The following is a 56,827-nucleotide window of genomic DNA, read 5'->3' as shown; positions in this document are numbered from 1 at the left end:
CTTTCGGCGTGCAACAAGCGCGAGCCGGGCTCGGGCTGTGCGGCCATTGACGGCCTGAACCGCAGCGTGCATGCGGTGCTCGGCACCAGCGACCAGTGCATCGCCACGCACCCCTCGGACATGTGCGTGGCGGTGGCGGCCATCGGTGCACAGGTCACCGTGCAGGGCGCCAAGGGCAGCCGCGACATCGGCTTTGCCGATTTCCACCTGCTGCCCGGCCAGACCCCCTGGCGTGAGCATGCCCTGGAACCCGGTGAACTGATCACCCACCTGACCCTGGACGCGCCGCTGCCCGGCAGCCGGTCGGCGTATCTGAAGCTGCGCGACCGCACCTCCTACCAGTTCGCCCTGGCCTCCAGCGCCGTGGTGCTGGTGCTTGAAGGTCAGCGCATCAAGGAGGCACGCATCGCCTTGGGCGGGGTCGCCACCAAACCCTGGCGCGCCGTCGAGGCGGAGCGTGCGCTGGCGGGCCAGCAGGCGTCGCTAGACCTCTACCAGCGCGTTGCGCAGCTGGCCATGAAAGAGGCCATGGCCTACAGCCATAACGCCTTCAAGATCCCTCTGGGGCAACAGGTCATCACCCGCAACCTCCGTGATCTCACGGCCAAGGAGCTCGCATGAGTCAGACCATCATCGGCAAGGCGCACAAGCGCATCGATGGCCGCCTGAAGGTCAGTGGCCAGGCGCGCTACGCGGCGGATCATCCGTACCCCGGCATGCTCTATGCCTATGGCGTGTACAGCAGCATCGCCTGCGGGCGCATTCAGACGCTCGACACCTCGGCGGCCAAAGCCATGCCCGGCGTAGTGGAAATTCTCCACCATGGGCACTGCCCGACGCTGCATCGCACCCCGGAAAGCGCGATGAGCTTCGACCAGATATTGCAGGCCAGCAAGGCCGACGAACACCGGTTGCCATTCGAGGATGACCGCATCTACTACCCTGGCCAGTTCGTCGCCCTGGTGGTCGCGCAAAGCTTCGCCCAGGCGCGGGCCGCCGCGCAGGCGGTGAAGGTCAGTTACCAGGCTGAGGAGCCGGTGAAGAATCTCGAGGAGGGGCTGCGCCTGAAGGGCTTCAAGCCCAGCAGCGGCACCCACGAGCGCGGCGACCCGGACACCGCGTTCCAGCAGGCCACCCAGCGCATCGACGTGACCTACACCACCCCGGCAGAAACCCACAACCCCATGGAAATGCACGCCACCACCGCGCACTGGCAGGACGGTCGGCTGTATGTGGAAGAAAGCACCCAGGGGGTGGTCAACCATCGCAACTTCCTGGCCAATGTCTTCGACCTGGCGCCGGAGCAGGTCGAAGTGCGCGCGCCGTTCATCGGTTCCGGGTTCGGTGGCAAGCTGTGGCCCTGGCCGCATTCGGTGGCGGCCTGTGCAGCGGCAAAAATGACCGGCCGCCCGGTGCAACTGATGTTGCCCCGGGCGCAGATGTTCAGCACCGTGGGCCATCGTCCGGAAACTCGCCAGCGCCTGCGCCTGGCCACCGATGACCAAGGCCGTCTGGTGTCGCTGCGTCACGAGTCGATCAACAGCACCTCGACTGTGGACACCTACACCGAGACCTGCGGCAGCGTCACCAAGAGCCTCTACAGTTGTGCCAATGTGCTGGTCAGTCATGCCACCAGCCCGGTCAACCACGGTACGCCGACCTCGATGCGCGCCCCTGGCGCGGCACCGGGGCTGTTCGCCCTGGAGTCGGCCATCGATGAAATGGCCGAGGCGGCGAAGATGGACCCGCTGGCGTTCCGTCGCCTGAACCTGGCGAGCAAGGATGAAAGCAGCGACCTGCCCTGGTCGAGCAACCACCTGGCCGAAGCCATCGACCGGGCGGCCGAACGCTTCGGCTGGAACCAGCGCGATGCGCGCATCGGCGCAATGCGTGACGGTGACGAAATCATCGGCTACGGCATGGGTGCCTGTAACTGGGAGGCGTTCCAGGTGCCCACCGAAGCGCGGGTCAGCCTGCGCGCCGATGGATCGGCGCTGGTGCAGTGCGGCGTGCAGGACATCGGCACCGGCACCTACACCATCGTGGCGCAGACCGTCAGCGAACTCACCGGGCTGCCGCTGGAGCGTATCGAAGTTCAGCTGGGCGATTCGTCGTTCGTCCCCGGCCCGGTGTCCGGGGGCAGCTGGATGACTGCCAGCGTCATGCCGGCCCTGGCCGGTGCCACGCGCCAGGCGCTGGACAAGCTGCGCAGCTTCGCGGTGGCCGACAAGGCCGCCTTTGCCGGTGAAAAGCCGGAGAACCTGGAGGTGCGCGACGGGCAACTGGTCAAAGATGGTCGTCAGGTGAGTTTCGCCGAGATTCTCAGGGGCCAGCGCCTGGCCCGCGCCGAAGGCACCTTTCGCAGCGGCATGGGCGACCAGAAGAAATTCTCCTATCGCTCGTTTGGTGCGCATTTCGTCGAAGTGCGCTGGGACCCGGGCATCTCGCGCCTGCGCGTGGCGCGGGTGGTCAGTGCCATCGACGTCGGCAAGGTGGTCAACCCGCTGGCGGCGCGCAACCAGGTCGAGGGCGCCATCGTCATGGGCGTCGGCATGGCGCTGTTCGAGGCCACCGAGTACGACCCGCGCACCGGCCTGCCGGTCAATGACAACTACGCCGAGTACGTGGTGCCCGTGCACGCCGACCAACCGGAGCTGGATGTGATCCTGCTCGATTATCCGGACCTCAACCTCAACGAGTTCGGTGCCCGGGGCATCGGCGAAATCGGCATCACCGGGCTGGCCGCCGCCGTCGCCAATGCGGTGTACCACGCCACCGGCCAGCGCATCCGCAACCTGCCCATCACCAAGGAGAAGCTGATGGCCGGTCTTTGATCGGCGTGCGCGCCTGCCCGGTCAATGGACCGGGCAGGGCGGTCTTCAGCGAAGGAGGCTAGCGATGCAACAGCTCGATTTGCAGGTGGTGCGCCAGGCGCGGGACTGGCTGGCGACGGGGCAGCCGGTGTGGTTGTGCACGGTGCTGGGCACCTACGGCTCCGCCCCGCGTGGCCCGGGGGCCATGCTGGTAGCGTTGTCGGGCGGGGAGCACCGTGGCTCGTTGTCCGGTGGCTGTATCGAGGAGGATTTTCTCGAGCGCCTGGCCAAGGGCTCGCTGCCCATGCGCAACCAGATCGTGCGCTATGGCGAAGGGGGTATAGCCCCTGGATTGTCGTTACCCTGCGGGGGCGTGCTCGATGTGCTGGTCGAGTACCTGACGCCGGGCGAAGAGATACAGGCGCATCTGGGGCAGGTCGAACAGGCCCTGAGCGCAGGCCCGTTGCTGACGCGCCAGGTCACCCTCGGGCGGCAGGCGCCCGATCTGCTGCCGGGGCGGCTCGGTGAGGCGCGGGTGCAGGTGGCGGCTGAGGCGGTACGTATTCGCGTGGGGGCGGTGCATCGCATCCTGCTGGCGGGGTTGTCGCCGGTAGCCGAGTTCTGTGCCAGCTTTGCCCTGGCCCTGGGTTACGAGGTGATTCTGTGCGAGCCCCGCGAAGAGGTGCTGGCCGGCTTCTCGATACCTGGCGTGGAGGTGCGTCAGCAACTGCCGGCGGTGTTCATCGCCGAGGGCGGCTGCCATGCTGCCACCGCAGTGGTGGCGCTGACTCACGACCCGCGCCTGGATGACCTGACCCTGATGGAAGCGGTGCGCACCGAGGCGTTCTACATCGGCGCCATGGGCTCACGGCGCACCAGCGACCTGCGCCTGGAACGTCTGGCGCGCGTCGGTGGCCTGGGTCGTGAAGAACTGGCGCGCATTCATGCACCAATCGGTCTTGATCTGGGCAGCAAGACCCCGGCAGAGATCGCCCTGGCCGTGATGGCTGACATCCTCGGCACCGCCAACGGTTGCGGCGTTCAGACCGAGCGGTCGCGCAGCGCCTGACTCAGGGCTGTCGGGGTGTCGGCATCCAGCAGCGTGCCGCGGTCGTTGCACGGCACGTTGATCCAGGCCTGCGGGTGTGCGGCGACCACGGCCCGCGCGCCCTGGTCGCCGCTCAGCGTTTCCAGCATCGGCCAGAAGTGCCGACCGATGATCACCGGGTGGCCGCGATGCCCATCGCACAGCGGCAGGACGATGTGCTGCGCGCTGGCGCGAGCCGCGAGTTGCACCAGGGTGTCCACCTGAAGCCAGGGCATGTCGGCCAGCAGAATCGCCACGGCTTCGGCAGGCGAGTCGGCCAGGGCGCGCACACCGGCCGCCAGGCTATGGCCCATGCCCAAGTGCGCCTGCTCACTGCGAATCACCGGTGTATCGGGAGCGATGCCGAGGGCGGCAGGTGGGTCATCGACGCGCAGCACCACCCGCACGTCGGCGAAGGCGCTACGTGCATTGGCCAGGCAGGTGCCCAGCAACGGGCGGCCGTCATCCAGCCTGGCCAGGCGCTTGTCGCTGCCAAAGCGCCGGCTGGCCCCGGCGGCCAGCAGCAGGGCCACGACCTGGGAAGTGGAAGGGGCGGTCATGATTCGGCGGGCTCCGGAGTTGGTTCGCAGCTATGACACCGGCGGGCGCCAAGTGTGGCATCTTTATGCCCTTTACCGCTGCCAGAGTGTTTCCATGACCGCTTCAATTCGCCCCGTCGAACTGGAAAAAGCCTACCGCCTGCTCAACCATGGCCCCACCGTACTGGTCTCAGCCAGTCACGCCGGTACCGATAACGTCATGGCCGCCGCCTGGGCCTGCGCCCTGGATTTCGACCCGCCCAAAGTCAGCGTGGTGCTGGACAAGATCGCCGCGACTCGGCGTCTGGTGGAGAAGAGCGGCCATTTCGCCCTGCAGGTGCCGAACCTGGCGCAGTTGCAGCTGACCCAGGCGGTGGGCAGCCGCAGCCTGGCCGACACGCCGGACAAGCTGCAACAGTGTGGGGTGGAGCTGCTGCGCATGGACGGTTTTGACACGCCGCTGGTGGCCGGCTGCTCGGCCTGGCTGGTGTGCAAGGTGATCCCCGAACCGCACAACCAGCAGACCTACGACCTGTTCATCGGCGAGGTGGTGGGCGCCTGGGCCGACGATCGAGTGTTTCGCGACGGCCACTGGCGCTTCGAAGAAGCCGGCCCCCAGTGGCGCAGCCTGCACTACATTGCCGGCGGGCATTACTACGCCATTGGCGATCCTGCAGACGCCGAATAATCATCAGGCAAACCCAGTGGGAGCCGCTTCAGCGACGAAAACTGCTAAAGCGGTCGTTATCGCGGCTGAAGCCGCTCCTGCAAAATGCAGCGCGGCCTGCCTGGGCTCAGTTGCGATCCAGCCACACGGTCTGGGCGTTGCAGAACTCGCGTACGCCGAAATGCGACAGCTCCCGGCCAAAACCGCTCTTCTTCACCCCGCCGAAGGTCACTCGGGGGTCCGAGGCGCTGTAGCCGTTGATGAACACGCCGCCGGTTTCCAACTGCGCGCCCAGTCGCTCGGCGCGTTCCACGTCGGCACTGTAGAGGGTTGCGGTCAGGCCGAACTCGCTGTCATTGGCCAGCGCCAGGGCATGTTCGGCATCACGCGCCGTGATGATCGAAGCCACGGGCCCGAACAGTTCCTCGCGAAACGAAGTCATCTGGTCGGTGACATCGCCCAGCACCGTCGGCTGATAGAAGTTGCCGACGCCCTCGGTCTTGCCGCCACCCAGCAGCAGGGTCGCGCCTTCGCTCAAGGTGGCCTGCACCTGCTGGTCCAGCTCGTCGCGCAGGTCGAAGCGCGCCATCGGGCCGATGTAGGTGTCAGCGTGCAGCGCATCACCGATCACCAGCTGGCGCGTGGCCTCGACGAAGCGCCGGGTGAATTCCTCGACCACACCTTGTTCGACAATCAGGCGCTTGGCTGCGGCGCACACCTGGCCGGTGTTCTGGTAACGGCCGATCACCGCCGCCTGCACGGCGGCATCGAGGTCGGCATCGTCGAGCACGATGAACGGGTCGGAACCACCCAGTTCCAGCACGCACTTCTTCAGCGCAGCACCGGCCTGGGCACCGATGGCCATGCCGGCGCGCACGCTGCCGGTCAGGGTCACCGCCGCGATGCGTGGGTCGGCGATCGCCTGGGACACGCCTTCGGGGGTGACGTTGAGCACTTCGAAGGTGCCAGCCGGAAAGCCCGCTTCCTGCATGGCGTTACCCAGCAGGTAGGCGCAACCCATGATGTTCGGTGCGTGCTTGAGCACATAGGTGTTGCCGGCCAGCAGGGTCGGGACCGCACCGCGCAGCACTTGCCAGTAGGGGAAATTCCACGGCATCACCGCCAGGATCGGCCCCAGAGGGCGGTATTCGATGCGCGCCTGGCCATTGGGTACCGGCGCCGGCTCGGCGGCCAGCATCGCCGGGCCTTGTTCGGCGTACCACTCGCACAGCTGCGCGCATTTCTCGATTTCGCCACGCGCCTGTGCAATAGGCTTGCCCATTTCCTGGCTGGCCATGCGCGCCATGGGTTCGACCTGCCGGCGCAGTACCTGGGCGAGCACCACCAGCCGTTCGACGCGTTGGCTGAGCGGCAGGTGTTTCCAGCTGGCGAAACCGGACGCGGCTCGTGACAGCGCGGCGTCCAATGCCTCGGCGGATTCATAGGGGTAGGCGGCCAGCTGTTCGCCGTTGCCGGGGTTGATGGAGATCGCGTGGGTGGCAGGGGAAACGCTGGACATGACAGCCTCCTCGAATGCGTGAAAGTGGCGTCAGGTTAATTCCCTGTTATGCTCCTGAAAACTGAATAATATTGAGCAACTCATTCACGTTTGGAGAATGGCTTGGACCTCGTACAGCTGGAAATCTTCAAGGCGGTGGCTGAACACGGCAGCATCAGCGCCGCTGCGCAGCACATCCACCGCGTACCCTCGAATCTCACCACGCGCATCAAGCAGCTAGAGGAAAACCTCGGCGTGGAGCTGTTCATCCGTGAGAAGCAGCGCCTGCGCCTGTCGCCGGCGGGCTGGAACCTGCTCGACTACGCGCGGCGCATTCTGGAACTGGTCGACGAGGCGCGGATGACCGTGGCCGGGCAGGAGCCGCGCGGGCCGCTGGCCCTGGGTTCGCTGGAAAGTACCGCGGCGGTGCGCATCCCGGCCTTGCTGGCGGCCTACAACCAGGCCTGCCCGAAGGTGGAACTGGCGTTGTCTACCGGTTCTTCCGGCACCATGATCGACGGCGTGCTGGGCGGCCAGCTTGCGGCGGCCTTCGTCGACGGCCCGGTGCGTCATCCGGCGCTGGACGGCGTTGCGGTGTTCGAAGAGGAAATGGTGGTCATCGCACCGCTGAACCACGCGCCCATTCATAGCGGCGCGGACGTCAACGGCGAGCCGATCTACGCCTTTCGCTCCAACTGTTCCTATCGCCATCATTTCGAAAGCTGGTTCGCCCACGCCGGGGCGGTGCCAGGGCGGATCTTCGAGATGGAGTCGTACCACGGCAAGCTGGCTTGCGTGAGTGCCGGCGCTGGTCTGGCGTTGATGCCGCGCAGCATGCTGGAGAGCATGCCGGGCTGCACCACGGTCAGTGTCTGGCCGCTGTCGGAGCAGTTCCGCTACCTGAATACCTGGCTGGTGTGGCGCAAGGGGGCGGTGCCGCCCAGCCTGGCAAGTTTCATCGAGCTGTTGCAGCAGGCTGGTTGAGTCTTACCTTGGCCGCGCACACAGGCGCAGCGCGCGCTCGCCGGCCTGGGCCACCTGGGGGTGAGGGTGGCTGGCGCATTGGCGCGCCAGTGGCAGCAGGTCGGCCGCCGGACGTGCGCACACTTGCCGGGCGATCGCCTCGCCGAGGTAGAAGTCTTCATGGGCAAGCAGCGTCTGCAGCAGCCGGGTGTCGCGCAGGTCCAGCGAAGGGATGAGCGCCACGGCAACCTCCACCTGGTCCTCGGCCAGCGCCTCGCCGATGAGGCTTGCCAGTGCCGCCTGGTCTGTGACTTGAATCGCCAGGGGCGGGTGCAGCTCGGTCAGCGAGCAGCCCTGTGAGATAGCCTGGTCGGCGGCGTCGAGCAACGCATCAAAGCTGGCGAACACGGCACGCGAGTCGCCGTCGTGAGCGAGGAAAAACACCTGGCCTGCGAAGGGCGCGGCCCTGGCCAGCAGGTGATGATCGCTGCTGCCGGGATCATCCAGCAGCAGGCCGTCGAGAAACTGCACCAGCGGATGCCAGGCGAAGCTCATGGTCAGCGCCTGGATTTGCTCAGGTTCCAGCAGGTGGATCGCCAGCTCCTGGCGGTCGGCGTAGTGACCCTGTTCCAGGCGGGCCAGGTACAGGTCGAGAGAGTCGTCCAGGGCAGTCACGGTCGGCGGGCTCCATGTGCAGGTAAAGACGCCCAGTAGACCGCAAACGCCCTGTGAGGTCGAGGCGAGGCAGCCACTCAGAAACTCAACGGATAGCTGAGTCTCAGCGTGGTCTCGTCGAAACTGCTCTGGAAGGTCGAGCGCAGGCTGGACAGCCCCAGGGCCACGCTGAAGTTGCGCAGCGCGCCAGACTGCCACACGTAGCGCAGGCTGACGTCGCGTTCCCATTCATGGCCGTTCACCTCGGCACCGCGCTGCACGTCCCAGCCACGGATGTAACGGGTCATGAAGTTCAGGCCTGGCACGCCCATGGCCACGAAGTCGTAGTCATAACGCACCTGCCAGGATTTCTCGCGGGCGTAGGCGAAGATGTTGTTGGCGTGGTTGACCATAGGCGTGCCGGAGTCTTGCAGGCCGACGAAATCGCTGTCGCCGAACATGCGCTGGTAGCCCAGCAGTACGCTGTGACCTGCCTGGGTCCACTTCAGGCCCAGCCAGGCGGCGCGGTTGTCCTGTTCGCCGGCCAGCGCCGCGCCGGTTTCGCGGCTGACATACAGGCCGCTGTCCAGCCTGACCACGGCAGTGCCCAATGGCTGGTCGTAGGTGAAGCGGTAGAGGTCCTGGCTGTAGATGTCCTTGAGTTCTGCGCGCCAGTAAGCCAGTTGCAGGCGTTTGTCTGGCGAACGCCACTCGGCGCCAGCGTAGTCGAAGTGTTTGCCGCCGACCGGGCTGCCGTGCATGTGCAGCCTTTCCAGGTTGGCCGAGTCGCGACCGCTGAACCTGTCCAGGCGCCCGGCGTACAGGGTGGTCTGGGGCAGGTCGCGGGACACCAGGGTGGTGCCGTCGTAGGTCTGTGGCAGCAGGCGGGCATCGTTGGTCCTGACCACTGGCAGGGCCATGATCTGCTCGCCATGCTTGAGTTCGGTGTGCGCCATTCGCGCCCTGAGCGCACCGCCCAGGCGGCCGTACTCCCTGGCCGGCCCGTCTTCGTGTCGGGGAAACAGCGCCAGCCCCGTACGTCCGGCGCCGCTATCGAGGCGCAGGCCGTACTTGCCAGTGACTTCCAGACCCAGGCCCAAGGTGCCGGGGGTGTAGCCCGAGTGGCCCTGAAAGACCAGGCCCTGACCCCATTCGGCGCGGCGGGGCGCCGGAGCGGTACTGCCCTTGTAGTCGCGCTGCATGTACAGGTTGCGCAGGTTCAACGTGCCCTTGGCATCGTCGATGAAACCTTCGGCCTGGGCGGCGGTGCCCAGGGCGCACAAGCACAGGCCGGTGAAAAAATGGCAGGCGAAACCAGACCGCGCGGCAACAGGCGAGTCAGCATGCATGGTGCATCTCCATGATTCTTGTTGTTGTGACGGGGCCGCCGCGCAGGGCGGCCCGTGGAGCAGGATGGGTTCAGACCCCGGATGGATCAGGCTCAGTGAGCCTGGGCAACACCTGGCGCTGGCGTGCGGCATTCGAAGGAGGCGGCCAGCTGCGGGTCACCGCTGCCTCGGTAGTGGGCTTCTTGCGGATACGCGCACAGCGGGCGGCTGCGGCCAGGGAAGGCCGTGCCGGTGGCGAGCAGTTGCGCCGGCGGCTTGCCCTCGGCCTGCCAGCTTTGCAAAGCCTGCAAGGGGTCGAAGTCGTCCAGCGCCGGGCCGTCCCCGCAATGCGTCATGCCCGGCACCATGAACAGCCGTGCCCACTGGCCGAGTGGTTGCGCGCCGCCGTTGTCTTTGGCAAGGCGGTCCCAGTAGCGGCGCAGGTCATTGGCAGCGAACACCGGGTCGCTGTTGCCGTGGATGACCATCAGCTTGCCGCCGTTGGCGACGAAGCTCGACAGCTGGGTGCCGGTGGGGTCGTTGATCGCGCCGGTCTGCGCCACGGCTTCGGCGGCGCGGTCGAAGTCCACGTCTGCCAGGCTCAGCTGCGGGTTGGGCGGGGTCATGAAATAGTAGCCCAGCGAGTTGGGTGCCAGGGTGGCGTTGCGTGCGTTGGGCTGCCCGGTGTCCGAGGTGCCGAGCTTCCAGGCGCGCCAGCCATCGCTGGCAATGCCGGCATCCCACGGCCAGTCGCTGTACAGCGGTGTGCCCCGGCTGTCTTTGGCGCCCTCGAAGACCTTGCGCAGCGCCTGCACTTTGGTCGCCGACAGGCATTCAGCCTGGCCGGAGGATTGGCACTGCAACTGCGCCGGGTCGAAGTGACACTGGCTCATGGCATCGATGCTGCCATCGCGGGCACCGTCCAGGGCGTCGCACGTTTCCAGCACCCGACGTGCCACCAAGGCCTGTTCGTCGCGGGTCAGGGCCTGGGCGAGAATCGGCTCGCCGGCGGCGGTACGCGGGGCGGCAGCCTCGAGGGCGCGCGTGTCCCAGGCCTGCGCCACGGCGGCGCGCGACAGACGCAAGCCGGGGTTGCCGGCGATGATGCCGTCGAACTCGGTGGGAAAGCGCTGCGCCGCCATCAACGCGGCGCGGCCGCCGTTGGAACAGCCCATGAACACACTGTGCTGCGGACCCTTGCCGTAATGCTCGGCGAGCAACTGCTTGGCTTCGCGAGTCACCTGGCCGATGGCGGCGTAGGCGTAGTCGAGGCGCGCCTGCTGGTCGAGGCCGAAGCGTGCATCGCTGCTGTCCTGGCCGGCGTGCCCGGAGTCGGTGGAGACCACCGCGTAACCGCGATTCAGCGCCGGTAGCGAGCTGGCACCACGAAACGGGATGGCACCGACCGCCTGGTTGACCACGCCGTCCATGCCGCCGCCACCCTGGAACAGGAACTGGCCGTTCCAGTCCTGCGGCATGCGCAGCTCGAAGCGGATGCCATAGGCCTGGCCATCGCTGCCCTGGCGGGCGTCGATCAGTCCCTCGACCAGGCAGTGGGCGGGCATGGCGGCCTTGGTCAGTGCCTGGCCGGTGAGCGCCGCACGCCCCGGATTGGCCTTGGGCAGCTCCCCGGCCGGCACCTGGCGGGCCTGCAGCAATTGCACACGCGGGTCATGGCTGGTCAGCCCGCTACAGGCGTTTTCGGCGGCATGGGTGAGGGCGGAGAGGCCGAGCAGGGGGAGGGCTAGAAAGATAGGATGCGTAACTAAATGCATGGGTAAGTCCATTTGCTTGTTGTCTTATTTTTGGAATGCACGCTATAAAGTTAATAGTATTAACTAAATGGTCGGTCAAGTTTTTCACTTACAACAACGAAATGGAGTTCCCTCATGCGTCAGGTCCTTGCCATGTCCTTCCTGCTCCTGTCTGCCCCCCACGTGAATGCTGCCGAGGTCGCGCCGCCGCGCAGCGAACTGGTCTACGAGGCGATCGTCGATATCGCCCCTTCGATGAGCCTTGGCCAGGGGCCGCTGGGTGAGCGGCGCATGGTGCCGATCACCGGAGGCGAGTTCCACGGTGCCGGGTTGTCGGGCAAGGTGCTGCCCGGCGGCGCAGACCGGCAGTTGATTCGCAGCGACGGCGTGCGCCAGCTGGATGCGATCTACGAGATGCAGACCGACGACGGGGTGATCATCAGCGTACGCAACGAAGTGCTGGTGCGCGGCGAAGGTGCTGATCGCTACGCCTTCTCGAAAATCACCTTGAACGCCCCCAGCGGGCGCTACGAGTGGCTTAACCAGTCGTTGTTCATCGGCACTCTGAGCAGTCTGCGCCCGGCCCGTAATGCGGTGTCGATCAAGGCCTGGCGGGTCTACTGAGCACTCGGTTTTGCCATGAAAAGTGGCTGCGCGTGGCCATGGTGCCCTGACAATTTAGTCGTCGCGGGTCAGCACTTCGAGCAGCTCGATCTCGAACGTCAGGTCCGAATGCGGCGGGATGCTGCCGACCTTGCGCTCGCCATAGCCCAGTGCTGCCGGCACGCGCAGTTTGCGCTTGCCGCCGACACGCATGCCCATCAGGCCTTGGTCCCAGCCTTTGATGACCCGGCCGGTGCCGATCACGCACTGGAACGGCTTGCCGCGCTCGAACGATGAGTCGAACACCGTGCCGTCGGCCAGCCATCCGGTGTACTGGGTGGTGATCAGGGCGCCCTTGACCACGGCTTTGCCGTCGCCAGGGTGCAGGTCGATGATTTCCAGGGTGTCGCTCATGGTTCGGCCCGCCGTGCAGGAAAAAGGGCGGGCTTTGTCGCAGGAAAGCGCCGGGTGCGCAAGCCCTGGCGGTTCAGGTCAGGTGGTCGAGCGGCACCGGGGTGTTGGCCTTCACCTCGCGGATCACTACCGACGAGCGAATCTCGCTGACCCCCGGCAGCTTGAAGATCACCTTGTGCAGGAAGTCGTCGTAGTGGGCGATGTCGGTGGTCAGCACCTTCATGATGTAGTCGGCCTGCCCGGTGGTGCTGTTGCACTCGATGATCGCCGGGCAATTGCGCACGGCCTCTTCGAAGGCTTCGACGACATTCTCGACGTGCTTGGAGAGGTTGACCTCGGCCAGCACGCAGTTGCCCAGGCCCACCTTCTGACGGTCGACTACTGCGGTGTAGCGTTTGATGTAGCCACTCTGCTCAAGCGACTTGAGGCGTTTCCAGGTGGGTGTCGAGGACAGGCCGATACGTTCGGAGAGGTCCTGCACCGAGAGCCGCGCGTCGGCCTGCAGGGCGTCGAGAATACGGGTGCTGTAGGAATCGAGGTGATCTTTCTTCATTTGTTGTTGTTCTGAGAATGAGCATTCTCGATTCTGGCCATAGCGCGGAAAAATAGAAAGCACATTCTCCGGGTCGGTCCCTACGATTTGCACAAAGGATTGCGCGCCACCGGCGCCGCACCGCTCAACCGTAGAGGACAACAACAAAATGACGGTGATACAGCCCAAGCCTGCCCTGACCACGCCTGCCGACCTGGGCGCGGTTGCCTGCGACTGGCGCCGCGTGGCCTACCTGCTGCTGGTTTCGCGCCAGCTCGATGAGCTTGAAGAGCGCACCCTGGTGCCGGAGAAGAAGGTGCTGTACCAGTTCTCTGCGCGTGGCCACGACATGGCGCAGATCCTTCTTGGCCTGCAACTCGACGACCCCCACGACGCGGCCTGCGGCTATTACCGCTCGCGGCCGCTGCTGCTGGCTCTCGGTGTCGATCTGGACGATGCGCTGGGTTCTTCCATGGCCCGTGCCGGTGGCTACTCGGATGGCCGCGACATCGGCGTGGTGTTCAACTACCCCAACCCCGGTGGCGTGGCGGCCTTGCCGATGTGCGGCGGTGTCGGCGCGCAATACACGCCCACCGCTGGCTGGGCCCAGGCCATCGAGTACCGGGTCAAGGTGATGGGTGAACACGAGCGTTCGCGGGCCATCAGCGTGGTGCTGGGCGGTGACGGTTCGGTGGCGACCAACGGTTTCTGGTCGGCGCTGACCATTGCCACCACCCAGCAGTTGCCGATGCTGTTCTATATCGAAGACAACGGCTTCGGCATTTCCACTCCCTCCACCCTGCAGACCCCCGGCGCCGACATCGCTCGGAACCTGGCCAGCTTCCAGGGCCTGCACGTGATTTCCGGCGACGGCTGCGATCCGCAGCAGAGCGCGGCACTGATCGCCGATGCGGTGGCGCATGTGCGTGACCGCCAGGGGCCCTGCCTGCTGCGCCTTACCGTGCCGCGCCTGCAAGGCCACAGCTTCCAGGATACCCAGGCCTACAAGTCCCCCGAACAGGTGGAGGAGGAATGGCGTCGCGACCCGCTGCCGCGCCTGCGCGATTACCTGGTGCCGGCGCAACTGAGTGAAAGTGAATGGCTGGACCTCGAACAACGGGCCGCCGCTGCGGTGCGCCAGGCCCGTGAGCAGGCCGAGGCACGCCCGCTCAGCGATCCGCAGCGGGTCGCCGACAACGTGTTTTTCGAAGGCAGCCTGCAATTGCGTGGCGGGCAGTGGAGCGAAGGCTACACAGCCCCGACCGGCAGCGAGCAGGCCCGGCCTGAAGGGCCGCGGCTGAACATGGTCGCAGCGATTCGCCGGACCCTCGACCACGAGCTGGCCAGCAACCCGCGCGTGGTGGTGTTCGGCGAAGACGTCGGCCCCAAGGGTGGCGTACACGCGGTGACCTTGGGTTTGCAGGACAAGTACGGCAGCGAGCGGGTGTTCGATACCAGCCTGTCGGAAGAGGGCATCATCGGCCGCGCCGTGGGCATGGCCCTGTGCGGGTTGATGCCAGTGCCGGAAATCCAGTTCCGCAAGTACGCCGACCCGGCCGTGGAACAGATCAACGACTGCGGCACCATGCGCTGGCGTACCAACAACCGCTTCGCTGCGCCCATGGTGGTGCGTATTCCGGGTGGCTTCTTCAAGTGCGGCGACCCCTGGCACAGCCAGACCAACGAGGTGCAGTTCGTCCATTCGCCGGGCTGGAAGGTCGCCGTACCGTCCAATGCCGAAGACGCCGTGGGCCTGCTGCGTACCGCGCTGCGCGGCAATGACCCGGTGATCTTCTTCGAGCACCGCGCCATGCTCGACGCCGCCAGTGCGCGGCGCAGTTACCCCGGTGACGACTACGTGCTGCCGTTCGGCAAGGCGCGTCGGGTGACCGAAGGCAACGACCTGACCGTGGTGACCTGGGGCGCTATGGTCGAGCGTTGCGAACAGGCGGCTGAAGGCCGTTCGGTGGAGGTACTCGACCTGCGCACGCTGATGCCTTGGGACCGCGAAGCCGTGCTGGCCTCGGTGGCCAGGACCCACCGCTGCCTTGTTGTTCACGAAGACCTGGAAACCGCCGGTTTCGGCGCCGAGATCCTCGCCGTGGTCGCCGAACAGGCGTTCATGGAGCTGGACGCCCCGGTGGCGCGCCTGACCATGCCGGACATTCCCAGCCCGCACCATCCGCTGCTGATGGAACATGCGTTGCCGTCGGTGGAGCGCATTCGGGCCAAGATCGACGAAATGGTGGGGTTCTGAGATGAATGACATGACCATCGCCACACACGCCCAGGACATCGTCGCGCCGCTGCAGCAAGAGGGCACCAAGGCCGTGCTGCGCACCTGGCTGAAACAGCCGGGTGAGCCGGTACGCCGTGAAGAACCGGTGCTGGAATTGGAAACCGACAAGGTCGTGGTGGAAGTCTGCGCGCCCTGCGACGGCCTGCTGCAGGTGGTCCTGCAAGAGGGGCAGGACGCCGCGCCCGGCGCCGTGCTCGGGCGTGTCAGTGTCGCCGGTGAAGCACCGCTGGCGGTGCCCGCGCCCACCGCAGACAAGCCTCGACAATGCAGTGCGGCGAGCGAGGCGAGCGAAGAGGTTCGTGCGCGACTGTCGCCAGCGGTACGCCGGTTGATCGCCGAACATGACCTGCACCTGGACGACCTCGAAGGGTTGGGCACTGGCCGCGACGGGCGTCTGACCCGTGAAGACGTGGTGCGTTTTCTCGAACGCCAGCCGCCCGTCACGCCGCCGTCGCCGGCCCAGCCTGGCGTAGTGCCAGCGGCCAGCGAGGCCTCGACGGCGCCACGGGTCGCCGAGCGTATTGCGCACACGGCGATGCGCCGACGCATCGCCGAGCACATGCAGCGCTCGGTCACGGTAGCGCCGCATGTCACGGCGGTCTTCGAGCTGGACTGCACGGCGCTCATCGCCCATCGCCAGCGCCACAAGGAAAGCTTCGCCGCCCAGGGGGTCAACCTCACCTACACCGCCTATTTAGTCGCGGCAGCGGTGCAGGCCATGCAGGCGGCGCCGGCGGTCAACAGCCGCTGGCACGAGGACGCCCTGGACGTGTTCAGCGACGTGAACATCGGCGTGGGTGCCGCGCTGGGCGACCAGGGCCTGATCGTCCCGGTCATCCACCGCGCCCAGGAGCTGTCGCTGCTGGGCATCGCCAGCCGCTTGCAGAGCCTCACCGAGGCTGCCCGTAACGGCAAGCTGAAGCCGGCGGACGTGCAGGGCGGCACCTTCACCATTTCCAACCATGGCGTGTCCGGTTCGCTGCTGGCCAGCCCGGTGATCATCAATCAGCCGCAGTCGGCGATTCTCGGTATCGGGGCGCTGGAAAAGCGTGTGGTGGTTCGCGAAATAGACGGCGTGGACAGCTTCCAGGCACGCACCATGGCCTATGTGTCGCTGACCATCGACCACCGCGTGCTCGACGGCAGCCAGACCAACGCCTGGCTCAAACGCTTCGTCGAGGTGCTGCAAAGCTGGCCGGCCTGATTTTTTTACTGCGCCTGGCTAATGAATGTCGAGCATGATGGTCTGAGTTGGGGTTTCTACCTCTAGCCATCAGGGAAGTCAGACCATGCAAGCCGACCCGACCTTGACCACCGCCTGGGACCTGCTGCGCGATCCCCAGGCCCCCCTCCCGGCCACTCGACGCGGTGCCACCTGGAGCGGCGGCTGGAGCTTTGGCCTGCCGCCGGGCATCAGCACCGCCCAGTGGCCCCTAAGCCCGCTGCACGGCTACCCGATGCGCCACGCCTTCACCCTGCATGTACCGTCCGAGTATCGCGGTCAGGGCCAGGAATACGTGGCATTCAGCCTGTTCGTCGACGATCAGTTCGAGGAACTGTCGAGCAGCGATGCGGTGGAGGCGTTCTTCGCCGAGCCGCTGACCGAGCAGTCGCCTGCGGATACTCATTTGCGGCCGTTCTGGGAACACCGCCGGGCTCGCCACCCCATGCAGTTCGACATGCAGGACATTCTCGGCACCCACTATGCGGTGATCTGGCTGACCCAGGCGGCCTTCGAGGGCGCGCTGGCCGAGCCGCCGCAACTGGAGGGCAATCCGCTGTTGGGCGACGCGCCCCGCTGGTTGCACGCCAGCTACGTGGACTACCTGCCGTATGACAAGGTCCGCAACCCCGGCCAGGAGGCCTTCGAATGGCTGCCGGCCAACGGTCGCGCCGCCGGCCTGGACACTGCCTTCCCGATTCGCGCCCAGCGCCGCGAAGACGACCCCAACGTCGGCAAGCCGCCGCGCGAGTGGGAAGATGAATGCCAGGAAAGCGGCTACATACCGGCGTTCAGCGATGAAGGCGTGGCGCTCAACCTGGAACGCTTCCACGCGCACAACCACCTGGGCGGCACCATGATTCCGATCCAGGGCTACCCGGAGTTCGGCCCGCGCTACCTGGAATTCGAAGAGGACTTCGGCGGTTTCAATTTCGGCGGTGGCAATGGTCAGGTCGACCTGGTGAAGATGGAACTGGACTGGGCCTGCGGCTAAGGCAGAGCAGGTGAGGTGGACTGGCGGGGTTCTTGCCGAACCCCGCCAGTGCCTGGCAGGTCAGTTGCCGAGCATCAGCTTCTGCATTTTGGCCTGCGCCTGCTGCGCATTCTGGGCCTGGTTGTTGAGGTCCTGCAGCAAGCCGTTCAGTTCCTGCTGAACCTTCGGGTCCTTGACGGTAATCGTCGGGCCTTTCACATCGATCTGCTGCTCGTGTGCCTTGACGTAATCCGCGACTTTCAGGCCGCTGTCCAGGGTCGCGCCGATCTGCGGCAGCACCTGCATGAAGGTGTCGGCCGGCAGCGTGACGGTCTTGGCATAGGCCTTGTCGTAAACCGGTTTCAGGTCATCGGGCTGCTTGAGTTGGGCGTGGGCGCTGTCAGCCTTGGCTTTCTGCTCCTTGAGCTGCACGCCCATATCGTTGAGCCCGGTCTGCGCCGCCTTGATGTCATCGCGGCGTTCGAGCACATCGCTGAGCGAACGGATCGCGCCTTTCTGCAGCAGGCCGGAGAAGGGTTTCACGGTGCTGTCCATGGCGGCATTGAAGTCAGTGATCACCGCGTAGTCGCGGGTGTAGTCGCCAAATGACTTGGACTCCTCGGGGGTGAGCTTGGGCACCCTCAGTCCAGGCTTGTCGATGATGCGGGTCTGCAGGAACTGGCTGAAGGCCGCCCGCTGCTTGGGTTCATCGTTGCCGCAGCCGATCAGGACCAGGGGCAGGGCGAGGGCAAGCAGCCATTGGGGGCGAAACGAGACATTCATGTCGAGGGGGACTCCGGAAATTCACGAGGTGCCGGCAGGGCAGGCGTGCGCGGCATGAGGCAGCCGGGCGTTACGCCTGGCTCGCCGGATAGGATGCGGCCGCATGCAGGAGGTTCCATGGGCCTCAGCCCGAGAAGAAGTCGCCAGGGGTGACGCCGAAGTGCTCGCGAAATGCAGCAATGTAGGCCGAGGTGGACTGGTAGCCGAAGTTCAGTGCCACCTGGGTGACCCTGACCCCGCGCCCCAGCTCTTCGATGGAGCCGAGCAGGCGCAGGCGCTGGCGCCAGATACGGAACGACAGCCCCGTTTCGCGCAGCAGGATGCGCCGCAGGGTCTTTTCCGAGGCGCCCAGCTGGCAGCCCCATTCGGCCAGGGTACGGGCGTCGTCCGGGGTGTCCTGCAACTGCCGGCACAGTTGCAGGGCGCGTGGGTCCTGCGGCAGCGGCAACGACATGCTCACCTCGCGGGCGCGGCGCAACTGGTCGACCAGTACCAGCGACAAGCGGCCTGCCTCACCCTGTTCGTCGTACTCGGTCTCCAGGGTGCAGAACTGCTTGATCAGTTCATGGGTAAGCGGGGTGATCTCGATGACCCGGCAATGGTCGTGCGGCGCGCCGAACAGCGTCGCATCCAGGTACAGGCTGCGCATTTCGGTATTGGCGAAGCTGAACACCTCGTGCTCCATCTGCGCCGGGATCCACACCGCACGCTGTGGCGGCGCGACGAAGCTTTCACCGGGGGTGTGCACATGTAGCACGCCGCGTATCGCGTAGGACAACTGTACCCAGGGGTGGTGGTGCATGCGCGTGCGCTCGGCCCGCGCCAACGACTCGCTGCGCGCATAGAGCGGGCGTGGCAGGGCGTCCAGTGGCGGGATGGGGCGCTCGTGGACGGCAGTTTGGCCGTTTATCGACATTTGTTGCCCTGATCGCGTTAGTCGGCAGAAGGGATCAAGGCTAAGGTGTGCGGGCTATTCTGACAATACAGGACTCTCACCCATGGCCCGTTCGCGTTTCTTGCCGGACAACTTCACCCTGACCCTGCTGGCGGTGGTCATCACCGCCACCTTCCTGCCTGCCCGTGGCCAGGTGGCCGTGGCGTTCGACTGGATCACCGACATCGCCATCGCCCTGCTGTTCTTCCTCCACGGCGCCAAACTGTCCCGTGAAGCCATCCTCGCCGGTGCCGGGCACTGGCGCCTGCACCTGCTGGTGTTCTGCTGCACCTTCGTCCTCTTCCCGCTGCTGGGGCTGGCCATGAAGCCGCTGCTGCTGCCACTGGTCGGCCAGGACCTGTACATGGGCTTCCTGTACCTGTGTGCGCTGCCGGCCACGGTACAGTCGGCGATCGCCTTCACCTCGCTGGCGCGCGGCAACATTCCGGCGGCGATCTGCAGCGCCGCCGCATCCAGCCTGCTGGGCATCTTCCTGACCCCGCTGCTGGTGGCGTTCTTGATGGGCGTGCATGGCGATGGCGGCTCGACCCTGGAGGCGATCCGCAAGATCAGCCTGCAACTGCTGGTACCCTTCATCGCCGGTCAGATCGCCCGGCGCTGGATCGGCGGCTGGGTAGGGCGCAACAAGAACTGGCTGAAGTATGTCGACCAGAGTTCGATCCTGCTGGTGGTCTACTCGGCGTTCAGTGCGGCAGTCATCGGTGGCCTGTGGCAGCAAGTGCCGCCGGTGACCCTGGCCTGGGTCGTGGTCGGCTGCATCGTGCTGCTGGCGGTGGCCCTGGGCATCACGGCGCTGCTGGGGCGGCTGCTGGGCTTCAACCAGGAAGATCGCATCACCATCCTGTTCTGTGGCTCGAAGAAGAGCCTGGCCACCGGCGTGCCCATGGCCCAGGTGCTGTTTGCCGGCAGCACCATCGGTCTGATCATTCTGCCGGTGATGCTGTTCCATCAGATCCAGCTGATGGTCTGCGCCGGTCTGGCCCAGCGCTACTCGCGCCGCGCGGAACCCCCGGTAGTTACCGAGCAGAAGGTCGAGCCGAGCACTGCGCGTTAGGTTCGTCGTGCCTACCGGCCTGGCGGCACCCGCCGGGCCGTCAGTGCCAGGGCGATGCCGCCCAGCACGATCAGCGACGCCAGTATCAGGCGCAGCGACAGCGGTTCGTCCAGCAACAGTACGCCGACCAGCGCCGCCAGGACTGGCACACTCAACTGCAAGGTTGCAGCTGTCTGTGCGCTCATCCGCCCGACCACCGAATACCACACGGCATACCCGGCCCCGGAGGCCAGCACGCCAGACGCCAGGGCATAGACCACACCGGGCACGCTGACCGATATTCCGCCCTGCACCAGGCCCAGCGCCACGGCCACGCCCACCCATGGCAGGCTGCGCAGGAAGTTGCCGGCGGTATTGCCCAGTGGATTGCCGCCCGCTCCCCGGCCCAGAATCGAATAAACGCCCCAGGCGATACCGGCGACTACCATCGCCAGTGCACTGGACAGCGGCGGCGCCGTGCCACCAGGCGCCAGCAACACCAACAGCCCGCAAAAGGCGATGAACATGCCCAGCGCGACCCTGGCACGCAGTTTTTCGCCACCTTTCCAGCCCAGCCCGAACATGCTGATCTGCACCGCGCCGAACAGGATCAGCGCGCCCACGCCGGCATCCAGGTGGATGTAGGCCAGCGAGAACAGATAGGCATAGACGAACAGGCTCACTGCGCCACGCCAGCTGCCGCCCAGTGGCGTGCGCTTGCCCAGGTTGAGGAGCATCAGCAGAAACAGCGAACCGCCAAGCAGGCGGATGGCGGTGAAGGACTGCGGGTCGATGGCGCCGCTGCGCAGGGCCAGGCGACAGAAGATCGAATTGGCGGCGAAGGCCAGCAGGCTGAACAGGGTTCCGGCGATCCACAGCCAGTGGCGTCGGTCGGCAGCGGCAGGCAGAGGTGTGTTTCCCATCATCGATGGCTCTCGTGTCAGTGGCGGTCTGGCGCCGCCTGGTGCTGAACGATAGCCGATAAGCCGGTCGCCGTGGGGAGTCCCCGGTGGGAGCGGCTTCAGCCGCAAAAGCGCCAGGAAATTCACTGCCTCTGCTGTGAACAGGCGGTCGCTTCGCGGCTGAAGCCGCTCCTGCCCGGCCTAACTGACCAGTATTGGGCTTAGAACCAATACTGGTCAGTTACCCCGTGGGGGCGAGCTTGCTCGCGAAGGCGGCATCACGTTCACAGCAAATTCAGCGACTTTGCCCGCTTTTCGCGAGCAAGCTCGCTCCCACCAAGCCGCAAAGCGCTTAACCGAACAGTATTGGGCTTAGAACCGATAGTTGGCGCTGACCTCCAGGGTACGCGGGGCGCCTGGAGTGATCAGGTCTACCGAGCCATGCGCCGAGGCGTAGTAGTCGCGGTTGAAGACGTTCTTCAGGCGCAGCGCCATGTCCCAGTGCGGCACGTTATACAGCAGTGCCGTATCAAACGTGGTGTAGGCGGGCATCACCACGTTGTTGTCCAGCGCGGTATAGCGGTCGCCCACATAGTTGGCACCGGCTGCCACGCGCCACTGCGGGGTCAGGCTGCGCACCAGCCACAGGTTGGCGCTGTTGCGCGGCGTGAGGGTCGGGGTCTGGCCCTTGTTGGCCACGCCATTAGTGAAGCTGTTGGACTTGGTGATTTCTGCATCGAGGAAGGCGTAGCCGCCATAGACCTGCCACTGGTCGCTCAGCTGGCCGCTGATCGTGGTCTCGAAACCGTCGGTGCGCTGTTCGCCGGCCAGGATGGTGAGGTTCGGGTTGGCCGGGTCGGCGGTCTTCATGTTGGTGCGTTCCAGGCGGAACACCGCAGCAGTTACCGCCAGGCGGTTATCCAGGAGGTCCCACTTGGCGCCCAGCTCGTAGTTGGTGGTCTTCTCCGGCTCCAGGTCCTGGTTGCTCGTCGAAATGGCGAACACTTCGCCCGAAGGCTGGTAGCTGCGGCTCACCGACACGTAATAGGACTGCACCGAGTCGGGCTGGAACACCAGGCCTACGCGTGGGCTCCAGGTACGGTCGGTACGCTCGAGGTCGACGTTCTGCACGCGGCGGTCGTCATAGTCCTGGCCGAAGATGTCGTAGCGCGCGCCCAGCAGCGCCTTCCACTGGCTGCTCAGCTCGATCATGTCCTGCACGTAGAACCCGGTGGTGGTCTGGGTGTTGGTGCCCTTGGACGACAGGGTCGAAGCGTGTTCCGGCACGCCTACCAGGGCATCGCGGAACACCGGCACCTGGGCCACGTTGTTCTGGCTGAACACGCGCTGGTGTTTGTCCTGCACGCCGACTTCAACGCCGTACAGCAGGTTGTGCTGCAGGCCGGCGAGGTTCGCCTGCTGCTTGAGTTCGGTCTGGTTGAACACCCCCGACTCGTCGCGGGCCACGTTGCCGCGGTTGAGCTTGACCAGCAGTTCGCCGTTCGGCGCGGTGACGAAGCGCGTCGGGCTGCTGTCGGCCAGGGTGTTGTTGCGGTCCAGGTCGTAGCGGTAGTAGCGGGTGGTGTTGCTCAGGTTCAGGTTGTCGTTGATGCGGTAATCCAGGCCGGCGGTCAGCGTGAAGACTTCGCTGCGTGCATAGTCCTGCGAAGCGTTGCCCGAGCCGAAGCGTCTGTCGCGGCTGACATCCACCGGGCGGTTGCCCAGGGCCGGCACACCGAAGTCGATCAGGCGTTTGTCGTACAGGTAGCTGGCGGCCAGGTTCAGCTCCAGGTCGTCGGAGAGCTTGAAGAACGCCGAGGGGGCGATGGCCTTGCGGTCGGTATAGGCGTCGTCGCGGAAGGTGTCGCTGTCCTCGACGGCGCCGGTCACCCGGTAGGCCTGCCGGCCGTTGGAGTCAGCCCAGCCGCTGTCGAACTGGGTGCGGCGCTTGCCCTCGCTGTCGAAGCTCACGCCCACTTCCTGCTTGGGGTCGAAGTTGGGCTTCTTGCTGACGCTGTTGATCAACCCGCCCGACGAGCCGCGACCGTAGAGCACGGCGGCGGGGCCCTTGATGACCTCCACCCGTTCGACGTTCGACAGGTCGCGGAAATACAGCGCATCGTCGCGCACGCCGTCGGTGTAGAAGTCGCCGATGGCGCTGAAGCCACGGATGGTCACCTGGTCGCGCTGGCCGTCGCCGTTGGACAGGCCGACACCGGGCACGTTCTTCAGCACATCTTCCATGGACTGCGCACCCTGGTCCTTGATGACGCTCTCCGGCACCACGTTGACCGTCTGCGGGATGTCGCGCTGGGCGGCGTCGATCTTCATCGCGCTGCGGTTCTCTGCGGCCTTGTAGCTCTGTTGTTCGTAATCACTGTTGACCGAGGTGGCCGGCAGGGTAAGGGGGGCGCCGGTATCGGCGTGGACAGCAGGAATGACCAGCAGCATCGACAGCGATGCCGGGGCGATGGAGCGCTTTGCCATGGACGTGTGACTCGTTGTTTTTGAGGTGGCGAATGCTAATTAATCGCAAATACAAATCAAATACTATAACGACACATTTTGAAAATATTTTCCTCCAAGCGTTCGGGCCACAGCGGCTGCGCGGCGTCAGAGGTGGCAAGGATTGGCGATTTCTATCGGCACCCCTGCGATTGATGATTGGGAATTTCTGACGCCTTCGGCTATCGTCGGCGCCAAGTTCGATATCACTTTGATATTGAAGATGTCCTTCCGACCTTGGCGAGCCTGGCGATGAAAAAACCGATCTCCCTCTCAATGCGTATTGGCCTGGGCTTTGCGGCCATCGTCTCACTGCTGGTGCTGATCACCGCGGTGGGTATCCAGCGTGTGGCCTACATCGACACCACCCTGGCACACGTCAACGACAACGCCGCCAAGGTGCAACGCTATGCCATCGATTTCCGGGGCAGCGTGCACAACCGTGCCATCGCCATTCGCGACGCGGTACTGGTCGACAACCCGGCGGCGCTCAGTGGCCATCTGGGGGAGATGACCCGTCTGGAGAACGACTACACCCAGTCGGCTGCGCTCATGGACCAGTTGTTCAATGCCCGCGACGTGACCCCCGAGGAGCGCGGGCTGCTGGCGGCGATCAAGGACATCGAGCGGCAGACCCTCGACTCTTCCAGACGTGTTCTCGCCCTGCGCCAGGCGGGTGACATCGCCGGCAGCCAGGCTCTGCTGCTGCAGCAGACCTCGGCGCTGTACAGCGAATGGCTCAAGCGCATCAACGCGCTCATCGACCACGAGGAAGCCGCCATCAAGGGCCAGCTCAACGACGTACAGAGCACCGCCAGTTCGTTCCGTGGCCTGATGCTGGTGGCCACCGGCATCGCCTTGCTGCTGAGCATTCTGCTGGCACGGCAGATCATCCGCTTCGTCACTTCCACGCTCGGCGCCGAGCCCACCGAAGTGGCGCAGGCCATCGAGCGCCTGGCAGCTGGCGACCTGCAGCAGCGTCTGGAAACCCGCTACCCGGCCAGTGTCATGGGCGTGCTCAAGTCGGCGCTCGCGCAATTGTCCGAAACCATCACCCAGGTGCGCGCGGCGGCCCATGAAGTGAGCCATGCCTCGGCGCAACTGACCGCCACCTCGTCGCAGAACAATGCGCACATCAGCCGCCAGAGCCAGGAGGCCCAACAGGTCGCCACCGCCATTACGCAGATGGCTGCCAGCGTCAGTGAGGTGTCCGGTTACGCCTTGCAAGCCGCCAGCGCCACCGAGCAGGCCGACGGCGAAGTGAACAGCGGCAACCGCCTGGTGACCGACACCTCACAGGCCATCGAAGCGCTGGCGGTGACCCTGACCCAGACCACCGACACCGTGGAAAAGGTGTCTCGCGACAGCGAGCAGATCGAGACGGTGATCGAGGTGATCAATTCCATCGCCGCGCAGACCAACCTCCTGGCGCTGAACGCCGCCATCGAGGCCGCACGCGCCGGTGAATATGGTCGTGGCTTCGCCGTGGTAGCCGACGAAGTGCGCTCGCTGGCCAACCGCACCCAGGAGTCCACCCAGGAAATCCGCGAGATGATCAGCAACCTGCAGAGCGGCACCGAAGCCGCTGCGCAGAACATGCGCGACAGCCGCGACCTGGCCGAACGCACCGTGGCCCAGACCCGCAACGCGCAGAGTGCATTGGAGAAGGTCAACCAGCAGGTCGGCGCGATCAACGACATGAACGCCCGCATCGCCAGCGCCGCCGTGCAGCAGAACGCCGTGGCCGAAGACGTGGCGAAGAACATCGGGCGCATCCACGAACTGACCGTGCACACCGCCACCGGCTCCTCGCAGGTGGCTTCGGCCAGCGGCGAACTGGCCCAACTGGCCAGCCGCCTGACCGACAAGGTGGCGATGTTCAAGGTCAGTGCCTGACTCGGTGGGAGCGGCTTCAGCCGCGAAAGCGCCAGGAAATTCACTGTATCTGTTGTGAACAGGCGGTTGCTTCGCGGCTGAAGCCGCTACCCGATCTGACTGACCAGCGTTGGTGCTAAAGCCAATACAGTGCGGTCAAGCGCTCGTTGGCATTTGTTGAGCGAGCTTGCTCGCGAACAGGTCAGCAAAATCCATGCATTTGCTGTGAACCTGACGCGGCCATCGCGAGCAAGCTCGCTCCAACGGTCTAATTGACCAACGTTGGCTTTTGTTGGAGCTTGCTGGCGAAGACGCTGGCAAAGTCCATTCATCTACCGTGAAACGGGATTGTGCCCCCAGCTATGGATTGGTCACACTGGCGTTCGTCCTTCCTGCCAGGTAACTGCGCATATGCCCCCCGAAAGCCTGCACCCCAACGCCGCCCTGTTGCTCATCGACATGCAGCAGGGCATGAACGAGCCGCGCCTGGGCCGGCGCAACAACCCCGATGCCGAGCAACGCCTGTTGCAATTGCTGAGCGCCTGGCGCGCTTCGCAACGCCCCGTGGTGCATGTGCGGCACATCTCCCGTACGCCCGGCTCGGTGTTCTGGCCGGGCCAGCCGGGCTGCGAGTTCCAGCCGGCCCTGGCGCCGCTGGACCACGAGCATGTGGTCGAGAAGAACGTGCCGGATGCCTTCGCCGCCAGCGGCCTGGAGCGCTGGCTGCACGCCCGTGGCATCCGCCAGCTGGTGATCGGCGGGGTGATTACCAACAACTCGGTGGAAGCCACGGCGCGCGCCGCCGGCTGCCTGGGCTTTGACGTGCGGGTGGCCGCCGATGCCTGCTACACCTTCGACCAGACCGGCCTGGATGGTCGGCTGTGGAGTGCTGAGGATGTGCATGCGCTGTCGCTGAGCAACCTGGCGATGGATTACGCGCAGGTGTGCGACGTGGCGCAGTTGCTCCAGTCGATTTGAAATCCCTGCCGCACCCCGCTAGAGTCGCGCCCCGTTCCAGTCGCCGGTCGTGCGTGCGGAACGAACCTCATGTTCAGAAGGGGCGCCCGTTGAAGCAACCGACACTATCCCAACGCCTGGAGCGCGTGGCCGCCCACGTGCCTGCCGGTGCGCGCCTGGCCGACATCGGCTCGGACCATGCGCAACTGCCGGTGGCCCTGGTGGCGCGCGGGCAGGTGCTGGCGGCCATCGCTGGCGATGCCGCCGCCATGCCGTGCCAGGCCGCCCGCCAGTGTGTCGAGGAGCACGAACTGCAGGCGCGGATAGAGGTACGCCTGGCCAACGGCCTGGCCGCCATCGCGCCTGAGGATGACATCACCGCCATCAGCCTGTGCGGCATGGGCGGCGAGACCATTCGCGACATCCTCGCCGCCGGCCGCCAGCGCCTGACTGGCCGCGAACGGCTGATCATGCAGCCCAACGGCGGCGAGCAGCCGCTGCGCCAGTGGCTGATGGACAACGGCTACCGCATCGTCGAGGAAGAAGTGCTGCGCGAGCACCGCTACGATTACGAGATCATCGTCGCCGAGGCCAGCGGCCCGGTCAGCTACAGCCCCCGCGAGCTGTACTTCGGCCCGCTGCAACTGCAGGCCCGTACCCCGGCGTTCATCACCAAGTGGCAGCGCGTGCTGCGCCAGCGCCAGCAGACCCTGCACAACTTCGCCCATGCACGCCAGGCGGTGGCCGAGGCCAAGCGCGAGGAAATCAGCCGTGAGGCGCGCTGGATCAGTGAATTGCTGGCCTGACGCCCCGGCCGCTACAAGTACTCAGTGTGCCGTGCGATCAACAGTTGCCGGTCATGGGCGGCCATGAAGGGTGTCAGTAATTCGAACAGTCGCTCCCGCATGCTCGGGCTCAGCCAGCTTTCGTCATCGCCGAGCGCTTCGAGCATGGCCCTGAAGGTGTAGTCGATATTGACCTCGGAATCTTCGGCAAGGGTTCGCTGGCGCAGCGTTTCGACCGCCTGGCGCAGGTCGGCGTGATTGGTACAGCTGGGCTGCACGCCAAGGTTGCCGCACAGGTAGCCGAGGTAACCGCGTTCGCCTTGCAGCAGCAGGGCAAGGGCTTCGTAGAGTCCGGCTTTTTGTTGGGCGGTGAACCAGGCCCTGTTGCTGGATGCAGCGATGTGGAAGCTTTGCAGCGTCTGCAATAACTCGCGCAGCCCTATGCTGCGGAAGTGACTCGCCTCCAGTAACGGCTGGCGACGCAGATCGGTGTAAATGTCAGCGCGGCGCCAGTGCTCGCGTGCCGCCTGCATGGCCCGATGTGTACGCCAGGGGCGCAACCAGTTGCGCCAGTATCCGGCGATCCGCCGGGCCTGCCAGCGGCCTACGGCCGGCAGCAGGTCATTCACCAGCCAATCATGGGATTCTCGGCATGACCAGCCGCTGCGGTCGGCAGGACGATGGCGGTCAGGGTTGGGCTCCCAGAGAATCGCTATTTCCCCGCCATGACACAGGCCCGCTACCTGCGCCCCGTAGAACACGCCGTGGTAACCGCTGCGGCTGGTCGGCATCAGCCGGTTGGTGGCCGCATGAAAGAGATGCCAGGGCGAGTCGCCTTTTTCGGTGTCATGGGCGTTGGCGAAACCCAGTATTTGTCGCCAGGTATCCAATCCGACCTTGCACAGCGCCACCCGCACGCCCAGCCATCTGACCAGCGGAAAGCCTTCGGCCTGCCACTGCCTGTCCACCTCGCGCAGGCTGTGCAGATAGGCCCGGGAGAACTCATCGGCGGCACGGGCTACGGCCTGGGCACCTTCGGCGGGCATGAAAAATCGGCAGTTCTTCAGGTCGATGATGTGGTCGGCGCCCGGCAGGCTGGCAACGCCCTGGAAGAACGGCCGGGCCTGTGGCGACAGCGGCTCGCCGTCATTGCCCAGAAAATGCTGCAGCAGCCAGCGGTGGTCGAGGCTGACCATCACCCCGGCGGTGTCGGGCATGCGCAGGGTTACCAGGGCCGAGCCGGGATAGTCCTGGGCCGTCGGCAACAGTCCGGAAATATCGATCCAGGGTTGGCGCAGGTGCCAGTGCCGGCCTTCGACGTAGCGGCGCGTCAGGGCTGCATCGTCCATTACCCCGCTGGCGAGGAACGCCTGGGCTGGGCCGGATACTGCTCGGCGAGGGTCGGCGTGGGCCTTGAGCAAGCGTTCATCGAGCGCGACTCTCTGCTGCCACTGGTTGCAATACAGCTCGATATCCACCCCGGAAAAGAACCGTGTCAGTACATCCGGTGCGTCCTTGAGGCGTTCGGTGAGGTGTTCGGCGGTCCACAGGTCCGCCTCGATGCCGCGGGCCGCCAGGGCTGCGCGGGCCTTGACCCAGGCCGTATCGAGGGCGCCGATACCCGACTGGGCGAGGATCAGGGTGAAGCGGCCGGCCACCTCCGCCCACTCGCCAGCGAGAAACCGCGCTACGGTCCTGTTCAGGTCGCTGGGCCCGAAGCGGCCCCGGCACTTGCACTCGAACACCAGCAGGCGTTCGGGTTGCCAGCGGTCGAAGGCGAACAGGTCGATACCCTGCTGTGACACCCGGCCCTTGTCGCCCAAGCGCTGGCAGCCCACCAGCGCGTGATCCTTCTGTAACAGCCACCAGCACAACTGCTCGAAGGTGTCGCCGGCCATGCGCTCGAACTGCAAGGGGCGGAAACCGTTGGGTGGGGTGGCGTGCTGCGGGTCGACCCTGGCATGCGTGTGCAGGTGGTCGGGGTATTCTTGGGGATAGCCTGGCGCGTGATGCATGGCGAGCGAGTCTTGAGCGGTCAACGCCCGAGGAAAACATGACCGGGCAGGCGGGAGCAAGTTGTCGCTTGCTGCCCGCGGGCGTCGCTGGCGTTTCTCGATGGGCTTCACGTACGGTTCAAGCTCAGCCGCTTGCAGCCGAAACAGTATGAATGGAAAAAATTACTGCCAGGGTCGGCAGTTCCTTGATCCCCTTCGGCTCTATTAAACGTCAACTTCATAGAACGTATGCCCGAGGTAGCTTTAACCACCTTTGAATGATTGAGCCTGCCATGATTAAGAACGCGTCTTTAAGTACCAAGTTATTGCTTATCCTGATTCTTCCCCTGCTCGGTTTTCTGGCTTTCGCAGGGATCTTTGTGGCGGACAAGCGCCAGACGCTGACGGAGATGAATCGCGCCGTCAACGCCACCAACGCAGCGCAGAAGTTGAGTGACGTGGTCACCACCATCCAGCGCGAGCGCGGTGCCAGTGGCGTATTCCTGGGCAGTGGCGGCAAGACCATGCAGGACAAGCTGAAAAGCCTGCGCCAGGAAACGGATAAGGCGGTAAGCGCGATGCGTGCGCAATCCACCGAGGACCTGCCGTCACCGAACAGGATGCTGCAGGCCATGAATGACCTGACCGAACTGCGTCAGAAAGTGGACTCGCTGGCCATCAACAATACCGAGTCCGGCACTCGCTTCACCGACCTCATCAAGAACCTCATCGGCTTCTCCTACTCGCTGGAGACCAGCATCGAGGAGCCGAAGATCCTGCGCGCCTTGAGTTCGCTCAACCAGTTCGTCGACATGAAAGAGCGCGCGGGCCGCGAGCGCGTACTGCTGGGCCTGGCGTTCGCCCAGAACCGTTTCGATGCGCCGTTGCTGTCGCGTTTCAGCCGCAACATGGGCGAGTTCTCCGGCTACTTCGAAGCCTACCAGCGCTGGGCACCGGCGGAGTTCAAGACCAAGCTGGATGCGGTGCTGCAACAACCTGCCTCCTTGGAAGTGGCTCGCCTGCAGAAGCTCGGCTTCGATACACCGCTGGGCGAGCCGCTGAATATCAAGCCCGAAGACTGGTTCAATCTGGCAACCACGCGCATCGACATGATGGCCCAGGTCGAGGCCGAGCTGGGGCAGACCGTGATTGGTCTGGCCACCGTCGAGCGCGACCAGGCCCGAAACAGCCTCTACATGGCGGTCGCCACCGTGGTGCTGATATTGATTGCGGTGCTGTGGCTGGCCTCGGTGATCATTCGCAACATCAAGATTGCCGTGACCGACGTGAACCGCACGCTCATCTCGCTGGCCACCCGTGATCTGACCGCCAGAACCCAGTACACCGGCCAGGACGAGTTTGGCGAGATCTCGCGCAACCTCGACAACATGGTGCAGCAGATCAGCGAAGTGATCCGCGAGATCGAAAGTGCCACGGCACAGGTGGCCACGGCGGCCGAGCAGTCTTCTGCAGTGGCCCTGCAAACCAGCAACAACGTGGCGCAGCAGCGCCTGGGCACCGATCAGATGGTCACGGCCATCAGTGAAATGAGCGCCACGGTCAAGGACGTGGCGCGCAGCACCACCGACGCCGCCGAGATGTCGCAGCGCGTCAACGCCAGCACAGTGCAGGGCAAGACCGAAATCGAGAACACCATCAGCCTGATCCAGGGGCTGGAAGTGCAGGCGGAGCAGACAGCGCGGATCATCCATGAACTCAAGGGCGAAAGCGATTCGATCTCCTCGGTGCTGGATGTGATTCGTGGCGTGGCCGAGCAGACCAACCTGCTGGCGCTGAACGCCGCCATCGAAGCGGCGCGTGCGGGCGAACAAGGGCGCGGCTTTGCCGTGGTTGCCGATGAAGTGCGTAACCTGGCGAAAAAGACCCAGGATTCGACTGTCAGCATCCAGGCGATGATCGCCAACCTGCAGGCCGGCTCCGACCGTGCAGCCGTGTCGATGCAGGAGACCCTGGGCAAGGCCCAGGCCGGGGCGAGCAACGTGGTGCGCGCCGGCGAGCTGCTGGAAGAAATTGCCGAGGGCATCGCGACCATCAGCGACAGCAACATCCAGGTTGCCTCCGCCGCCGAGCAGCAGAGCCAGGTGGCCGAAGAGATTCACCGCAACGTCAACGACATCAATGCCCTGGTCATTCAGGTCAGCGCCGGTGCCGAACAGACCTCCGTCACCAGCCGCGAACTGGCCCGCCTGGCCGAGCAGCAGCAGGGGCTCGTAGGGCGGTTCACGGTGAGGTGATCTCCGTTGGGTAGGGCTTCAGCCGTGAAGCGCTTCACGGCTGAAGTCGATTCCACCGATCCAAGTCGCCTTGGGTCCCAGGCTTGCCTGCGTTCCGCTCGGCAGGCTTCGTTTGCCGATTACTGAATCGGCACTTTGCGCACAGGGCGGACCGAGCGTGCATAGCTTTTGCCGCTCAGACTCTGTGTGCCATCAGCGAAGTTCAGGCAGAGCGCACTGCTGGTCGTGCGCTGCGAACTGGACCACGTCCACCCCCAAGGACGGTCGTCAAGGTTCAGCCAGGCCTCGTAAAGCTCGGCGGCAGCTGGCAGGTAAAAGTCCGTATGGCCGTCAGCTGCGTAGGCGGCTGCCGCCTGTGCCGCTGGGTGGGTGGGGCCAGATTCGAGCAGCGCTTGCGTGTTGGCCAGCCCATCGATGAGGCTGGTGGCTGACGACTCATCGTCGTATGGGCCCCATTCCAAGCTGCCGATATCGCTGTCGGCGATGATCAGGTGGTAGGCGGCATTGCCATTGCGGGCTGGGGCGATGCCAGCGTAGATGCCGCCTTGGCCTGGCCACACCTGGCCGATTGCTGGGGGAATGATCGAGTTGTTCATGTGGTTTCTCCAGTTTGGTTTTTCCTCTGGCCCTCGCATGAAGGCCAGCCAGTGAAGTGGTAATTCCGTTTCGAGAGAGCCTTCAACCAGCGGTCCATGCCGCTGGCTCCTCGTTGTTTGGCGGTATCACCGGTCGCGGGCCTTGGCCCCTCGCAGCCAGTGTTGCGCTGCGACAGATGGAAAATTAGCAAAGGCTAAATTATCAATCAATAGCTAATGCTAAATTTCATTGCGATTGCGGGAATGTTCCGAATCTCACAAATGATGAATGGGCGCTCGACGCAGCGCTGGCGTCCGGTCCTGAACCAGGGACTGGGTTGCGATTCAGAAACGTCGTGGGTGGGGGGGAGAGTCGAGACGGGCTGTGCGACTGTCGTCTTTCGCAGCCGTGATGGGTGAGGGGTGTTCGGAGAGAGCAACGAGTCAAAGGGGTAGAGGCACTGGAACAACATCCTGACGTACTACAGCCCCGTGCGCAGGCGCCATCCTTGCAGGGGCTGCGAAAAGCTTTCAGAGTTGGTGCTTTACCGGAAGGCGTCTGTATCGTCCTAACCGCTTACAGCAAATGCCCGTTCCATACGTACAACACTTTTGCCTGGATATGCACTTCTTCCCGTCTGATCGTGCGGTCTTTATGCATGGCGTTATCCGAGATCATTTCGTAGTGCTCGGCATCAGCCACCTGCAGGCGTTTGACATAGAGCATGTCGTGCCAAGTAAGAAGATAAATCCCGTCGCCGATGAATTCCCGCACCGTCACGTCCACGATCAGCGGATCGCGATCACGGATGGTCGGCTCCATGGATTGTCCCCATCCCGTGAGCATTTTCAGGTGCCAGGGCTCTTCGAATCGTAGGCCCATATCTCTGAGATGGCGCAGGCTGACCTTCACGTCCTGCAACATTTCAGGGTATTCGGCCGGAATTTGACCGCTACCCATTGCCGCACGCACATCGTAATGCGCAATGCTGATCTCGTCGCCGACCTGACCGGAGGTAATGGTCGAAGCCGCAGTGCCAATACTCGTCTCATCGGCGGCAGCCAGCAGGCGCGCCTTGGCATCGGCGGTCAGGTTCTTGCCGTGCTTCATCAACATCTGCCTGACTATTTCGGCAGCGGTCGAGCGGGTAACGACCCGCTGATCGACGTCGGATTCGCTGGCGGGCGATACCAGGGTCCCAGAAGGCAAGCCAATTTTTTCTTCCAGGGTGGCTGCGGCTTTCTCACCCATATTCCGATGCCCATTCAGAATCTGGGACAAATAGGACGCGTCCAGGCCGTGCTGCTTCGCGAAATCCTTCTGGGTGGCGCCGGCCATGATGGACCTCAACGCTTTGACTCTGATCATGTTTATATCCATCTGCCAATCATCGCTGCCACTTGGCAATCAGTAAATTACCCTTGGCTGATTTTTTTACAGATGAGCAACTGCTGTTTTCTGCACCCAGAGGCCTGCCGCCAACCAGCCTGCTGGTCCGCCCCTTTTACCACCGTCTCATACCGGCAACACCTACGTTGCCGCCCCGTGACACCCTCCCAAAGCACACATGCCCGTTCGGCTGGTGCCTTGAACTGCCAGCCTATCGAGGCCTCGTACGGGCAGGCGCAGGCGAGTGTACGGCGCGTGCCGTGCTTCGCCTCATGGGCGAGAAAGGGGCAGGGCCTCGAGGGAGCAGAGATGAAGTACGCAAGCAAGCTGAAATGGGCACTCACCGCCATTGCGTGTGGTGTGCTCAGCGCGCAGGCCGCGGAAACCAGGCGGGTGGATGTGCTGCTGGTGGGTGGCGGGATCATGAGTTCGACCCTGGCGGTGTGGCTCAACGAGCTGGAGCCGGGTTGGTCGATGGAGATGGTCGAGCGCCTGGACAAGGTCGCCGAGGAAAGCTCCAACGGGTGGAACAACGCCGGCACCGGCCATTCGGCACTGGCCGAGCTGAACTACACCCCGGAGAAGGACGGCCACATCGACATCACCAAGGCCGTGGAGATCAACGAGTCGTTCCAGATAACGCGCCAGTTCCTGGCCTGGCAGGTGCGCCAGGGCGTGCTGCAGAACCCGCCGTCGTTCATCAACAGCACGCCGCACATGAGCTTCGTGTGGGGCGATGACAACATCCGCTTCCTCAAGAAGCGCTACGAGGCCTTGCAGGCCAGCCCGCTGTTCCGCCCCATGCAGTACTCCGAGGACCCGGCGCAGATTCGCCAGTGGGTGCCGCTGATGATGCAAGGCCGCGACCCCAACCAGAAGCTGGCCGTGACCTGGACGCCCATCGGCACCGACGTGAACTTCGGTGAGATCACCCGCCAGTACGTTCGCTATCTGCAAAGCCGACCCAATTTCGACCTGCGGCTGTCCACCGAGGTGCAGGACATCACGCGCAACGACGACGGCTCCTGGCACGTGGAATACAAGAACCTCGATGACGGCAGCCGTGGCGTCACCGACGCGAAATTCCTGTTCATCGGTGCGGGCGGCGCGGCCTTGCCGCTGTTGCAGAAATCCGGCATCGAAGAGGCCAAGGCCTATGCTGGTTTCCCGGTGGGTGGCTCGTTCCTGGTCACCGACAACCCGGCCATCGCCAACCAGCACATGGCCAAGGCCTACGGCATCGCTGCCACCGGCGCGCCGCCGATGTCGGTACCGCACCTGGACACCCGGGTGCTGGACGGCAAGCGCATGATCCTCTTCGGGCCGTTCGCAACTTTTTCCACCAAGTTCCTCAAGGAGGGTTCGCTGCTCGACCTGTTCGGCAGCATGAGCGTGCACAACACCTGGCCGATGGTGCGTGTCGGTGTGCGTGAGTTCGACCTGGTGCAATACCTGATCGGCCAGGTGATGCAGTCCGATGACGACCGCTTCGCCGCCTTGCAGACCTACTTCCCCACGGCGAAGAAAGAAGACTGGCGACTCTGGCAGGCCGGCCAGCGCGTGCAGATCATCAAGCAGGACGAACAGCAGGGCGGGGTGCTCAAGCTCGGCACCGAAGTGGTGGTCTCCGGCGACCGCAGCATCGCCGGCCTGCTCGGCGCCTCACCGGGTGCCTCCACCGCGCCGCCGATCATGCTCGACCTGCTGGGCAAGGTGTTCAAGGAACGCCTTGCCACCCCGGCGTGGCAAGACAAGATCAGGCAGATCATCCCCTCGTATGGCACCCACCTGAACGACCACCCCGAGCAGGTGCAAAAGATGTGGGCCTACACCAACCAGATACTGCAACTGGCCCCGGCGCCGGCCATCGACAAGCGCCAGGACCCGAGCAACCCCGATGACATCGACCCGCTGGGGCAGGGGAACCAGGATGCGGATCCGGATCTTAGGCCTTGAGTGCGTGAACTGCCGTATAGATGAGAACGGCGAAATTTGAAGACTGAACGGTGCCGGAGCAGCGTGCCAAAGCGATTTGATGCCCTGTTCAATGTAATGAGTAGTTGCTTGGCCGTTTCCGTTGGTTTTATTGATCTCAAAGATATAGGAAGTTATTTGGGCTCTGTTATTTTTAGGTTGGGGCTGTTGAAGAGTATATTTCATCGAGTATGTTCGTAGGCTCCTGCGCAATTAGGTGTTGGTCGTGTAATTAGGAGTTTGGTAGTTGCCGTAGGCGCCGTTATCACGATGGGGGTATACGGCGAAGGTGTGGCAAGCATCTCTCATGAGTCTTCCCTTGCAGTTGGACAGATTTTCCATGGGCAGCGGCCAAGATTGGGTCGCGTTTGCTAATTTACGATTGTGGTGATTGGTAACTGATAGTAGAGTGACAGCTTTCGTAGTCGCGCCCAAGGAAGAAATCATGTCAAGTGTGTTCCTGTGTCATCGGAAGGTTGATTCAGAAAAGGTCAAGAAACTGGCGGCAGCTATTAGTAAGGTAGGGCACGATGTGTGGTTTGATGAATGGGAAATTGGGGTGGGCGATTCTATTGTTGAGAGAATTAACTCTGGCCTATCCAGTATGTCGTACTTGGTGCTGTGTTATTCCAGCTTGGAAAGCTCAGAGTGGACTGATCGCGAGTGGAACTCGACATTGCATCGCCAGTTGAGCGGGCAGCCAGTGAAGGTCTTGCCTGCGCGTTTGAGCGGCGGTGAGGTGCCTGCAATCCTTGCCGATGTTAAGTACGCAGATTTGATGGCAGATTGGGATCGAGGTGTAGCTGATTTGCTAAAGGCTATCAAATGAGGACAAACATTCTAATTGCACATGGAAAAAACGAAGAGCGATTGGCCGAAAATATTGCTGTTCCACTTCGAGCTGCTGGCTATCTCATAACCCATGAAGGAACTCTGCTTGTTGGAGAGTCTGTGGTGGGTCAGTCTACGAAGCTACTTAGACAGGGTGGGCCTCTAGTTATTTGCGGAACCACCGCAGCTTTGGGCTCTCGATGGACTAGAAAGCTTGCTGAGGCTGCTCGGAAGACGCCTGGTGTTCGCATATTTGTTGTGCAAGTCGATGAAGATGCAGATGTTGAGACTATCTCGTTGGATGAGACTATTGCGGATTATTGGCGAGACCCGGACGCGGCGCTAGACAGATTAGTTGCATCGATTGTTTCGCAATATCCGCTCGATGCGTCTAGAAAGTCAAAGCTGATAGATAATGACTTGGAAGCAAGCTATCGTCAAATGGCCTTGCGAGCATGTGATATTATTGATCTGGCCAATCTTCCTGAAGATGATCGCCATTTGGCATCGCGAGAGTTAGAGTTGCGTAGGCTGTATGTGGCCTTGCGGATGGAGGTCCAAGTGTCATCGGTAAAAAATTTTAGCGAAGACAAGTGGGAAGAGATAGAACGTCTGCGAAGGAGGAACTTTTGGGGTGATATTCCCTTCAATGAGCGGAAATTGGTTTCGCTGGGCGAAAGGCTTGGTGGTGTTAAAAGGTTAGTTGTGCTTGGGGATCCCGGGTCCGGGAAAAGCACATTGCTGAGATGGCTTGCAACTGCTTACTTGCTTAGGTCGCACTCTGAATTCGACTGGAAAGACATGCCTGATGTCGAAAGCCTGCCAGATGAATCGTGGTTGCCTATATTGGTTAGGTGTCGTGATTTGCCTGCGACATCGATTACTCTCGACTCGATGCTTCTACACAGTCTTAGAAAAAATGAGATTCCGGAAAATGACTGTGAACCGTTAAAAATATTGCTTAGGGATAAATTGGCGAAAGGGGAGGCACTACTATTGGTTGATGGGTTGGATGAAATTGCTGATCCATCTGCACGGTCAAACTTTGCTGAGCAACTATCCAAAATCCATCATGCAATCCCGAAGGCGCCAGTTGTTATTACATCCAGAATAGTTGGTTATCGGGAGATGGGGTACAAAATTGGGTGCGGATTTGAGCACCTGACGGTCGCTGACCTTACCCGGAGTGACAAGGATGAGTTTGCTCGTCGTTGGTGCGAATTGACTGAGAGGTCAGGGTGTCTAGAGGCGGCTAACAGCTTAATTGGGGATATCCATTCAAGTGACCGAATTGAGCGATTGACTGGTAATCCCATGCTTCTGACAACAATGGCGCTGATTAAGAGGAAAATTGGTAGGCTTCCTCAAAGACGTGTTGATCTGTATGAAAAAGCGGTAGAGGTTCTATTGAATTGGAGGAGCGCGATTGATGCAGCACTCGATCCAAGAGAAGCATTGCCCCAGTTGGAGTATCTAGCTTACGCAATGTGCGACGAGGGTATTCAACAAATTAGAGAAGATCAAGCTATTGAACTTCTACGACAGTTGAGAGATGAATTTCCTCATGTTCACCCTTTGCGAGAGCATAGCCCTGAGGATTTCTTGGCGCTACTTGAGCGTCGTACAGGCTTGCTGATGCAGACAGGATTTGTTAAGTATAATGGACGAGGTGTGCCTGTATATGAATTTCGCCATTTGACGCTGCAGGAATACTTGGCTGGTATGGCAATAGTGCAGGGGCATTATCGAGGGCGTGCTAAATTCTCAAGTCAAATAGATGCGGTTCGCCCGTTGGCTGGAAAGGTTAGCGAGGGTTTCGAACTTGATCATGACAATGATGAGTTTGGAGGGGCAGAGAATTGGCGAGAGCCTCTGAGGCTGTGCGTTGCAGCTAGTAATGATGATTTGATTGATGATTCTGTTCTAGCAATATTGCGAAAAGAATCAGGCGAAAGTTTTTCTTCTCAGCGTGCCAGAGCTATGCTGGCGTGCCTATGTTTGGCTGATGAGCCAAATGTTAGTGAAAGTGTTGTTCGAGAGGTTTTTGAAACTTATGTGGGAGTTGTTTTGGAGGAATACAAGTTGTCGGGGGATGACGGAAGGTTAATTGATGTTTCACTGAGTGTTGCCAAGTCGCGCTGGGGTTCAGATTTTTCTGACCACCTTCTGAGCGGATTTTTTAACGGAGGAAGCGAATATAGATATGCTTGTGGAGGTGTGTTCTCAATGGTGGAAGAAGCGCGCCTTCCCGACTTTAAGCAGCAAGATTTGCGGCTAGAGGCCTTTAGGCAGCGTATTCTTGAGCTTCCTGATTTAGATGGGCGGAGATTAGCGGGTCTCGCTTTGTTTATTTCAGAGATTGCATATTCCAATACACTAGATTTATCAGGTTTTCCAGTTCTTGGTAGTGAGTTGGTGTCGCGATTCTCATCGGATCCTGCTGTGAACTTTGCTCTGTCGTGGGCAATTGGCTGGATTCATGCTAATACTTCTTGGGAGCCGACTGGCGAAGATGTCAGGGTGATGCTGGATTTGCTCAAGTCAGGCTGCTGTGAGGTTGAAACTGTATTCTGGTTGTCTCGTGTGCTTAAGGGTGAGAGCGATGAAAGGATCGCTGATGCTCTTGAGGGTTATGTAGATGCTGGTGGAGCTAAGGTTAAGACGGCTATTTTTTCTGCTTTGGTGGCAATCCGTGGAGCGCACTATCTTCCACTATTCAGGAAGTACTTGTTGGCAACAGACTCGGGTGTTTGGAGGGGAGCTCTTAGTGCGATTGCTGAGTGCTGTGCGGATGGCGAGCACAAGGAGCTGCTAATGCTTATTGTTAAAAATAAGCGAGGTAATAGACTTTCAGTGACAAAGCACTTACTAGTATTGGCGGCCGATAAGCTGGATAAAACCATGTTGGAAGTGCAGGCGCTGTATGCTGAGATCTCTCAGTTGTATGGCTTTTCACTTCCAATTTATAAGGGCTAGAGCTGTGTGTTGTGATAGTTTACGGGGGGGGCGGGTTTGTGCTTTGTTTTGAGTTTCTGTAACTCAAATCTACGTGTTCAGTCCCAGAGAGTCATGGCACATCCTTAACCCCCAGAAGGAGGACGGACTTGAACACCCCTTTGCATTCAACCTCACCGGCCCGCCGGTTGGTCTAACGTAACCGCTCCACAAACCCCACATTCAAAGCGGCCAGATGATCTTGGATGCTGTGCTCCCGATTCCCTCCGGAGCCAGCACCTCATGATGCGACCCGACGCCAAAGTCGAAAAAGTCTATCTCTACCCCAAGCCCGTGGACTTCCGAAAATCCATCGACGGCCTTGCTGCGCTGGTCGAGCTGGATATAAAAGTTGCGGTATTCGATCCCGTGCTTTTCGTCTTCCTCAACAAGCCCCGCAATCGAGTGAAGATCTTGTATTGGGAGCGCAACGGCTTCTGCCTTTGGCTCAAGCGCCTGGAGTCCGAGCGGTTCAAAACATCGCCCGATGCCACGGAAGAGGCGATTGTCCTCAGCGTTCAGGAACTGAATTGGTTGCTCGACGGTTTTGATCTTTGGCGCAACCGCCCTCATCGAGTTTTGACCCCGCGCTACGTGGCATGACCCGGTATAATCCGGGCCATGATTTCTCTGCCCGATGACCTTCCTGATGATCCTGTCTTGCTCAAGCAACTGCTGCTTGAGGCGCTCACTCGACAGGAGGAATCGGCCCAGGCTTATCAGACCCACATCGTCGACCTGAAAGAACAGATCAAGCTGTTGCGCGACCGTCTGTTTGGGCGCAAGTCCGAGCAAACCGTTGAGCCCAATACGCCGCAACTGGCCTTGTTCAATGAGCCTGAAAGCGAGCCGATGCCTTCAGTTGGTGACGCTGATGAAGAAGTTGTTGCACCGACACCTCGCCGTGGCAAACGCAAGCCCCTGTCGGCTGATCTGCCGCGTATCGAAGTCATCCACGAACTGCCCGAACACGAACTGACCTGTGCGTGCGGTTGCCGCAGACACGCCATCGGCGAAGAGACCAGCGAGCAACTGGACATCGTGCCGATGCAGATCCGCGTCATCAAACATATCCGCAAGGTCTACGGTTGCCGGGGCTGCGAAGCAGCCCCCGTGACGGCTGACAAACCTGCGCAACTGATCGAAAAGAGCATGGCCAGCCCGAGCGTATTGGCCATGCTGCTCACCACCAAGTATGTCGACGGTTTGCCGCTGCATCGGTTTGAAAGTGTGCTGAGTCGCCACGGTATCGATATCCCTCGGCAAACGCTGGCTTGCTGGATTATCCAGTGCAGCGAACACTTCCAGCCGCTGATCAATTTGATGCGTGACCGACTGCTGGAAAGTCCGGTCATCCACTGCGATGAAACCCGCGTCCAGGTGTTGAAAGAGCCGGATCGAGACCCGACCAGTCAATCTTGGATGTGGGTGCAAGCCAGCGGCCCGCCGGATCGAAAAGTCGTGCTATTTGATTACACGTCCAGCCGTGCGCAGGAAGTGCCGTTGCGCTTGCTGGAAAGTTATCGCGGTTATGTCATGACCGACGATTACGCCGGCTATAACGCGTTGGCGTTGCAGCCAGGTGTGGAGCGTCTGGCGTGCATGGCCCATGCACGACGCAAGTTCGTGGACGCGCAAAAAGTGCAGCCCAAGGGTAAAACCGGAAGGGCCGATGTCGCGCTGACGATGATCAACAAGCTGTACGGCATCGAACGCGAGCTCAAGGACGTCAGCGATGAACAACGGTTTATCGGTCGTCAGGAACAGAGCCTGCCGATCCTGGCCCAACTGAAAAGCTGGCTGGATAAAACCCTGCCTCAGGTGACAGCACAGAGTGCGTTGGGTAAGGCAGTGCATTATCTGGCGAATAACTGGAGCCGGCTGGAACGCTATGTCGAAGCGGGTTACTTGCCCATCGACAACAATGCGGCCGAAAGAGCGATCAAACCGTTTGTCATCGGGCGCAAGGCCTGGCTGTTCAGCGACACCGTCAATGGCGCGAATGCCAGCGCGAAGATCTACAGCCTGGTCGAGACCGCCAAGGTCAACGGCCAGGAGCCTTATACGTGGCTGCGCCACGTACTGGAGCGGCTGCCGCACGCCTCGTCAGTAGTAGACTATGAAGCCCTGCTGCCGTGGAACTGCTCGCCAGAAATGCCACGGTAAACCGTTAGCCCATTGTTGGGCAGGTGGGTTTTGTGGATCGCATACCCCCAAACTGACTTGCACCGCAGCCAGCCTAGACCAACCAAACAACCACCCACCCGTCACGAAAACCCCTCATCGTCAGTCACCCGCTGCAGCAATTCAGCAATCTGCTCGCGATGAACCTGCTGCCTGCGCTGCGCCTCTTGCAGCGCGTCGACGATGGAGCGGCTTTTCGCCAGGTAGATCAATTGCGAGTACACGTCGATCTGGCGGTCTTCCAGTTCGATGTAGCGCTTCAGGTAGTGGTGTGGGTCACGAGGGAAGGGGTACAGCGCCTGTTGGCCCGCTTCGATTGCCTCGACCCGGCGGGCGAAGGCTTTGGCGATCTCGAAGCAGTCGGTCTTGATGCTGCGGCTGTGCAGCAACTGGTGGAGTTCGTCTGGCGGCGGGTTGCGCGAGAAGCGCCCGCGGCGCCTCCTGGCCAGGTGCACGAGGATGGCGGCCAGGATTTCGGCATTCTCGATTTTCTCCCTTGCGATCTGGGTAATGGTCCTTCTGCGTTCAGCTTGTCGATCCATCGCGGCGTTGACGAGGTAGGCGGTCGCGGACGGCAGTTCGCCTTCCATCCCGCGAAACTGTTCCAGTAACAGCTCGAACAAGGTGATTCTGTCTTTCGCCGGTAATGAAGTGGACACGATGGCTCCTGACGGTCGTCAAGTGGTCGTTCAATGGAAAGGCCCGTTAAGGGAAGTTCAGCCAACGTGACAGATGGGCGTCCAATGCATGGCGTTAAAAAAGCCCGCATTGCTGCGGGCAATGTCTTGCGCGTTTCAGTAGCGGGTCATGCTCGTCGAAGCTTGGGCTTCATCGCGCTGAATGCCTTGACCATCTGGCGGGCCTTGAAGGCCGACCTCAAGCCATGGGCTTCGGCGCTGTAATGGTTGAACGACTCGCCGAAGCGCTGTATCAGTTGCGCGCCCAGCTCGGTTTCGTGGGGTAGGGTCTGCATGTCGACGCTCCTCATCAAGGTTGTTCCGCGGCTTTGCCCTGGGCCAGGCCCGAGCCCATTTCTGCGCCGGTGATGGGCATGCTGTCAGGGTCTGATTCGGTGCGCCGCTTCATGTTGGCCAGTGTGGTTTCCTCTTCGGCCGACAGCGTGACGCTCGCCAGGCCGTCGCCGCCATCCACGGCTGGCTGCGGATCCTCGACGTACTCGAACTCGTCGCCGTTCCATGGCCCACGCACGCTGGGTTCGCCCTGGGAGAGGTTGAAGTACTTGCGGGTGAACTGCGGGTCACCCGGCAACTTGCCTTGCGGGAAATTGGGCTGAATGGCATGCAGCGCTTTCTCGAAAGACAGCTGGTGGGCGATTTCCCGGGTCATGAGAAAACCCAGGGCGTCCTTGATACCGGGGTCGTCGGTCACGTTCATCAGGCGTTCGTAGACGATCTTGGCCCGCGCTTCGGCGGCGATGTTGGAACGAAAATCCGCCGTCGGCTCGCCGATGGTGTCGACATAGGCGGCGGTCCAGGGCACGCCTGCCGAGTTGACCAGTGGCGCGCCACCGCCATACAGCAGGCTGGTCACGTGCGAGTCATTGCCTGCGCCGGTGAGTGAGCGATACAGCTCGCCTTCCTGCTCGACGCCTTCGGCCATGCGGCCTTTGGCGCCGCGGTTGAGCATGACGATGATCGAGCCGATCACCTCCAAGTGGCTCAGCTCTTCGGTGGCGATGTCCAGCAGCAGGTCTTTGCGCCCGGCATCTTCTTCGCTCAGGCCTTGGGTGAAATAGCGGGCGGCGGCGGCCAGCTCGCCCTGTGGGCCGCCGAATTGCTCCAGCAGCAGGTTGGCCAGGCCAGGGTTGGGGTTGGCCACGCGAACGGTGTATTGCAGACGCTTGTTATGGATAAACATGATCTACCTCGTCATCGTTATTTTTCCTGGTTCGCCAGGGTGGCGGCCTGGTTGCCGCCTTGCTCGGCGATTGCGGTCAACTTCTCGTCAGCGCCTTTTTCTTCGGCGAGGGTTTCCTTGAGCAACTTGGTCGCGTCTTTCATGCCCAGTTGATTGGCCATGGCGATCAAGGTGCCGTAACTGGCAATTTCGTAGTGCTCGACCTTTTGCGCCGCGCCGATCAAGGCAGCGTCCAGTACTTCGCCTTTTTCGATTTCGTCGAGCAGTTCCTTGCTTTCCTCCACCAGGCCCTCCATGGCCGCACACTTCATGCGCTTGAGCTTCAGCCCGGCGTTCTCGACCAGTTGGTCGATGCGCTCGATCTGCCCCTGGGTTTCTTCCAGGTGCGCTTCGAACGCTTCCTTGAGCAGCGGGTTGGTGGCGGCGCGTGCCAGTCTTGGCAAGGCTTTGGTGATCTGCTTTTCCGCGCTGTAGACGTCTGAAAGCTCGTGAATGAACAGATCGTCGACGGTGGTGCGTGCTGATTTGGCCATGCTGTATTCCTCGATGCTGTCGCGAAGATTGGGCAGAGCGTGATACGCCCTACACAAAGGTTAAACAGGTTGAGTGGGGCCCCGTTCGTTCTATTTGCGAGAATCTGCGATGAGCGGTCTCATGGCTCATGGCTATCTGATTTTGTGGCGATTGGGGGTTTAAAATCATCGAACGTCTTTAAATTTCTAATAAATGGACATCTTCAAGCGGCGCTTGAAGGCGAGCGTTGCGTCGATGATGGGTGGTTGTTGGCAGGGCGCCCGAGGCATGACGAGGCGGGCTCGTGCCGCCGCGCACATGCAGATTGGGGTGTTCAGACGTTGTGCGCGTGCAAGTTCAGATGCTCGTGATACTCGATGCTGAACAGAATGACGTTTCTGAATATTCGGTTCGCCGCTGTATCTGGAGAGAACCTGGTGGAGGCTGAACCGCAAAGCCCCATGGAAGACATAAACCACCTGTGCGTTAAGCAATGCGGGAGGTTAGTTTCGTGAAGGCAACAATGGTTAGTTGATACATGGGGTTTGCAGATAAGCGGTGTAAGGTGAGAGTTACAGGCAAGATAATAACCATAGCCAATGCGCGAGATGGCTATTGGGTGTGAATTGGCTATTAACATGCTTCGTGATACCGCTGGTCCGACGCGGGCCATTTATTTGAAGTACTTGTTCGGAAGCTGTGTCACAGCTGAACACAGAATGTCCTGTGTGATCGTAACGAGGAATACATCATGGCTCGCAATCAAGATGATCGTGAAAATCAAGGCAATGCTGGAAACTTCGCCAATGACCGGGAAAAAGCCTCAGAAGCCGGAAAGAAAGGCGGGCAGAATTCTGGCGGCAACTTCGCCAATGATCCTGAGCGGGCGGCTGAGGCCGGCCGCAAGGGCGGGCAGAATTCCGGGGGTAATTTCGCCAATGATCGGGAAAAGGCTTCCGAGGCGGGTCGCGTCGGCGGGCAGCACAGCCATGGCGGAGGTCGTGGCAGCGATGACAAATAACGCGCAGCTTTCCCGAAAGGCTGTTGCGTGACCATCAGATGGGGGTGTTAGCAGTCCTCCCATCCCCCTCGAATGAATTGGCATCAATATCAGATGCCGCAGGTGTCCGCTTTGTGTTCTCTTGGGCTATATCAGTTGGGCTGGGATTCGCTACCTATAGGCTTTTATTCATTTACACAGTTCGGCTGAGATGAAACTTGTAGATGTCGATGAAGTGGCGCGTCTGTTGTTGTAGGAGGAATTCTGGCGATGAAAATTCAGCCCTGGGCGTATAGTTTTAACTACCGCGATCATGTTGTAGAAGTTTGTCTGACTCAACATCCGCATGGCGTGTTGTGTGAATTGCTGGTAGCCCGATCAGGAGCGCCGGTTTCTGCAAGTTCCATTCATTCGAATGCGTTCTATCGGGATGCCCAGTCTGCGTGCAAGTACGCCGCTGCCGAAGCATTCGGTTTGATTGATCGCATTCATCGTGCTGGTTGCAAACTGGGTTTACAGCGTTCCGTCCTGAAGGGGCCGAGAGGGCGGCTTCTGGATTGATCTGATCACCGAGACCGTGGCCTGATTGCAAGACGCCTCCCTTTTCCTTGAGTGAAATTTCCTAGAAAATCCCGGCCGCTTGCGCCTGCCCGATTCGCTCTCTAGGCTGCCTGCCGTCGCTGGAAACAGCGGCAGGGCTTGGCCGCCCAGTCAGAGAAAGGATGCAGTCGCTTGTCGTCGTGGACGAGATTCGTTCGCGCGTGCGTCATGGCAACTGTACAAGGGACACCTTCGGGTGTGCCGGATGCCTTCTCTCCGGTCGGCCAACCCTTGTACCGTTGCCACCTTGTCCGCTTGGCCGCGGCATGGCTGGCAATTCCTGTGAAACGAGAAGGAAGTTGCCATGAAAAAGATCGTCCCCGACCCACCGGTCCCCGCCACTCAGTCCAGCCCCAGTCCACCACCCCTCAATGTCGAAGAGCAGCTCAGTCAGGCCTGGGATCTGCTGCGTTGCGCCAGCGCTACAGCCTTCGAGTGCGGCGACGGCCTGCATGGTCAGCCTCGCGACCTGGCCATGGCCACCTCGCACCTGATCGGCCTGGCCCAGAGCGTGATCGGCCAGCTCATCGACCAATGGCCCGGCGCGCGTCTATAGGCGCTCCGGCTGAATGGCCGGGCAAGCCCGCAGGTCCGGGCTTGCTCGCGAAAAACTGGCAAAGTCGCTGAATCGGCTGTGACGTTGACGCCGCCTTCGCGAGCAAGCTCCACGGTCTGACCAGTATTGGGCTTGCTAGTCCATCGTCATCTCGCCGTGCTACTGTCCCAGGTTTTCAATGCCAGGCTCAGGGGCCGATATGTCCGAATTCAAGCTGCACTGCTTCGCACTCTCCGGCAACGCCTACAAGGTCGCGCTGTTCCTGACCTTGGCTCAGAAGCCCTGGGAAGCGGTGTTCGTCGACTTTCTCAATGGCGAGACCAAGACCCAGGCCTGGCGCGACACGGTCAACGAACAGGGCGAAGTACCGGTGCTGGAACACCGTGGCCAGCGCCTGAGCCAGTCCGCGCTGATCCTCGATTACCTGGCCGAAGTCACCGGCCAGTTCGGCGCGCAGACGCCCGAGGAAAATCAGGAAATCTGGCGCTGGATGCTGTTCGACAACCACAAGTTCACCAGCTACTACGCCACCTTGCGGTTCATGTACGGCATCCAGAAAAGCGGCGAGACCGACGTGACGCGCTTCCTGCGCGAGCGTGCGCGGGCGGCCTACCAGATCGTCGATGCCCACCTGGCCAAGACGCCGTTCCTGGTCGGCGAGCGCCTGACCATCGCTGACCTGTCGCTGGCCGGCTACGTGTTCATGCCCGAAGACACCGGCCTGGACATGCACGACTTCCCGCATATCCAGGCCTGGAAGGCACGCATCCAGAGCCTGCCGGGCTGGCAGCACCCCTATGACCTGATGCCGGGGCCGACCAGCCTCTGAGTCCTTCAGTCAGCCCGCTCCAGCGTCAGAAGTCATACGCCAGCTTGGTGTACCAGAAGCCGCCGTTGGGGCTGAACGGTGGGTTGCCGTAGATGCCCTGGCCGCCGTTGGAAGGGCTGGCGACCACGCCGTTGCGGTCGGGGTAGACGTTGAAGATGTTGGTGCCACCCACGCTGGCGGTGAGGTTGTCGGTGATCGAGTAGGCGATGTCCAGGTCGGTGATCCACTTGGCGTCGAAGCTGCGGTCGGCGCGGGCGTCGTCGGCCCAGGTCTCGACCTTGCCGTAGCGGGTGGTCTGCAGGTTGACCGCGAAGCGCTCGATACGCCAGTTGGCGCCCAGTACCCATTTGGTCTTTGGCGAGGCGGCCACCAGGTTGCCCTCGGCAGCGTGGCCGATCACCTCGATGCCGGAGGCGGCGAGGTTGGCCGGGGTGCTGCGGCTGCCTTCGATGGTGGTCTTGTTCCAGTTGAACGCCGCGCTCCAGCGCACGTCGCCGAACGCGCCCAGCGGGGTGCTGTGGTCGAAGACCAGGTCGAGGCCACGGGTGCGGGTGTCGAAGGCATTGGTGTAGTAGCTCACCCAGGAACCTTCGGCCACGCCCAGCGAGCGCAGAATGCCGTTCACCGCGCCGTTGCCGGTGTCATAGATGTTCTGCGACAGCAGGATGCGGTCATCGATGTCCACCACGTAGGCGTCCAGGGTCACGCTGGTGCGCCGCGCCGGTTGCCAGGTCAGGCCCAACCCCAGGTTGCGGGTCTTTTCCGGGTCCAGGTCGCTGGCGCCGAAGGCCTTGGCCAGCGCGCTGCCGGGGGTGGCGGTATAGCGCAGCGCCGGCACCACCACGCCCTGGGCGTTGACCCCGGTGCGGTTGTCGGCCACCGAATAGCCCAGCTGGGTCAACGACGGGGCGCGAAAACCGGTGCCCAGGGTGCCGCGCACGGCCAGGGTGTCGGTCAGCTCGTAGCGCGAGTTGAGCTTGAGCGCGAAGGTGTTCTTCTGGATGTCGTCGTAGTGCTCCACGCGCCCGGCCAGGCCGATGTACCAGCGCTCGGTGGGGTTGAGGGCGAAGTCCAGGTAGGCGGCGTAGTTGTTGCGCTCCAGGTCGGCTTCGTCTTCTGGGCGAATTACCAGCGCCGCCTGGGCGCCGCGGCTCGGCCCGCCGTTCAAGCCGCTGCGCACGCTCAGGTCATAGAGCGGGTTGCGGCTGCCATCGGCGAGCAGCTGCGGGTAGGTGTAGCTGCCCACGCTGTAGGCGTCGGCTGAGCCGGCGAAGGTCTGGAAGCGTTCCCAGCGGTGCTCCAGGCCGGCGGACACCTGCACCGCGAAGGGCAGCAGCGGCAGGCTGTCGAAGTGCCGGGTGACGTCGAGGTTGTTGACCCATTGGTCGAACTGCAGGGTCGCCAGGTCGCCGAACGAGGTGGGCGAGGCCGGCCCGTAGGTGGGGTTGATGGTCAGGTCGCTGGAATGGTGGTTGCGGTTGCGCCCGTAGGTGGTCGAGAGGTCCCAGTTCCAGGCACCCCATTCGCCCTTGCCGCCGAGCAGCCACTGCCAGTCGGTGTCCTTGATGTTGTTCAGCGGGTCGTAGCCGTCCGGGTACAGCTCGGGAATCGAGGCGGTGCTGTAGGCCAGGCGCTTGTTGTTGTAGATGGTCGCGTCGCGTTCGCCATAGGTGGCGTAGGAATACACGCGGGTGCTGTCGGTGAGTGGCAGTTCGGCGTTGTAGCCCAGGTTGAACGCTTCCAGGTCGGGGTCGCCGTTCTTCAGTGCGCGATGGTCCCAGCTATCCTGGCGCGGGTCGCCGGGGGCATAGCCCCGGTAGTTGGCGTCGGCCTTGTCGTAGACGAACGTCTGGTTGCGCTTGCGCGCGTCCGCCGAGACATGCAGGAAGCCACCGTCGCCGAGCGACAGGCCTTTGTCGCCCGCAAACTTGATGTTCTCACCCTGGCCGTCGCCCAGGCGGCCGTAGCTGGTTTCCAGATGCCCGCCGCTGGCCGACGATTTGAGAATCACGTTGATCACTCCGGCCACGGCGTCGGAGCCGTACTGCGCTGCTGCGCTGTCCTTGAGCACCTCGATGCGCTCCACGGCGCTGATCGGAATCAGGTCGAGGTCCACCGCGTTGGCGCCACTGGTGTCGATGTTACCGCCGGCGGGCATGGCGCCGTTGTGGCGGCGCTTGCCGTTGACCAGCACCAGGGTATAGGCCGGCCCCAGACCTCGGTTGGTCAGGGGCCGGGTGGTGGACTGGAAGCCCGAAGTGTTGGCGCCGAAGTTGAACGATGGCAGCAGCTTGGAGATGGCCTCCGACAGCTCGGCGCGACCGGTCTTGAGCAGTTGTTCGCTGTTGATAATGTCGATGGGCGTCGGGCTGTCAGCCACGGTGCGCTGGGCGCCGCGTACGCCGGTAGAGATCACCGTCACGGTTTCCAGGCGGGTGTCATCCTGGGTGTCGGCCCAGGCGCCGGGGGCCAGCAGGCAGGCCAGGGTCAGGCTCGACAAGGTGCTGGTCTGGGGGATAGACAGGGCAGAGCGGTGCAGCTTGGTGGCGGTCAGGGTCATGGGTGGTTCCAGATCACGGCAGTGGCCAATCCGCTTGCGGCGGGCTTGGCAGTTGGGCTCGAGCGTCGCTGCCGGTGGCAGGCAGGCGGCGCTTGTCGGTGGGTTCTGGAGCGAGGCGGGTGGTGGTGGGTCGCTCGGGTGACGCCGCTATCCGGGAGGCGGCCGGTCAAGCGAAGGTGAAGTCGAGGCTGATCTTATAGTTATGAAAAAGAGTGGAAAAATTCTTTTTTGGAATATTTTAATATTCAAATAACAAATCAAATATCTGTCTGATTATGTTATTTGAGTATTTATTGCTGGGCGTGCAGGTTTACCAGGCCGCTGTTTTCAGGCACTGGCAATCTGAACAATAGCGGCGTTGTAGCGTCTCAGTGGACAGGTCGTTCCAGCTTCCAGCCAGGTCATGCATGAAATTTCTCTCCCGCCTGTTTTCCCGCACGAAATCTCCAGCTCCGTCGCCAGCGGCCACGGATTTGGCCAATGACGCTTCCCAGGATGCCGAAACGCTGCAACAGGCAGTGCGTCAGGCCGGTCATGAGCGTATGGATCGCCACTGGCGTTCGGTGGGGCAACTGGAAAGCGATGTGCTGACCTACCTGATCAGCCCCGGGCTCAGTGGTGGCGCGCAGTGGCCGAGCACCCGCCAGGCGTATCGGGTGGTGCGCCGGGGCGAATCGCTGCTGCTGGCCACCGATGGTCTCTCTGATCCGTTCGACGGTGTGGAAGGCATGGGCAACGGTTTCGAAATGGAACTGTTCCTGGAGACGTCGGACCTGCCCGAGACGATGCGCGGCGAAGCCGGGCAGGTGGATGCCCTGAAGGGCAGTTGGGCCTTCGAGCTGCTCGAACACGTGGCCAGTACCGTGGCGGATGCTGGCGGTATTACCCATCAGCTGGCGCAGTACGGCGTGCTGTCGCTGGAGCTGCCCGGGGTCAGCCAGTCGCGCAGCATCGCCGCGCAAGTACCGACCCGTTTCGTCAGCGCTGACGACTGCATCGGTGTATTGCTGGGTGGTCCGGGGCCGGATTTCCCGACCCGGCTGGAGGATATGCCGCTGTCGCCGGTGACATTGGTGCCGGTGGTGTTGATCACCGCCGCCGAGCTGGACTACGTGCGAGCCGGCGGCGGCGCAGCACGCGCCCAACTGGTGGCGCGCCTGGCGGGGGCGGGCGTGCTGGGCACCAGCTCGCTGCAGCGCGACAGCGTGGTCTGAGGGCTGCGCCAGGCCTGTGTCGATCGACGAATATGTTTCAATTTGATGCGAAGCGAGCTGTGCCTAAGGCCAGCGCAGCCCTCGCATTTCGTGCCTCGCAGCGAAGCGACGGCTCTGGCGCGGGCACAAAGCGAGTGTCCTGCACTGCACAAACAGTTATGCAAGTAAAAATCATTGCCATTAGCGATATTGATTGGTGATAGATTCCTGCCCCTCCGAACGCTGCGTCCGGTGTTCCGGCACTAGGGCTTCTGATCCGACCCCGCCCAGGCCGCAGTCCTTCATGCTCTTGCAGGAATCTTTCCGATGTCTCGTCTTGTCTTTCCCGCCCTGGCGGGTGTGATCGCCCTGAGTGCGCCCGCCTGGGTCATTGCTGCGTCCCAAGGCTCTGCGGGGAGCCTGACCCTCGACACCCTCAACATCAATGCCGAGCAGCCCGGCCTGGACGCGGCCACCACCGAAGGCACAAGCTCCTACACCACCGGTTCGATGAGCACTGCCACCAAGCTGCCGTTGTCGATTCGCGAGACACCCCAGTCGGTCAGCGTCATCACCCGGCAACGCATCGAAGACCAGGGCATGAACGACCTCAATGACCTGGTCAAGTACGCGCCGGGCATCACCCTGCGCAAGTATGGCTCCGACCGGCTGGAGTATCTGTCGCGGGGCTTCAAGATCGACAACCTGATGTACGACGGCCTGCCGACCACTGTGGGCGGCTTCACCCAGGACACCATTTCTGCGGCCGACCTGGCGATGTACGACCGCATCGAGGTGGTACGCGGCGCCACCGGCCTGATGACCGGTGCTGGCAGCCCGGCGGCGACCCTCAACCTGGTCCGCAAGCGGCCCACCGCCACCCCGCAGGTCAGTGTCACCGCCAGTGCCGGCAGCTGGGACCGCTACCGCCTGGAAGTGGACGCCGCCAACAAGCTCAACGACGCCGGCACCCTGCGTGGCCGCGTGGTCACCGCCTACGAAACCAAGAACAGTTTCCAGGACGTGCGCGAAAACGAGCGCCAGCTGTTCTACGGGGTGATCGAGGCCGATCTGTCCGAGGCCACCACCTGGACCCTGGGTGCGTCCAAGCAGCGTGACGACAACACCTCCGACTGGGGCAGCCTGCCCAGCGGGCCGAACGGCGAAGACCTGCACCTGTCGCGCTCGACCTTCCTGAGCAACGACTGGTCGTACTGGGACAAGGACAACTACACGCTGTTCTCCGACATCACCCATCGTTTCGACAACGGCTGGACCGCCAAGCTGGCGGGGCAGAAGATCTGGGCCGAGGCCGATACCTTCTCCAGCTACCTGGGCTACAACGGTCCGACCCTGGAGCAGTACTCCGGCCAGTACTTCAACACCGATGACCAGACCAACCTGGATGCGTCGCTGTCCGGGCCGTTCCAGCTGCTCGGGCGTGAACACGAGCTGGTGTTCGGCGCCAGCCGCCGTGAAGAGAAATTCGACCAGGCTGGTGGCTGGTGGGGGCAGGGCACGCCGATCGACCCTTACAACTTCGATCACCACATCGCCAAGCCGTCGTCCGGCAACCGCAACCCTTACGCCGGGCGCAACACCAGTATCGAGAAGAGTGTCTACGCTGCGGCGCGGCTCAACCCCATCGACCCGTTGCACGTGATTCTGGGCAGCCGCCTGAGCTGGTACGACTACGAGAACCGCGTCAGCGGCGATACCTACAAGGTCACCCAGGAAGTCACGCCCTACGCCGGGGTGATCTACGACCTGAACGACACCTACTCGGTGTACGCCAGCTACACGCAGATCTTCAAACCGCAGAGCGAGCAGAACGCCAGCGGCTCGGTGCTCGACCCGATGACCGGCGAGAGCTACGAGGTGGGGATCAAGGGCGAATACTTCGACGGCGGCCTGAACGCGTCCCTTGCAGTATTCGACATGACGCAGGAAAACCGCGCCTACGCCCTGACCAGCCAGTCGGCCACCTGCCTGTCGCAGAACCGCACCTGCTACGAGGCCGCCGGTGAAGTGCGCAGCCGTGGCATCGATGCCGAGCTTAGCGGCGCACTGAGTCCCGACTGGCAATTCAGCGCCTCCTACACCTACGTGCTCAGCCAGTACGTCAAGGACGCCAACCTGCGCAACGAGGGCCGCCTGTTCGCGCCCAACCAGCCCAAGCACCTGTTCAAGGCCGCCACCAGCTACCACCTGAGCGGCAGCCTGGAGAAATGGCGCGTGGGTGCCGATGTGTTCGCGCAAAGCGAAACCTTCAACCGCGTGGGCAGCGGCTACGCCACCCAGGATGCCTACGCCGTGGTCGGCCTGATGGCCGGCTACCGCTTCGACGAACACTGGGATGCGCGGGTCAACCTCAACAACCTGTTCGACGAGAAGTACTGGCAGGGCATTCCAACGGGTTCGGGCAGCGGCGTGTACGGCGACCCGCGCAACGTGATGGTCTCGCTGAAGTGGACGCTGTGACGAGGGCCCGGTTTCGGTGGGTGTGGCTGTCTCTGATGCGTGGGCACGTGGTGGGACCGGCTTCAGCCGGGATGCTTTCGCGGCTGAACGCCGTTGCTGCAAACCGAAACCGGCTTTAGCCAACATGAAGCCGCTCTGATTTGAAAGGGCTTTGGCTTTTTTACATCTCCCGCACCTCGCGCAGGCACTGGCGCAGCAGTTCCGAGCTGTCGCCCTGGCGGTAGCTGATGACGATGGGCGAGGTGGCGTGGCTGTCGAGCAGTTCGGTGTAGCCGATGTCGTCGCGGTGCAGGCGTTGCACCGAAGCGGGTACCAGGGTGATGCCGATGCCGGCGGCGACCAGGCCGATGGCGGTCTGCAGTTCGTTGGCCATCTGCGCCACATGGATGCTCAGGCCCTGGCGGCTGAACATCCCCAGCACATGATCGGCGTAGCTGGGGCGCGGGTTGCCGGGGTACAGCACGAAGGGCTCCTGGGCCAGTCGTTGCAGGCTCACCGGGCCGGCCAGCAGCGGGTGGCCGGCAGGCAGGGCGGCCACCAGCGGGTCTTCGCGCAGCACCTCCTGGGTGATGGCCGGGTCATCGAACAGCATGCGCCCGAAGCCAATGTCGATACGCCCGCTCTTCAATGCTTCCACCTGTTGCAGGGTAATCAGCTCCGACAGCCCCAGCTCCACGTCACCGAAGCCACGCAGGCGGCGGATCAGCTCCGGCAGCTGGCCATACAGGGTCGACGGCGCGAAGCCGATGCCCAGCCAGCGCTTGCTGCCGTTGGCAACCCGGCGGGTATCGTCACTGATACGCTTGAGCTGCTCCAGCAGTTGCGAGGAGTGTTCATAGAAGAAACGCCCGGCTTCGGTGAGGCGCAGCGGGCGGCTGCGTTCCAGCAGCTCGACACCCAGTTCGTCTTCCAGCTGCTGGATCTGCCGGCTCAGCGGCGGCTGGGCGATGTTCAGCTGTTCGGCAGCGCGGGTGAAGTTGAGGGTTTGCGCGACGACCCGGTAATAACGCAAATGTCGCAGTTCCACGATACCTCCTGGGTATGGAGCGAGACTTAATCAATATTGGACCGGCCGGCCCCGCAGGGTCAATCTTGCTGCACGCCCAACCCACAGCCGGATAGCTTCATGAGCGCACCCATAACAATACAAAGCTTCGAGACGCTGATCGTCGACCTGCCGACCATCCGCCCGCACAAGCTGGCCATGCACACCATGCACGGGCAGACCCTGGTGATCCTGCGCATCCGCTGCAGCGATGGCATCGTCGGTATCGGCGAGGCCACCACCATCGGCGGCCTGGCCTACGCCGGGGAGAGCCCAGAAAGCATCAGGACCAACCTCGACACCTATCTGGCGCCCCTGGTGATCGGCCAGGACGCCGACAACCTCAATGCCGTGATGCAGCGCGTGGAGCGCAGCGTGCGCGCCAATACCTTCGCCAAGTCGGCCCTGGAGACCGCCCTGCTCGATGCCCAGGGCCAGCGTCGCGGCTTGGGCCTCGCCGAACTGCTCGGCGGCCGGGTGCAACAGGGGCTGGAGGTGGCCTGGACCCTGGCCAGCGGCGACACCGCCAAGGACGTCGCCGAAGCCGAACGCATGCTCGAGCTGCGCCGCCATCGCCATTTCAAACTCAAGATCGGCGCGGCCGAACCGGCCCGGGACATCGCCCACGTGGCAGCCATCAAGCGCGCCCTGGGCGATCGCGCCAGCGTGCGGGTCGACGTCAACCAGGCCTGGAGCGAAGGCGTGGCCTTGCGCGCCTGCCAGGCCCTGGCCGACGCCGGGGTGGAGTTGATCGAACAGCCGGTGCCGCGCCATGACGTCCAGGCCCTGGCGCGGGTCAGCGCCCGCAGTCCGGCGCCGGTGATGGCCGACGAAGCCATCGAGAGCCTCCCCGACGCCTTCGCCCTGGCCCGTGCCGGTGCCGCCCCGGTATTCGCGCTCAAGATCGCCAAGACCGGCGGTCCGCGGGCGGTGCTCAAGGTCGCCCACCTGGCGCAGGCGGCCGGCATCGGCCTCTATGGCGGCACCATGCTCGAAGGCAGCATCGGCACCCTGGCCTCGGCCCATGCCTTCGCCACCCTGGAGCGGCTGGACTGGCACAGCGAACTGTTCGGTCCACTGCTGCTCACCGAGGACATCCTCGTCGAGCCGCCGACCTATCGCGACTTCCAGCTGCTGCTACCCCAGGGTCCCGGCCTCGGCGTCAGCCTCGACGAAGACCGCCTCGCCCATTTCCGTCGCGATCGCAGCAGCCTCGCCGTCGCCACCGCCTGATCACGCCCCGTGGAGGATTCACCATGCTGTTCATGGTCCGCATGACCGTCAAACTGCCCCACGATCTGCCCGCCGCCGACGCCACGCGACTCAAGCAGGCGGAAAAGGAACTGGCCCAGGAGCTGCAGCGCCAGGGCACCTGGCGCCACCTCTGGCGGATCGCCGGGCTCTACGCCAACGTCAGCATCTTCGACGTGGCCGATACCCAGGCGCTGCACGATACCCTGCTGCAACTGCCGCTCTACCCCTATATGGAGATCGAGGTCACCGCCCTGTGCCGGCACCCCTCCTCCATCCACACCGACGACCGCTGATTGGCCACCCATAACAACAACACCGAGGATCGCTCCATGACCCTAGCCCTTTCCCAGACCGCCGATGTGCAGAAGTTCTTTGAAGTCGCCAGCGGCTTCGAGCAGGACGCCGGCAATCCGCGCCTCAAGACCATCGTGCACCGTATCCTCACCGACAGCATCCGCATGATCGAGGACCTGGAGGTGACGCCCGAGGAATTCTGGCAGGCGGTGAGCTACTTCAACGACCTGGGCGCGCGCCAGGAAGCCGGACTGCTGGTCGCCGGCCTCGGCCTGGAGCACTATCTGGATCTGCTGCTGGATGCCCAGGACGAACAGGCCGGCCGCACCGGTGGCACCCCGCGCACCATCGAAGGCCCGCTCTATGTGGCCGGTGCCCCTCTGTGCGAAGGCGAAGCCCGGCTCGATGATGGCCAGGACGCCGGCGTGCCGCTGTTCATGACCGGCCAGGTGCGCGACACCGAGGGTCGCCCGCTGGCCGGCGCCCTGGTGGACGTCTGGCACGCCAACACCGGCGGCACCTATTCCTACTTCGATCCGGCGCAGTCCGAATTCAACCTGCGCCGACGCATCCGCACCGACGCCGAGGGCCGCTACGCCTTCCGCAGCATCGTGCCCTCCGGCTACGGTTGCCCGCCGGACGGCCCCACCCAGCGCCTGCTCGACGGCCTCGGCCGCCATGGCCAGCGCCCGGCCCACATCCACTTTTTCATCTCCGCTCCCGGCCATCGCCACCTGACCACCCAGATCAACCTGGCCGGCGACAAGTACCTGCACGATGACTTCGCCTACGCCACCCGCGACGAACTCATCGCCGACATCCACTTCCACGACGACGCCAACGCCGCCCGCGCCCGTGGCCTCGACGGCAGCCAGTTCGCCGAAATCGACTTCGACTTCGAATTGCAGCCCGCCGAAGAACCCACCGCCGAGCAGCGCAGTGCCCGCCCGCGCGCCCTCGAAGAAGCCTGAAGGCACCCTGTCCTCATCGGTCCGCCGGTGAGGACAGGTCCATCGATTGCCCCACCTGTCCTGCTTGGGCATAGTGAACCGGCCTGCCAGACGCCGGAGTCACCCACCATGCCCGTCCTGTCGCCCCTCGTCCGCCCCGCTGCCTGCCGGGGTCGCCCATGACCCAGCGCACCATGCTGCTCACCGGTGCCAGTCGCGGGATCGGTCACGCCACCGTCAAGCTGTTCCGCAGCCTGGGCTGGCGTCTGCTCACCGTCTCCCGCCAGCCGTTCTCCGAAGAATGCGCCTGGCCGGAAGCCCGCGACGCGCACATCC

At 62.9% G+C, this 56,827-nt stretch carries 48 protein-coding genes and 1 pseudogene (1 of these 49 cut by a window edge); 29 read left to right on the top strand and 20 right to left on the bottom strand.

The features are described 5' to 3' along the window. From QZ497_RS09130 to QZ497_RS09120, 3 genes are all read left to right on the top strand, one after another. Positions 1-621: the 3' portion of a xanthine dehydrogenase family protein subunit M gene (locus QZ497_RS09130; RefSeq protein WP_295473327.1), read on the top strand. The gene continues 375 nt to the left of window position 1, outside the view; the window shows 621 of its 996 coding nt (coding positions 376-996); its start codon lies off the left edge, out of view; it ends in the stop codon at positions 619-621. After that, the gene (locus QZ497_RS09125) at positions 618-2,834 is read left to right on the top strand and encodes a xanthine dehydrogenase family protein molybdopterin-binding subunit (protein ID WP_295473325.1); all 2,217 of its coding nucleotides are present in this window, start codon (positions 618-620) and stop codon (positions 2,832-2,834) included. The genes QZ497_RS09130 and QZ497_RS09125 overlap by 4 nt, the downstream gene beginning before the upstream one ends. Before the next feature lie 64 nt (positions 2,835-2,898). Further along, complete coding sequence (locus QZ497_RS09120) at positions 2,899-3,882, top strand: XdhC family protein (protein WP_295473324.1); 984 nt, start codon at positions 2,899-2,901, stop codon at positions 3,880-3,882. Here the strand turns inward: QZ497_RS09120 and QZ497_RS09115 are convergent. Then, entirely contained in the window at positions 3,855-4,460 is a 606-nt protein-coding gene (locus QZ497_RS09115) for a nucleotidyltransferase family protein (protein ID WP_295473322.1), read from the bottom strand. The two genes, QZ497_RS09120 and QZ497_RS09115, sit on opposite strands and share 28 nt — an antisense overlap. Before the next feature lie 94 nt (positions 4,461-4,554). On the opposite strand from QZ497_RS09115, the gene QZ497_RS09110 reads away from it, so the two are divergent. Then, positions 4,555-5,127, top strand: a complete 573-nt coding sequence (locus QZ497_RS09110) for a flavin reductase family protein (RefSeq protein ID WP_295473320.1) — start codon at positions 4,555-4,557, stop codon at positions 5,125-5,127. 106 nt (positions 5,128-5,233) lie between these two features. On the opposite strand, the gene QZ497_RS09105 is transcribed toward QZ497_RS09110, so the two are convergent. After that, a complete protein-coding gene (locus tag QZ497_RS09105; protein WP_295473318.1) occupies positions 5,234-6,625 on the bottom strand; it encodes an aldehyde dehydrogenase family protein in 1,392 nt (463 codons plus the stop codon). 102 nt (positions 6,626-6,727) lie between these two features. Here QZ497_RS09105 and QZ497_RS09100 point away from each other — a divergent pair, with 102 nt between their 5' ends. Beyond that, on the top strand, positions 6,728-7,588 hold the full coding sequence (locus QZ497_RS09100) for a LysR family transcriptional regulator (RefSeq protein ID WP_295473316.1): 861 nt from the start codon (positions 6,728-6,730) through the stop codon (positions 7,586-7,588). Positions 7,589-7,591: 3 nt separating this feature from the next. Here the strand turns inward: QZ497_RS09100 and QZ497_RS09095 are convergent, their stop codons facing one another. The 3 genes from QZ497_RS09095 to QZ497_RS09085 form a co-directional block, all read right to left on the bottom strand. Then, positions 7,592-8,242, bottom strand: coding sequence for a hypothetical protein (locus tag QZ497_RS09095; RefSeq protein WP_295473314.1), 651 nt, complete (start codon positions 8,240-8,242; stop codon positions 7,592-7,594). A 77-nt stretch (positions 8,243-8,319) separates the two neighbouring features. Continuing rightward, positions 8,320-9,570 carry an OprD family outer membrane porin gene (locus tag QZ497_RS09090; protein WP_295473312.1) on the bottom strand — a complete coding sequence of 417 codons (1,251 nt, stop codon included), beginning with the start codon at positions 9,568-9,570 and terminating at the stop codon, positions 8,320-8,322. A gap of 92 nt (positions 9,571-9,662) precedes the next feature. Continuing rightward, positions 9,663-11,324, bottom strand: a complete 1,662-nt coding sequence (locus QZ497_RS09085) for a DUF6351 family protein (RefSeq protein ID WP_295473310.1) — start codon at positions 11,322-11,324, stop codon at positions 9,663-9,665. A 114-nt stretch (positions 11,325-11,438) separates the two neighbouring features. Here QZ497_RS09085 and QZ497_RS09080 point away from each other — a divergent pair, with 114 nt between their 5' ends. Continuing rightward, positions 11,439-11,927, top strand: coding sequence for a DUF3237 domain-containing protein (locus QZ497_RS09080; protein ID WP_295473308.1), 489 nt, complete (start codon positions 11,439-11,441; stop codon positions 11,925-11,927). A 54-nt stretch (positions 11,928-11,981) separates the two neighbouring features. On the opposite strand, the gene QZ497_RS09075 is transcribed toward QZ497_RS09080, so the two are convergent. Both QZ497_RS09075 and QZ497_RS09070 read right to left on the bottom strand, forming a co-directional pair. Further along, the gene (locus tag QZ497_RS09075) at positions 11,982-12,320 is read right to left on the bottom strand and encodes an FKBP-type peptidyl-prolyl cis-trans isomerase (RefSeq protein WP_295473306.1); all 339 of its coding nucleotides are present in this window, start codon (positions 12,318-12,320) and stop codon (positions 11,982-11,984) included. Positions 12,321-12,393: 73 nt separating this feature from the next. Continuing rightward, positions 12,394-12,873, bottom strand: coding sequence for an Lrp/AsnC family transcriptional regulator (locus tag QZ497_RS09070; RefSeq protein WP_295473304.1), 480 nt, complete (start codon positions 12,871-12,873; stop codon positions 12,394-12,396). Between the two features lie 148 nt (positions 12,874-13,021). Here QZ497_RS09070 and QZ497_RS09065 point away from each other — a divergent pair, with 148 nt between their 5' ends. From QZ497_RS09065 to QZ497_RS09055, 3 genes are all read left to right on the top strand, one after another. Continuing rightward, positions 13,022-15,109, top strand: coding sequence for a transketolase C-terminal domain-containing protein (locus tag QZ497_RS09065; RefSeq protein ID WP_295473302.1), 2,088 nt, complete (start codon positions 13,022-13,024; stop codon positions 15,107-15,109). Between the two features lies 1 nt (position 15,110). Beyond that, complete coding sequence (locus tag QZ497_RS09060) at positions 15,111-16,355, top strand: 2-oxo acid dehydrogenase subunit E2 (protein ID WP_295473301.1); 1,245 nt, start codon at positions 15,111-15,113, stop codon at positions 16,353-16,355. 85 nt (positions 16,356-16,440) lie between these two features. Further along, a complete protein-coding gene (locus tag QZ497_RS09055; RefSeq protein WP_295473299.1) occupies positions 16,441-17,367 on the top strand; it encodes a hypothetical protein in 927 nt (308 codons plus the stop codon). Between the two features lie 60 nt (positions 17,368-17,427). Here QZ497_RS09055 and QZ497_RS09050 read toward each other — a convergent pair whose 3' ends face one another. Next, a complete protein-coding gene (locus QZ497_RS09050) occupies positions 17,428-18,129 on the bottom strand; it encodes a DUF3053 domain-containing protein (RefSeq protein WP_295473298.1) in 702 nt (233 codons plus the stop codon). 124 nt (positions 18,130-18,253) lie between these two features. Next, on the bottom strand, positions 18,254-19,045 hold the full coding sequence (locus QZ497_RS09045; RefSeq protein ID WP_295473296.1) for a helix-turn-helix transcriptional regulator: 792 nt from the start codon (positions 19,043-19,045) through the stop codon (positions 18,254-18,256). Positions 19,046-19,127: 82 nt separating this feature from the next. Here QZ497_RS09045 and QZ497_RS09040 point away from each other — a divergent pair, with 82 nt between their 5' ends. After that, complete coding sequence (locus tag QZ497_RS09040; protein ID WP_295473294.1) at positions 19,128-20,138, top strand: bile acid:sodium symporter family protein; 1,011 nt, start codon at positions 19,128-19,130, stop codon at positions 20,136-20,138. Between the two features lie 11 nt (positions 20,139-20,149). Here the strand turns inward: QZ497_RS09040 and QZ497_RS09035 are convergent, their stop codons facing one another. Further along, a complete protein-coding gene (locus QZ497_RS09035; protein ID WP_295473292.1) occupies positions 20,150-21,040 on the bottom strand; it encodes a DMT family transporter in 891 nt (296 codons plus the stop codon). A 351-nt stretch (positions 21,041-21,391) separates the two neighbouring features. Next, entirely contained in the window at positions 21,392-23,506 is a 2,115-nt protein-coding gene (locus tag QZ497_RS09030; protein ID WP_295473290.1) for a TonB-dependent siderophore receptor, read from the bottom strand. Positions 23,507-23,776: 270 nt separating this feature from the next. Here QZ497_RS09030 and QZ497_RS09025 point away from each other — a divergent pair, with 270 nt between their 5' ends. From QZ497_RS09025 to QZ497_RS09015, 3 genes are all read left to right on the top strand, one after another. Beyond that, positions 23,777-25,420, top strand: a complete 1,644-nt coding sequence (locus QZ497_RS09025) for a methyl-accepting chemotaxis protein (protein ID WP_295473288.1) — start codon at positions 23,777-23,779, stop codon at positions 25,418-25,420. A 390-nt stretch (positions 25,421-25,810) separates the two neighbouring features. Continuing rightward, positions 25,811-26,377 carry a cysteine hydrolase family protein gene (locus tag QZ497_RS09020; RefSeq protein ID WP_295473286.1) on the top strand — a complete coding sequence of 189 codons (567 nt, stop codon included), beginning with the start codon at positions 25,811-25,813 and terminating at the stop codon, positions 26,375-26,377. A gap of 89 nt (positions 26,378-26,466) precedes the next feature. Next, positions 26,467-27,162, top strand: a complete 696-nt coding sequence (locus QZ497_RS09015) for a class I SAM-dependent methyltransferase (RefSeq protein WP_295473284.1) — start codon at positions 26,467-26,469, stop codon at positions 27,160-27,162. 11 nt (positions 27,163-27,173) lie between these two features. Here the strand turns inward: QZ497_RS09015 and QZ497_RS09010 are convergent, their stop codons facing one another. Beyond that, positions 27,174-29,156: a hypothetical protein gene (locus QZ497_RS09010; protein ID WP_295473282.1), complete on the bottom strand. Its 1,983-nt coding sequence runs from the start codon at positions 29,154-29,156 to the stop codon at positions 27,174-27,176. Between the two features lie 317 nt (positions 29,157-29,473). Here QZ497_RS09010 and QZ497_RS09005 point away from each other — a divergent pair, with 317 nt between their 5' ends. Continuing rightward, positions 29,474-31,390 (top strand): methyl-accepting chemotaxis protein, encoded by a 1,917-nt coding sequence (locus QZ497_RS09005; protein ID WP_295473335.1) that lies wholly within the window; start codon positions 29,474-29,476, stop codon positions 31,388-31,390. 119 nt (positions 31,391-31,509) lie between these two features. Here the strand turns inward: QZ497_RS09005 and QZ497_RS09000 are convergent, their stop codons facing one another. Then, positions 31,510-31,986: a DUF1566 domain-containing protein gene (locus QZ497_RS09000; protein WP_295473280.1), complete on the bottom strand. Its 477-nt coding sequence runs from the start codon at positions 31,984-31,986 to the stop codon at positions 31,510-31,512. Positions 31,987-32,542: 556 nt separating this feature from the next. Then, positions 32,543-33,334 carry a LexA family transcriptional regulator gene (locus QZ497_RS08995; protein WP_295473279.1) on the bottom strand — a complete coding sequence of 264 codons (792 nt, stop codon included), beginning with the start codon at positions 33,332-33,334 and terminating at the stop codon, positions 32,543-32,545. A gap of 330 nt (positions 33,335-33,664) precedes the next feature. On the opposite strand from QZ497_RS08995, the gene mqo reads away from it, so the two are divergent. The 5 genes from mqo (at position 33,665) to QZ497_RS08970 (ending at position 41,320) form a co-directional block, all read left to right on the top strand. Then, positions 33,665-35,311, top strand: coding sequence for a malate dehydrogenase (quinone) (gene mqo, locus QZ497_RS08990; protein ID WP_295473277.1), 1,647 nt, complete (start codon positions 33,665-33,667; stop codon positions 35,309-35,311). A 463-nt stretch (positions 35,312-35,774) separates the two neighbouring features. Continuing rightward, positions 35,775-36,158 carry a toll/interleukin-1 receptor domain-containing protein gene (locus tag QZ497_RS08985; RefSeq protein WP_295473275.1) on the top strand — a complete coding sequence of 128 codons (384 nt, stop codon included), beginning with the start codon at positions 35,775-35,777 and terminating at the stop codon, positions 36,156-36,158. Next, the gene (locus tag QZ497_RS08980; RefSeq protein ID WP_295473273.1) at positions 36,155-39,136 is read left to right on the top strand and encodes an NACHT domain-containing protein; all 2,982 of its coding nucleotides are present in this window, start codon (positions 36,155-36,157) and stop codon (positions 39,134-39,136) included. The genes QZ497_RS08985 and QZ497_RS08980 overlap by 4 nt, the downstream gene beginning before the upstream one ends. A gap of 261 nt (positions 39,137-39,397) precedes the next feature. Further along, positions 39,398-39,757: an IS66 family insertion sequence element accessory protein TnpB gene (gene tnpB, locus QZ497_RS08975; protein ID WP_295473271.1), complete on the top strand. Its 360-nt coding sequence runs from the start codon at positions 39,398-39,400 to the stop codon at positions 39,755-39,757. Between the two features lie 18 nt (positions 39,758-39,775). After that, positions 39,776-41,320: an IS66 family transposase gene (locus QZ497_RS08970; RefSeq protein WP_295473269.1), complete on the top strand. Its 1,545-nt coding sequence runs from the start codon at positions 39,776-39,778 to the stop codon at positions 41,318-41,320. Between the two features lie 101 nt (positions 41,321-41,421). Here QZ497_RS08970 and QZ497_RS08965 read toward each other — a convergent pair whose 3' ends face one another. The 4 genes from QZ497_RS08965 to QZ497_RS08950 all read right to left on the bottom strand — a co-directional run bounded on the left by QZ497_RS08965 (position 41,422) and on the right by QZ497_RS08950 (position 43,749). After that, on the bottom strand, positions 41,422-41,997 hold the full coding sequence (locus QZ497_RS08965; RefSeq protein WP_295473267.1) for a manganese catalase family protein: 576 nt from the start codon (positions 41,995-41,997) through the stop codon (positions 41,422-41,424). Between the two features lie 146 nt (positions 41,998-42,143). Further along, positions 42,144-42,311, bottom strand: coding sequence for a hypothetical protein (locus tag QZ497_RS08960; protein WP_295473265.1), 168 nt, complete (start codon positions 42,309-42,311; stop codon positions 42,144-42,146). 14 nt (positions 42,312-42,325) lie between these two features. Further along, entirely contained in the window at positions 42,326-43,216 is an 891-nt protein-coding gene (locus QZ497_RS08955; protein ID WP_295473264.1) for a manganese catalase family protein, read from the bottom strand. A 17-nt stretch (positions 43,217-43,233) separates the two neighbouring features. Further along, the gene (locus QZ497_RS08950) at positions 43,234-43,749 is read right to left on the bottom strand and encodes a ferritin-like domain-containing protein (protein ID WP_295473262.1); all 516 of its coding nucleotides are present in this window, start codon (positions 43,747-43,749) and stop codon (positions 43,234-43,236) included. A 731-nt stretch (positions 43,750-44,480) separates the two neighbouring features. Between QZ497_RS08950 and QZ497_RS08945 the strand changes: the two genes are divergently transcribed. From QZ497_RS08945 to QZ497_RS08930, 4 genes are all read left to right on the top strand, one after another. Continuing rightward, a complete protein-coding gene (locus tag QZ497_RS08945) occupies positions 44,481-44,750 on the top strand; it encodes a general stress protein (RefSeq protein ID WP_365355519.1) in 270 nt (89 codons plus the stop codon). Positions 44,751-44,999: 249 nt separating this feature from the next. Then, positions 45,000-45,290, top strand: coding sequence for a hypothetical protein (locus tag QZ497_RS08940; RefSeq protein WP_295473260.1), 291 nt, complete (start codon positions 45,000-45,002; stop codon positions 45,288-45,290). A gap of 343 nt (positions 45,291-45,633) precedes the next feature. Continuing rightward, on the top strand, positions 45,634-45,885 hold the full coding sequence (locus QZ497_RS08935; protein ID WP_295473258.1) for a DUF3077 domain-containing protein: 252 nt from the start codon (positions 45,634-45,636) through the stop codon (positions 45,883-45,885). Between the two features lie 199 nt (positions 45,886-46,084). After that, complete coding sequence (locus tag QZ497_RS08930; RefSeq protein WP_295473256.1) at positions 46,085-46,714, top strand: glutathione S-transferase; 630 nt, start codon at positions 46,085-46,087, stop codon at positions 46,712-46,714. Positions 46,715-46,739: 25 nt separating this feature from the next. Here the strand turns inward: QZ497_RS08930 and QZ497_RS08925 are convergent, their stop codons facing one another. Then, positions 46,740-49,274, bottom strand: a complete 2,535-nt coding sequence (locus QZ497_RS08925; protein ID WP_295473254.1) for a TonB-dependent receptor — start codon at positions 49,272-49,274, stop codon at positions 46,740-46,742. A 407-nt stretch (positions 49,275-49,681) separates the two neighbouring features. On the opposite strand from QZ497_RS08925, the gene QZ497_RS08920 reads away from it, so the two are divergent. Both QZ497_RS08920 and QZ497_RS08915 read left to right on the top strand, forming a co-directional pair. After that, positions 49,682-50,488, top strand: a complete 807-nt coding sequence (locus QZ497_RS08920) for a suppressor of fused domain protein (RefSeq protein ID WP_295473252.1) — start codon at positions 49,682-49,684, stop codon at positions 50,486-50,488. A gap of 306 nt (positions 50,489-50,794) precedes the next feature. Further along, complete coding sequence (locus tag QZ497_RS08915; RefSeq protein ID WP_295473250.1) at positions 50,795-52,948, top strand: TonB-dependent siderophore receptor; 2,154 nt, start codon at positions 50,795-50,797, stop codon at positions 52,946-52,948. 160 nt (positions 52,949-53,108) lie between these two features. Here the strand turns inward: QZ497_RS08915 and QZ497_RS08910 are convergent, their stop codons facing one another. Beyond that, positions 53,109-53,975, bottom strand: coding sequence for a LysR family transcriptional regulator (locus QZ497_RS08910; RefSeq protein ID WP_295473249.1), 867 nt, complete (start codon positions 53,973-53,975; stop codon positions 53,109-53,111). A gap of 99 nt (positions 53,976-54,074) precedes the next feature. On the opposite strand from QZ497_RS08910, the gene QZ497_RS08905 reads away from it, so the two are divergent. The 4 genes and pseudogenes from QZ497_RS08905 to QZ497_RS08890 all read left to right on the top strand — a co-directional run. Continuing rightward, complete coding sequence (locus QZ497_RS08905; RefSeq protein ID WP_295473247.1) at positions 54,075-55,226, top strand: muconate/chloromuconate family cycloisomerase; 1,152 nt, start codon at positions 54,075-54,077, stop codon at positions 55,224-55,226. Positions 55,227-55,249: 23 nt separating this feature from the next. Further along, entirely contained in the window at positions 55,250-55,540 is a 291-nt protein-coding gene (catC, locus tag QZ497_RS08900) for a muconolactone Delta-isomerase (protein WP_027597809.1), read from the top strand. Positions 55,541-55,576: 36 nt separating this feature from the next. Then, positions 55,577-56,512, top strand: coding sequence for a catechol 1,2-dioxygenase (catA, locus tag QZ497_RS08895; protein ID WP_027597808.1), 936 nt, complete (start codon positions 55,577-55,579; stop codon positions 56,510-56,512). Between the two features lie 158 nt (positions 56,513-56,670). Further along, positions 56,671-56,827, top strand: a pseudogene (locus tag QZ497_RS08890) (oxidoreductase); the annotation flags it as partial.

Origin of the sequence: uncultured Pseudomonas sp. (assembly GCF_913777995.1) — a bacterium.
Taxonomy (GTDB): Bacteria; Pseudomonadota; Gammaproteobacteria; order Pseudomonadales; family Pseudomonadaceae; genus Aquipseudomonas.
This window is presented reverse-complemented; position numbering and strand designations above follow the sequence as displayed.

Bases quoted from the DNA above. Each gene is read 5' to 3' on its own strand.
- QZ497_RS09125 (WP_295473325.1), top strand. From the start codon at position 618: ATGAGTCAGACCATCATCGGCAAGGCGCACAAGCGCATCGATGGCCGC.
- QZ497_RS09120 (WP_295473324.1), top strand. From the start codon at position 2,899: ATGCAACAGCTCGATTTGCAGGTGGTGCGCCAGGCGCGGGACTGGCTG.
- QZ497_RS09115 (WP_295473322.1), bottom strand. From the start codon at position 4,460: ATGACCGCCCCTTCCACTTCCCAGGTCGTGGCCCTGCTGCTGGCCGCC.
- QZ497_RS09110 (WP_295473320.1), top strand. From the start codon at position 4,555: ATGACCGCTTCAATTCGCCCCGTCGAACTGGAAAAAGCCTACCGCCTG.
- QZ497_RS09105 (WP_295473318.1), bottom strand. From the start codon at position 6,625: ATGTCCAGCGTTTCCCCTGCCACCCACGCGATCTCCATCAACCCCGGC.
- QZ497_RS09090 (WP_295473312.1), bottom strand. From the start codon at position 9,570: ATGCATGCTGACTCGCCTGTTGCCGCGCGGTCTGGTTTCGCCTGCCAT.
- QZ497_RS09085 (WP_295473310.1), bottom strand. From the start codon at position 11,324: ATGCATTTAGTTACGCATCCTATCTTTCTAGCCCTCCCCCTGCTCGGC.
- QZ497_RS09080 (WP_295473308.1), top strand. From the start codon at position 11,439: ATGCGTCAGGTCCTTGCCATGTCCTTCCTGCTCCTGTCTGCCCCCCAC.
- QZ497_RS09075 (WP_295473306.1), bottom strand. From the start codon at position 12,320: ATGAGCGACACCCTGGAAATCATCGACCTGCACCCTGGCGACGGCAAA.
- QZ497_RS09070 (WP_295473304.1), bottom strand. From the start codon at position 12,873: ATGAAGAAAGATCACCTCGATTCCTACAGCACCCGTATTCTCGACGCC.
- QZ497_RS09065 (WP_295473302.1), top strand. From the start codon at position 13,022: ATGACGGTGATACAGCCCAAGCCTGCCCTGACCACGCCTGCCGACCTG.
- QZ497_RS09060 (WP_295473301.1), top strand. From the start codon at position 15,111: ATGAATGACATGACCATCGCCACACACGCCCAGGACATCGTCGCGCCG.
- QZ497_RS09055 (WP_295473299.1), top strand. From the start codon at position 16,441: ATGCAAGCCGACCCGACCTTGACCACCGCCTGGGACCTGCTGCGCGAT.
- QZ497_RS09050 (WP_295473298.1), bottom strand. From the start codon at position 18,129: ATGAATGTCTCGTTTCGCCCCCAATGGCTGCTTGCCCTCGCCCTGCCC.
- QZ497_RS09045 (WP_295473296.1), bottom strand. From the start codon at position 19,045: ATGTCGATAAACGGCCAAACTGCCGTCCACGAGCGCCCCATCCCGCCA.
- QZ497_RS09040 (WP_295473294.1), top strand. From the start codon at position 19,128: ATGGCCCGTTCGCGTTTCTTGCCGGACAACTTCACCCTGACCCTGCTG.
- QZ497_RS09035 (WP_295473292.1), bottom strand. From the start codon at position 21,040: ATGGGAAACACACCTCTGCCTGCCGCTGCCGACCGACGCCACTGGCTG.
- QZ497_RS09030 (WP_295473290.1), bottom strand. From the start codon at position 23,506: ATGGCAAAGCGCTCCATCGCCCCGGCATCGCTGTCGATGCTGCTGGTC.
- QZ497_RS09025 (WP_295473288.1), top strand. From the start codon at position 23,777: ATGAAAAAACCGATCTCCCTCTCAATGCGTATTGGCCTGGGCTTTGCG.
- QZ497_RS09020 (WP_295473286.1), top strand. From the start codon at position 25,811: ATGCCCCCCGAAAGCCTGCACCCCAACGCCGCCCTGTTGCTCATCGAC.
- QZ497_RS09010 (WP_295473282.1), bottom strand. From the start codon at position 29,156: ATGCATCACGCGCCAGGCTATCCCCAAGAATACCCCGACCACCTGCAC.
- QZ497_RS09000 (WP_295473280.1), bottom strand. From the start codon at position 31,986: ATGAACAACTCGATCATTCCCCCAGCAATCGGCCAGGTGTGGCCAGGC.
- QZ497_RS08995 (WP_295473279.1), bottom strand. From the start codon at position 33,334: ATGATCAGAGTCAAAGCGTTGAGGTCCATCATGGCCGGCGCCACCCAG.
- mqo (WP_295473277.1), top strand. From the start codon at position 33,665: ATGAAGTACGCAAGCAAGCTGAAATGGGCACTCACCGCCATTGCGTGT.
- QZ497_RS08985 (WP_295473275.1), top strand. From the start codon at position 35,775: ATGTCAAGTGTGTTCCTGTGTCATCGGAAGGTTGATTCAGAAAAGGTC.
- QZ497_RS08980 (WP_295473273.1), top strand. From the start codon at position 36,155: ATGAGGACAAACATTCTAATTGCACATGGAAAAAACGAAGAGCGATTG.
- tnpB (WP_295473271.1), top strand. From the start codon at position 39,398: ATGATGCGACCCGACGCCAAAGTCGAAAAAGTCTATCTCTACCCCAAG.
- QZ497_RS08970 (WP_295473269.1), top strand. From the start codon at position 39,776: ATGATTTCTCTGCCCGATGACCTTCCTGATGATCCTGTCTTGCTCAAG.
- QZ497_RS08960 (WP_295473265.1), bottom strand. From the start codon at position 42,311: ATGCAGACCCTACCCCACGAAACCGAGCTGGGCGCGCAACTGATACAG.
- QZ497_RS08955 (WP_295473264.1), bottom strand. From the start codon at position 43,216: ATGTTTATCCATAACAAGCGTCTGCAATACACCGTTCGCGTGGCCAAC.
- QZ497_RS08950 (WP_295473262.1), bottom strand. From the start codon at position 43,749: ATGGCCAAATCAGCACGCACCACCGTCGACGATCTGTTCATTCACGAG.
- QZ497_RS08945 (WP_365355519.1), top strand. From the start codon at position 44,481: ATGGCTCGCAATCAAGATGATCGTGAAAATCAAGGCAATGCTGGAAAC.
- QZ497_RS08940 (WP_295473260.1), top strand. From the start codon at position 45,000: ATGAAAATTCAGCCCTGGGCGTATAGTTTTAACTACCGCGATCATGTT.
- QZ497_RS08935 (WP_295473258.1), top strand. From the start codon at position 45,634: ATGAAAAAGATCGTCCCCGACCCACCGGTCCCCGCCACTCAGTCCAGC.
- QZ497_RS08930 (WP_295473256.1), top strand. From the start codon at position 46,085: ATGTCCGAATTCAAGCTGCACTGCTTCGCACTCTCCGGCAACGCCTAC.
- QZ497_RS08925 (WP_295473254.1), bottom strand. From the start codon at position 49,274: ATGACCCTGACCGCCACCAAGCTGCACCGCTCTGCCCTGTCTATCCCC.
- QZ497_RS08920 (WP_295473252.1), top strand. From the start codon at position 49,682: ATGAAATTTCTCTCCCGCCTGTTTTCCCGCACGAAATCTCCAGCTCCG.
- QZ497_RS08915 (WP_295473250.1), top strand. From the start codon at position 50,795: ATGTCTCGTCTTGTCTTTCCCGCCCTGGCGGGTGTGATCGCCCTGAGT.
- QZ497_RS08905 (WP_295473247.1), top strand. From the start codon at position 54,075: ATGAGCGCACCCATAACAATACAAAGCTTCGAGACGCTGATCGTCGAC.
- catC (WP_027597809.1), top strand. From the start codon at position 55,250: ATGCTGTTCATGGTCCGCATGACCGTCAAACTGCCCCACGATCTGCCC.
- catA (WP_027597808.1), top strand. From the start codon at position 55,577: ATGACCCTAGCCCTTTCCCAGACCGCCGATGTGCAGAAGTTCTTTGAA.